Annotated in this window: 52 protein-coding genes (1 of these 52 running past the window's edge); 29 read left to right on the top strand and 23 right to left on the bottom strand. The window is 73.1% G+C overall.

All coding sequences use genetic code 11. The features are described from left to right. Together thiD and ACLBYB_RS13665 are read left to right on the top strand one after the other, a co-directional pair. Positions 1-373, top strand: partial view of a bifunctional hydroxymethylpyrimidine kinase/phosphomethylpyrimidine kinase gene (gene thiD / locus ACLBYB_RS13670; protein ID WP_056532690.1) — the 3' end only. Its footprint begins 443 nt before the window's first position; the window shows 373 of its 816 coding nt (coding positions 444-816); its start codon lies beyond the left edge, outside the window; it ends in the stop codon at positions 371-373. Positions 374-509: 136 nt separating this feature from the next. Then, a complete protein-coding gene (locus ACLBYB_RS13665; protein WP_020092335.1) occupies positions 510-1,136 on the top strand; it encodes a helix-turn-helix domain-containing protein in 627 nt (208 codons plus the stop codon). Here the strand turns inward: ACLBYB_RS13665 and ACLBYB_RS13660 are convergent. The 6 genes from ACLBYB_RS13660 to ACLBYB_RS13635 form a co-directional block, all read right to left on the bottom strand. Beyond that, positions 1,111-2,130 carry a helix-turn-helix domain-containing protein gene (locus ACLBYB_RS13660; protein ID WP_447699086.1) on the bottom strand — a complete coding sequence of 340 codons (1,020 nt, stop codon included), beginning with the start codon at positions 2,128-2,130 and terminating at the stop codon, positions 1,111-1,113. The genes ACLBYB_RS13665 and ACLBYB_RS13660 overlap by 26 nt on opposite strands. Positions 2,131-2,379: 249 nt before the next feature. Further along, positions 2,380-2,958: an ABC-type transport auxiliary lipoprotein family protein gene (locus tag ACLBYB_RS13655; RefSeq protein WP_020092337.1), complete on the bottom strand. Its 579-nt coding sequence runs from the start codon at positions 2,956-2,958 to the stop codon at positions 2,380-2,382. Between the two features lie 121 nt (positions 2,959-3,079). Then, positions 3,080-4,162, bottom strand: coding sequence for an MlaD family protein (locus tag ACLBYB_RS13650; RefSeq protein WP_447699085.1), 1,083 nt, complete (start codon positions 4,160-4,162; stop codon positions 3,080-3,082). 122 nt (positions 4,163-4,284) lie between these two features. Further along, positions 4,285-5,106 (bottom strand): ABC transporter ATP-binding protein, encoded by an 822-nt coding sequence (locus ACLBYB_RS13645; RefSeq protein WP_447699084.1) that lies wholly within the window; start codon positions 5,104-5,106, stop codon positions 4,285-4,287. Between the two features lie 10 nt (positions 5,107-5,116). After that, positions 5,117-6,271, bottom strand: a complete 1,155-nt coding sequence (locus ACLBYB_RS13640) for an ABC transporter permease (RefSeq protein WP_026604795.1) — start codon at positions 6,269-6,271, stop codon at positions 5,117-5,119. Positions 6,272-6,319: 48 nt separating this feature from the next. Then, positions 6,320-7,495 carry an MFS transporter gene (locus ACLBYB_RS13635; protein ID WP_447699083.1) on the bottom strand — a complete coding sequence of 392 codons (1,176 nt, stop codon included), beginning with the start codon at positions 7,493-7,495 and terminating at the stop codon, positions 6,320-6,322. A gap of 145 nt (positions 7,496-7,640) precedes the next feature. On the opposite strand from ACLBYB_RS13635, the gene ACLBYB_RS13630 reads away from it, so the two are divergent. Together ACLBYB_RS13630 and ACLBYB_RS13625 are read left to right on the top strand one after the other, a co-directional pair. Then, the gene (locus ACLBYB_RS13630) at positions 7,641-8,939 is read left to right on the top strand and encodes a hypothetical protein (protein WP_447699082.1); all 1,299 of its coding nucleotides are present in this window, start codon (positions 7,641-7,643) and stop codon (positions 8,937-8,939) included. Positions 8,940-9,042: 103 nt separating this feature from the next. Beyond that, complete coding sequence (locus ACLBYB_RS13625; protein WP_447699081.1) at positions 9,043-9,483, top strand: DUF1489 family protein; 441 nt, start codon at positions 9,043-9,045, stop codon at positions 9,481-9,483. A 71-nt stretch (positions 9,484-9,554) separates the two neighbouring features. Here the strand turns inward: ACLBYB_RS13625 and ACLBYB_RS13620 are convergent, their stop codons facing one another. Continuing rightward, the gene (locus ACLBYB_RS13620; RefSeq protein WP_447699080.1) at positions 9,555-16,958 is read right to left on the bottom strand and encodes an apolipoprotein A-IV repeat region-like domain-containing protein; all 7,404 of its coding nucleotides are present in this window, start codon (positions 16,956-16,958) and stop codon (positions 9,555-9,557) included. A gap of 288 nt (positions 16,959-17,246) precedes the next feature. Between ACLBYB_RS13620 and ACLBYB_RS13615 the strand changes: the two genes are divergently transcribed. After that, positions 17,247-17,567, top strand: coding sequence for an Hpt domain-containing protein (locus ACLBYB_RS13615; protein ID WP_091680223.1), 321 nt, complete (start codon positions 17,247-17,249; stop codon positions 17,565-17,567). A gap of 133 nt (positions 17,568-17,700) precedes the next feature. Beyond that, on the top strand, positions 17,701-18,021 hold the full coding sequence (locus ACLBYB_RS13610) for a 2Fe-2S iron-sulfur cluster-binding protein (RefSeq protein WP_020092346.1): 321 nt from the start codon (positions 17,701-17,703) through the stop codon (positions 18,019-18,021). Between the two features lie 169 nt (positions 18,022-18,190). Here ACLBYB_RS13610 and ACLBYB_RS13605 read toward each other — a convergent pair whose 3' ends face one another. Continuing rightward, on the bottom strand, positions 18,191-19,366 hold the full coding sequence (locus ACLBYB_RS13605) for a vWA domain-containing protein (RefSeq protein WP_447699079.1): 1,176 nt from the start codon (positions 19,364-19,366) through the stop codon (positions 18,191-18,193). Between the two features lie 335 nt (positions 19,367-19,701). Here ACLBYB_RS13605 and ACLBYB_RS13600 point away from each other — a divergent pair, with 335 nt between their 5' ends. After that, on the top strand, positions 19,702-20,109 hold the full coding sequence (locus ACLBYB_RS13600) for a hypothetical protein (protein WP_447699078.1): 408 nt from the start codon (positions 19,702-19,704) through the stop codon (positions 20,107-20,109). A 62-nt stretch (positions 20,110-20,171) separates the two neighbouring features. Here ACLBYB_RS13600 and ACLBYB_RS13595 read toward each other — a convergent pair whose 3' ends face one another. Continuing rightward, a complete protein-coding gene (locus ACLBYB_RS13595; RefSeq protein WP_447699077.1) occupies positions 20,172-22,016 on the bottom strand; it encodes a cation:proton antiporter domain-containing protein in 1,845 nt (614 codons plus the stop codon). 310 nt (positions 22,017-22,326) lie between these two features. Between ACLBYB_RS13595 and ACLBYB_RS13590 the strand changes: the two genes are divergently transcribed. The 7 genes from ACLBYB_RS13590 to ACLBYB_RS13560 all read left to right on the top strand — a co-directional run bounded on the left by ACLBYB_RS13590 (position 22,327) and on the right by ACLBYB_RS13560 (position 29,414). Further along, entirely contained in the window at positions 22,327-23,586 is a 1,260-nt protein-coding gene (locus ACLBYB_RS13590) for a hypothetical protein (RefSeq protein WP_020092350.1), read from the top strand. After that, positions 23,583-24,224, top strand: a complete 642-nt coding sequence (locus ACLBYB_RS13585) for a hypothetical protein (protein ID WP_020092351.1) — start codon at positions 23,583-23,585, stop codon at positions 24,222-24,224. The genes ACLBYB_RS13590 and ACLBYB_RS13585 overlap by 4 nt, the downstream gene beginning before the upstream one ends. Positions 24,225-24,395: 171 nt before the next feature. Beyond that, positions 24,396-25,247, top strand: a complete 852-nt coding sequence (locus ACLBYB_RS13580) for an AAA family ATPase (RefSeq protein WP_091925922.1) — start codon at positions 24,396-24,398, stop codon at positions 25,245-25,247. A 64-nt stretch (positions 25,248-25,311) separates the two neighbouring features. After that, on the top strand, positions 25,312-26,262 hold the full coding sequence (locus ACLBYB_RS13575) for a 3-hydroxyacyl-CoA dehydrogenase family protein (protein WP_447699076.1): 951 nt from the start codon (positions 25,312-25,314) through the stop codon (positions 26,260-26,262). Further along, complete coding sequence (locus ACLBYB_RS13570) at positions 26,259-27,017, top strand: SDR family NAD(P)-dependent oxidoreductase (protein ID WP_100251987.1); 759 nt, start codon at positions 26,259-26,261, stop codon at positions 27,015-27,017. Before ACLBYB_RS13575 ends, ACLBYB_RS13570 begins: the two co-directional genes overlap by 4 nt. 18 nt (positions 27,018-27,035) lie before the next feature. Beyond that, entirely contained in the window at positions 27,036-27,923 is an 888-nt protein-coding gene (locus tag ACLBYB_RS13565; protein ID WP_100251988.1) for a BKACE family enzyme, read from the top strand. Between the two features lie 261 nt (positions 27,924-28,184). Further along, entirely contained in the window at positions 28,185-29,414 is a 1,230-nt protein-coding gene (locus tag ACLBYB_RS13560) for an ABC transporter substrate-binding protein (RefSeq protein WP_447699075.1), read from the top strand. Positions 29,415-29,572: 158 nt separating this feature from the next. Here the strand turns inward: ACLBYB_RS13560 and ACLBYB_RS13555 are convergent, their stop codons facing one another. Next, positions 29,573-30,454: an aldo/keto reductase family oxidoreductase gene (locus tag ACLBYB_RS13555; RefSeq protein ID WP_447699074.1), complete on the bottom strand. Its 882-nt coding sequence runs from the start codon at positions 30,452-30,454 to the stop codon at positions 29,573-29,575. Positions 30,455-30,546: 92 nt separating this feature from the next. Between ACLBYB_RS13555 and ACLBYB_RS13550 the strand changes: the two genes are divergently transcribed. After that, positions 30,547-31,467 (top strand): LysR family transcriptional regulator, encoded by a 921-nt coding sequence (locus ACLBYB_RS13550; protein ID WP_447699073.1) that lies wholly within the window; start codon positions 30,547-30,549, stop codon positions 31,465-31,467. Here the strand turns inward: ACLBYB_RS13550 and ACLBYB_RS13545 are convergent. From ACLBYB_RS13545 to ACLBYB_RS13535, 3 genes are all read right to left on the bottom strand, one after another. Then, entirely contained in the window at positions 31,451-34,612 is a 3,162-nt protein-coding gene (locus ACLBYB_RS13545; protein WP_447699072.1) for an autotransporter domain-containing protein, read from the bottom strand. The two genes, ACLBYB_RS13550 and ACLBYB_RS13545, sit on opposite strands and share 17 nt — an antisense overlap. Before the next feature lie 411 nt (positions 34,613-35,023). After that, entirely contained in the window at positions 35,024-36,802 is a 1,779-nt protein-coding gene (locus ACLBYB_RS13540; protein ID WP_447699071.1) for a methanol/ethanol family PQQ-dependent dehydrogenase, read from the bottom strand. A gap of 34 nt (positions 36,803-36,836) precedes the next feature. Further along, on the bottom strand, positions 36,837-37,433 hold the full coding sequence (locus ACLBYB_RS13535) for an LOG family protein (protein WP_091925932.1): 597 nt from the start codon (positions 37,431-37,433) through the stop codon (positions 36,837-36,839). Between the two features lie 227 nt (positions 37,434-37,660). Between ACLBYB_RS13535 and ACLBYB_RS13530 the strand changes: the two genes are divergently transcribed. Beyond that, positions 37,661-39,157, top strand: a complete 1,497-nt coding sequence (locus ACLBYB_RS13530) for a LysM peptidoglycan-binding domain-containing protein (protein WP_447699205.1) — start codon at positions 37,661-37,663, stop codon at positions 39,155-39,157. Positions 39,158-39,167: 10 nt separating this feature from the next. Here ACLBYB_RS13530 and ACLBYB_RS13525 read toward each other — a convergent pair whose 3' ends face one another. Then, positions 39,168-40,502, bottom strand: coding sequence for an aminotransferase-like domain-containing protein (locus ACLBYB_RS13525; protein ID WP_091680198.1), 1,335 nt, complete (start codon positions 40,500-40,502; stop codon positions 39,168-39,170). Positions 40,503-40,606: 104 nt separating this feature from the next. Between ACLBYB_RS13525 and ACLBYB_RS13520 the strand changes: the two genes are divergently transcribed. The 3 genes from ACLBYB_RS13520 to ACLBYB_RS13510 all read left to right on the top strand — a co-directional run bounded on the left by ACLBYB_RS13520 (position 40,607) and on the right by ACLBYB_RS13510 (position 43,120). Further along, positions 40,607-40,801: a DUF1127 domain-containing protein gene (locus tag ACLBYB_RS13520; protein WP_447699070.1), complete on the top strand. Its 195-nt coding sequence runs from the start codon at positions 40,607-40,609 to the stop codon at positions 40,799-40,801. Positions 40,802-40,888: 87 nt separating this feature from the next. Further along, entirely contained in the window at positions 40,889-42,811 is a 1,923-nt protein-coding gene (locus ACLBYB_RS13515) for an ABCB family ABC transporter ATP-binding protein/permease (protein ID WP_447699069.1), read from the top strand. Positions 42,812-42,883: 72 nt separating this feature from the next. Beyond that, entirely contained in the window at positions 42,884-43,120 is a 237-nt protein-coding gene (locus tag ACLBYB_RS13510; RefSeq protein ID WP_020092366.1) for a DUF6894 family protein, read from the top strand. 60 nt (positions 43,121-43,180) lie between these two features. On the opposite strand, the gene ACLBYB_RS13505 is transcribed toward ACLBYB_RS13510, so the two are convergent. After that, on the bottom strand, positions 43,181-44,086 hold the full coding sequence (locus ACLBYB_RS13505) for an NAD(P)-dependent oxidoreductase (RefSeq protein ID WP_447699068.1): 906 nt from the start codon (positions 44,084-44,086) through the stop codon (positions 43,181-43,183). A 1,012-nt stretch (positions 44,087-45,098) separates the two neighbouring features. On the opposite strand from ACLBYB_RS13505, the gene thrS reads away from it, so the two are divergent. Both thrS and ACLBYB_RS13495 read left to right on the top strand, forming a co-directional pair. Further along, positions 45,099-47,126, top strand: a complete 2,028-nt coding sequence (thrS, locus tag ACLBYB_RS13500) for a threonine--tRNA ligase (protein WP_447699067.1) — start codon at positions 45,099-45,101, stop codon at positions 47,124-47,126. Between the two features lie 276 nt (positions 47,127-47,402). Then, positions 47,403-48,413 (top strand): diguanylate cyclase domain-containing protein, encoded by a 1,011-nt coding sequence (locus ACLBYB_RS13495; RefSeq protein ID WP_447699066.1) that lies wholly within the window; start codon positions 47,403-47,405, stop codon positions 48,411-48,413. A gap of 16 nt (positions 48,414-48,429) precedes the next feature. On the opposite strand, the gene ACLBYB_RS13490 is transcribed toward ACLBYB_RS13495, so the two are convergent. From ACLBYB_RS13490 to ACLBYB_RS13470, 5 genes are all read right to left on the bottom strand, one after another. Next, positions 48,430-48,855 (bottom strand): hypothetical protein, encoded by a 426-nt coding sequence (locus tag ACLBYB_RS13490; protein ID WP_091980288.1) that lies wholly within the window; start codon positions 48,853-48,855, stop codon positions 48,430-48,432. 39 nt (positions 48,856-48,894) lie between these two features. Continuing rightward, positions 48,895-49,128 (bottom strand): DUF6894 family protein, encoded by a 234-nt coding sequence (locus tag ACLBYB_RS13485; RefSeq protein ID WP_026605249.1) that lies wholly within the window; start codon positions 49,126-49,128, stop codon positions 48,895-48,897. 141 nt (positions 49,129-49,269) lie between these two features. After that, positions 49,270-49,524, bottom strand: coding sequence for a hypothetical protein (locus tag ACLBYB_RS13480; protein WP_020095183.1), 255 nt, complete (start codon positions 49,522-49,524; stop codon positions 49,270-49,272). Positions 49,525-49,576: 52 nt separating this feature from the next. Then, positions 49,577-49,762, bottom strand: a complete 186-nt coding sequence (locus ACLBYB_RS13475; protein ID WP_012318898.1) for a hypothetical protein — start codon at positions 49,760-49,762, stop codon at positions 49,577-49,579. Between the two features lie 33 nt (positions 49,763-49,795). After that, a complete protein-coding gene (locus ACLBYB_RS13470; RefSeq protein WP_026605250.1) occupies positions 49,796-50,002 on the bottom strand; it encodes a hypothetical protein in 207 nt (68 codons plus the stop codon). 318 nt (positions 50,003-50,320) lie between these two features. On the opposite strand from ACLBYB_RS13470, the gene ACLBYB_RS13465 reads away from it, so the two are divergent. From ACLBYB_RS13465 to ACLBYB_RS13445, 5 genes are all read left to right on the top strand, one after another. Continuing rightward, positions 50,321-50,788, top strand: coding sequence for a MucR family transcriptional regulator (locus ACLBYB_RS13465; protein WP_020095185.1), 468 nt, complete (start codon positions 50,321-50,323; stop codon positions 50,786-50,788). Between the two features lie 223 nt (positions 50,789-51,011). Next, a complete protein-coding gene (locus tag ACLBYB_RS13460; RefSeq protein WP_026605251.1) occupies positions 51,012-51,287 on the top strand; it encodes a hypothetical protein in 276 nt (91 codons plus the stop codon). 86 nt (positions 51,288-51,373) lie between these two features. Further along, positions 51,374-51,748: a hypothetical protein gene (locus ACLBYB_RS13455; protein ID WP_132367544.1), complete on the top strand. Its 375-nt coding sequence runs from the start codon at positions 51,374-51,376 to the stop codon at positions 51,746-51,748. Positions 51,749-52,029: 281 nt separating this feature from the next. Further along, a complete protein-coding gene (locus tag ACLBYB_RS13450; RefSeq protein ID WP_020095188.1) occupies positions 52,030-52,212 on the top strand; it encodes a hypothetical protein in 183 nt (60 codons plus the stop codon). 242 nt (positions 52,213-52,454) lie between these two features. Beyond that, the gene (locus ACLBYB_RS13445; protein WP_020095189.1) at positions 52,455-52,754 is read left to right on the top strand and encodes a PilZ domain-containing protein; all 300 of its coding nucleotides are present in this window, start codon (positions 52,455-52,457) and stop codon (positions 52,752-52,754) included. Between the two features lie 95 nt (positions 52,755-52,849). Here the strand turns inward: ACLBYB_RS13445 and ACLBYB_RS13440 are convergent, their stop codons facing one another. Beyond that, positions 52,850-53,068: a hypothetical protein gene (locus tag ACLBYB_RS13440; RefSeq protein ID WP_210383195.1), complete on the bottom strand. Its 219-nt coding sequence runs from the start codon at positions 53,066-53,068 to the stop codon at positions 52,850-52,852. A 97-nt stretch (positions 53,069-53,165) separates the two neighbouring features. Between ACLBYB_RS13440 and ACLBYB_RS13435 the strand changes: the two genes are divergently transcribed. The 3 genes from ACLBYB_RS13435 to ACLBYB_RS13425 all read left to right on the top strand — a co-directional run bounded on the left by ACLBYB_RS13435 (position 53,166) and on the right by ACLBYB_RS13425 (position 53,991). Next, a complete protein-coding gene (locus ACLBYB_RS13435; RefSeq protein ID WP_020095191.1) occupies positions 53,166-53,345 on the top strand; it encodes a hypothetical protein in 180 nt (59 codons plus the stop codon). Positions 53,346-53,444: 99 nt separating this feature from the next. Continuing rightward, a complete protein-coding gene (locus ACLBYB_RS13430; RefSeq protein ID WP_447699065.1) occupies positions 53,445-53,666 on the top strand; it encodes a hypothetical protein in 222 nt (73 codons plus the stop codon). 82 nt (positions 53,667-53,748) lie between these two features. Next, complete coding sequence (locus tag ACLBYB_RS13425; RefSeq protein WP_447683216.1) at positions 53,749-53,991, top strand: hypothetical protein; 243 nt, start codon at positions 53,749-53,751, stop codon at positions 53,989-53,991. A gap of 215 nt (positions 53,992-54,206) precedes the next feature. Here the strand turns inward: ACLBYB_RS13425 and istB are convergent, their stop codons facing one another. Together istB and ACLBYB_RS13415 are read right to left on the bottom strand one after the other, a co-directional pair. Further along, positions 54,207-54,989, bottom strand: coding sequence for an IS21-like element helper ATPase IstB (gene istB, locus ACLBYB_RS13420; protein ID WP_170861908.1), 783 nt, complete (start codon positions 54,987-54,989; stop codon positions 54,207-54,209). Beyond that, positions 54,989-55,310, bottom strand: a 322-nt coding sequence (locus tag ACLBYB_RS13415; RefSeq protein ID WP_447699064.1) for a Mu transposase domain-containing protein, incomplete at its 5' end; no start/stop codon positions are given. The genes istB and ACLBYB_RS13415, both read right to left, overlap by 1 nt.

Below are 55,310 nucleotides of genomic sequence, written 5' to 3'. Positions count from 1 at the left end.
GCTCCTCGGCGAGCCCGTCGCCGCGGACGCGGCAGCGATCGTGGCCCAGGCGCGGCGGCTGGTCGCCCTCGGCGCCCGGGCGGTGCTGATCAAGGGCGGCCACGGCGCGGGGCGCGAGAGCATCGACCACCTCGTCACGGCGGACGGCACCCTGCGGACCCTGTCGGCGCCGCGGATCGCGACGCGCAACACCCACGGCACCGGCTGCACCCTCTCGGCGGCGGTGGCGGCGGGCCTCGCCCAGGGCCTGGCCCTGCCGGAGGCGGTGGCGGAGGCCAAGGCCTACCTCACGGCCGCCCTCGCGGCGGCGGACAGCCTCGCGGTCGGGACGGGGCACGGGCCGGTCCACCACTTCCACGCCGTCTGGACTTAGAGGCCGATCCGGCCGCCGCTTTCCGGTGCGCACGCCGCCGCGCACGCCGCCCGCCGCCTTGCAACCGGGCGTCGATTGCGTTTGAAGAAGCGCACGATCGTTCGGATAACGGAACGGTGCAGGCGGATCGGGGACGATGCAGGATCAGGCGGAACGGCCCGACCGGGCGCGCGGGCGCGACCTGCTGACCGGCGCGCAGGTGCTCTCCGGCCAGCTCGGCAAGACCATCCAGCGGCTGCGCAAGGCCTACAACCTGTCGCTCTCGGAACTCGCCGAGCAGTCCGGCGTGGCCAAGTCGATCATCAGCCAGATCGAGCGCAACGAGACCAACCCGACGCTGGCGACGATCTGGCGCCTGTCCCAGGCCCTCGACGTGTCGATCGAGCGGGTGCTGGCGGCCGGCGACGAGGAACCGTTCATCGAGAAGACCTCCCGGGCCGACACGCCGATCCTCGTCTCCGAGGACGGGAAGGTGCGGCTGGCGATCATCGGCTGGCTCAAGACGATCGAGTGGCTGCAATGGTACGAGGTCACGGCCGACCCGGGCGGCGTCCTCGACTCGGACCCGCACCAGCGCGGCTCGGTGGAGTCGCTCTCGGTCACCGAGGGGGCGTTCGAGGTCGAGATCGGCGGCGTCGTGCAGCGGGCGCGGGCCGGCGAGACCCTGCGCTACCGCTGCGACCGGCCCCACCTCGTGCGCTGCACGGACGGCCCGGCCCGGGCCACCATGGTGGTGATCATGAAGGCCGCCGTGATGGAGTGAGGCGGCCCGGTCGGCCCTCCGGCCCACCCTCGGCGCCCCGCGCGAGGGCGCGCACGCGGTAGTCGCGGGGGCTCAGGCCGTAGCGCTCCTTGAAGCGGCGGGAGAAGTGGGACTGGCTGAGGAAGCCGCAGCCATACGCCAAGGTCCCCAGCGGCATGTGGAGGCAGCCCGGATCGGCCAAGCGCTTGGCGGCTGCCTCGAGCCTGCGGTGCCAGATCCAGTCGGAGACGTGCCGGTCCTGCGCGCGGAACAAGGCCTGCAGCCGGCGCAGGGACACGCCGGCCGCGGCCGCGAGCCGGGGCGGGTCCAGGGTCGGATCGTGGAGATGGGCCTCGAGATAGGCCCGGGCGCGCTGCACCACGACGCTGTCCTGGACGGGCCGCTGCGCCTCCCGCGCGAGCCGCTCCGCGAGGCTGGCGACGATGAGGTCGAGCCCCGTGGAGACCATGCTCTCGGCCACCTGGGGCGTCAGCCGGTCGCCCAGGCTGAGCAGGTTGCCCAGGAACGACCGGGTCAGGGTCGCGGTCGGCAGATCGCCGCCGACAGTCACGCCGGCGAACAGGCGTGCGGAGCCCAGAGCCCCCTCCAGCCGCTCCCGCGGGATCCCGATGGCCAGCACCTCGCTGTAGCCGCTGTGCTCGATCGTCCAGGGTGTATTCGTATCCCGGATCGAGAAGTCGCCGACCCGATCCGTGCTCGACCGATCGTACTGATTCGCGCGGACCTGTCCCGAGAGCACGATGCTCATGAACAGGTGGTCGGTCTTGTGGTTTTCATGGCGAAGCGTGCGCGGCGTCGTGGCCGCCCGCAGGTTGCGCAGCGCGAATTTCGTGAAGACCAGGCCGCCGATACTGGCCCCCTCGATCGTCGCGTGAAAGGGCTCGTCGTTGAGACAAGTCTGCGCCATCGGAACCAGGCGATCTTCGCAGACATCTCGCCAAAGGCGAAAATTGTCCTTCTCCAATACACCTTCAGTTGAGAACAGAGTCTGCATCGCGGCAGCCGTATGACCGCGATTGCTGCGAACCGCAACCGCGCCCCGTCCACGCACGCCGCGGCGCCGCGGGACACGGATTGATCGGCAGGAAATCCCGCGCGCCCACGATGGACCGTCGGGCCCGTCCCATCACCCGTGGCGCCTGTCGGGCCGTGGAGCGGATCCGCACGGCTGGCATTCGGAGGACGTTCCGTCGCGAGCGCCCCGCCCCGGCGGGGGCGTCGGCGCGGCCCGGCCGCGGGGCCGTCAGCGCCCGCTGTTCACCCAGCGCACCACGTCGGCCAGCACGATGCTCAGCGCCTGATCGAGGGCGCGGGCGCCGCTGCCGGCATCGATCTTGGACACCGGCACGCGGGCCGTGAAGATCCGCGCCGCCGCCACCCTGCCGGTGCCGTCGGCCACGAGCTTCAGCGACAGGTCGACCACCGCCTCGCCGGTCCCGGACTGCACGTCGAAGGCGCGGATCTCGCTGATCAGCTGGTAGTCGGCCACGACCTTGTCGCCGGGCCGGCTCACCGAGCGGAGCCGCCCGGAATTCTCCAGGCTCTGGATGAGCCGCGTCTGGATCAGGCGCGGCAGCCGGTCGGCCCACTGGCCGCCGCCCAGGAACGACAGGGCGCCGCCGTTCTCGCGGACGATGATCCGGTCGGCCTCGAAGGGCTGGATGCTCACCGGCTCCGAGACCGCGATCGAGCGGCCGGCCGCGATCGGCCGCCCCGCGGCCGGCAGCGCCGCGAGGTCGAAGGTGAGGGGCGCCGCGCCGCCGCAGCCGCCCAGGAGGGCGGCGAGCAGCGCGGCGGCGGCGATGTGGGACGAGCGGACCATACGCATGACCTGAAGGACCCCGCCGGCGAACGGCGGAGCTGTATAAGCTATGCGGTTAAAACTAATCCGCTGCGGCATCCGTGCCGTGCGCCGGGACACATCCGCCCGGCGACGCGGCATTTCACCGGCCACCGTTGTATTCAGGCAACGAAGGCTTGCCGCCGAAGATCACCTGGCTCGGGTCGCGCTCCAGGCTGCGCACCGTGCGGTTGAGGGTGCTCAGCGTCCGCTGCCCGTCGCCCGACAGGGCCTCGACCTCCCGGCGGCCGGTGCCGCTCAGCCGGCCGAAATTGGCCGAGATGCTGGCGGTGCGCTTGTCGAGGTTCTCCGACATGGTCCGGAACGCCTTGCCGGCGTCGCGCACCGAGATCGCCGCGGCGCGGATCTCCGTGAAGGTGCTGGAGCCCTCCTGGCCGGAGGCCGAGCCCAGGAAGCTCTGGGCGCCGTTCAGCACCGCGTCGATCTTGTCGGCCGAGGCGCTGAGCTTGCCGGCGAGCAGCCGGGCGTCGTGCAGGCCGGCCTCGATGTCGGGGCTGGCCTTGGACAGGGCGGCCGAGAAGCGGTCGGCGTTGTCGATCACCCGGCCGAGCTTGGCCCCGTCCACGGCCTTGACCAGCGCCGAGATGTTCGGACCGGCATCGGCCAGCGTCTTCGAGAAGGTCTCGACGTTGGTCAGCGACCGGTTGATCGCCCCCTCGTTGGCGGAGACCAGCCGGTCGAGGCGGACCAGCATGTCGTCGGCCCGCTGCGCCACCTGGCGCGCCAGCGCCATCATGTCCTGCATGTCGGAGGAATCGGCGAAGATCGTCGGCGGCTCGCCGTTGGCCATCGGGGTCAGCACCGGTGCGTCGGCGTTGCCGCCCGACAGGGAGATCACCGAGACGCCGGTGAGCATCGCCGAGTCGAGGCGGGCGCGGGTGTCGGCCCGGAGCGGGGTCGCGGGATCGACCTTGATCGTGGCGAGCACCCGGCGGGGATCCTGCGGGGCGAGGCGGATGTCGGTGACCTCGCCGACCTTGATGCCGTTGAAGTTCACGCTCGAGCCGCGCGACAAGCCCCCGACCGAGCCGGAGAAGACGATGCGGACGAGCTGGCTGACCTGCCGCGAGGAGCCGCCGGAGAGCCACAGCACGGTGCCGAAGCCCGCCAGGATGACGGCGATCGTGAAGGCCCCGATCAGGGCGTAGTTCGCGCGGGTTTCCATGCGCTCAACCTGCGGTTCTGGCCGGCGGAGATCCGGCCGGGCCTGGAGCCCCGGCTCCCGGAGGGGAGCAGGGCGGGATCTGGGTGGGACGGCGGCGATCGGGCATCGGGTCAGGCACGGGATCAGGCATGGGATGAGGCATGGGCCGAGGCGCCCCCCGTCGCGATGGTCCGGGCGCGCTTGCCGTGGAAGTACGAGCGCAGCCAGGGATGGTCGCTCGCCAGCATCTCGTCGATCGTGCCGGCCGCGATGATCTGGCCGTCGCCGAGCGCCGCGATGCGGTCGCAGGCGGTGTAGAGGCTGTCGAGGTCGTGGGTGACCATGAAGACGGTCAGCCCCAGCGTCTCCTTGAGGGTCGAGACGAGGTCGTCGAACTCGCCCGCGCCGATCGGGTCGAGGCCCGAGGTCGGCTCGTCGAGGAACAGGATCTCGGGATCGAGCGCCAGGGAGCGGGCGAGCGCCGCGCGCTTGATCATGCCGCCCGACAGTTCCGAGGGCAGCTTGTCGGCGGCGTCGGGCTTCAGGCCGACCATCTCGATCTTGAGCCGGGCGAACTCGTCGAGCAGGCGCTCGGACAGGTTCAGGTGCTCGCGCATCGGCACCTGGATGTTCTGCTTGACGGTGAGCGCCGAGAACAGGGCGCCCTGCTGGAACAGCACGCCCCAGCGCTGCTCCATCCGGCGCCTTTCCGCGTAGGTGAGTTCGTCGACGTCGCGGCCGAACACCTCGATGGTCCCGGCCCGCTTCGGGTTGAGGCCGAGGATCGTCCGGGTGAGCACCGACTTGCCCTGGCCCGAGGGCCCGACGAAGCCCAGGATCTCGCCGGCGCGGATGTCGAGGCTCAGGCCCTTCAGGATGTTGCGGTCGCGGAAGCCGACCACGAGGTCGCGCACGCGGATGATCGGGGCGGGGCCATTCGGCGAGGCGGTCATCGGGGCATTCATCGCGGCGGCCTCAGAAATCGATCGCGGCGAAGAACACCGCGAACAGGCCGTCGAGGACGATGACCATGAAGATGGACTTCACCACCGACGCGGTGACGTGACGGCCGAGCGATTCCGCGGAGCCCTCGACCGCGAAGCCCTCGATCGTGGCGATCACCCCGATCGTCAGCGCCATGAACGGCGCCTTGATCAGGCCGACCATGACGTGGTGGACGCCCACCGCCGCCTGGAGCCGGACGAGGAACTGGTCGAGGGTCAGGCCGCCGTAGAGCATCGCGGTGAGGCCGCCGCCCGCGAGCGCCGCGAGGTCGCCGATCAGCGTCAGCATCGGCAGGCCGATCATCAGCGCGAGCACCCGGGGCACGATCAGGATCTCGACGGGGTCGAGGCCCATGACCCGGAGCGCGTCCACCTCCTCGCGCATGCGCATGGAGCCGATCTCGGCGGTGATCGCCGAGCCGGAGCGGCCGGCGACCATGATCGAGGTGAGCAGCACGCCCATCTCGCGCAGGATCAGGAGGCCGATCAGGTTGACCACGAAGGTCTGGGCGCCGAAGCGCTGGAGCTGGAAGATGCCCTGCTGGGCGACGATGCCGCCCACGAGGAACGAGATCAGCACGATGATCGGCGTGCCGTTGAGCGCCACCTGCTGGATCTGGTTGATCAGGGCGTTGCCGCGGAACGTGCCGGGCCGCAGGGCGACGCGCCCGCAGGCGGCGATCAGCTCGCCCAGGAACGCGAGGGCGGTGACGAACTCGCGGCCGCCCTGCACGGTCCGGCGCCCGGTGGAGTCGAGCAGGCCGACGACCGGGCCGTGCCGCCGCGGCGGCGGCGCGTCCGGCTCGCGCAGCCGGACCTCGCCCAGCAGGGTGCGGTGCTCCGGGCGGGCGCCGAGATAGGTGAGGGCGCTGCCCGCCTGCTCGATCTCGGCGCGGGTCCGCTCCAGGACCCAGGCGCCGAGCGTGTCGAGGCGCTCGATCCCCGACAGGTCGACCGCCACCGGCCCGGCGCGGCCGGCCGCCGCGATGCGCGCGGCCGCGGCCTCGACGGTCGGGGCCTGGTCGGCGGTCCAGCGGCCGTCGAGCGCCAGGCGGCCGTCGGCCGACCGGTCCCGCAGCGCGGCGCCGGCCAAGGCGCCGGGAACAGTGCCCTCGCTCAGCAACACCCATACTCCTCGATCGAGGCACCACCCTGCCCGGCGGTTATGACGACATTACGGTTGACGATCCGTCTCCAACCTCACCCCCCGCGCGCGGCGGGACGCCAGGGCGAGGCCCAGGCCGGCGGCGGCGAGCGGCGCCATCAGCAGGAAGGCGAGGGGGCCGCCGGCCCGGTAGGCGACCCCGCTCCCCAGGGTCGCGACCACCGAGATCCCGGCATTGACCGCGCTGAGCGTGCCCTGCGCCCGGCCCCGCGCGCCGTCGGGGGCGTAGGCCGAGACCGCCGCCATGGCGCCGAGCTGGGTCGCCCCGAAGGTCAGGCCGTGGAGGCACTGGAGCGGCACCAGCGCGGCGAGGTGGTCGCCGAGGAGGTACATGCCGATCGCCCGCAGGATCGCCGCGACGGCTCCGGCGCCGAGGAGCCGCACCGGGCCGCGCCAGGCGGCGGGCAGGGCGGGGAGGCCGGCGAACAGGGCGATCTCGGCCAGCACCCCGGTCGCCCAGAGCGCGCCGACCCAGGTCGGCGGGATGCCCTGGCCGGTCCAGTAGATGCTGCCGAACCCGTAGATCGCCCCGTGGCTCGCCTGGATCGCGGCCGCCGCGCCAATGCACAGCCAGAGCCGCCGCGGCAGCCGCGTCCGGCCGTCGCCCGCCGCCGACGGCGGCAGGACCGCCACCGCGCGGCTGCGCCACGCCACCAGACCCGCGCCGAGGGCGAGGCCGGTCAGGAGCAGCGGCACGGCGAGCCGGCCGCCGAGCGCCGTCAGCAGCAGCCCGCCCGCGAGGTTCGCCAGCAGGAACGCGATAGAGCCCGCCATCCGGATCCGCGCGTAGGTCAGGCGGGCGTCTTGGCGCACGGCCGCGAGCGTCAGGTAGTCGATGCAGGGCACGAGCGGCGCGCCGGCGACCGCGTTGAGCACGATCAGCCCGGCCAGCAGCGGCCACCCGATCCCGGCCGCGGCGGGCATCAGCGCGTAGGACAGGCTCAGGGCGAGGCTGCCGAGCAGGATCAGCCGCCGGGGCCCGAGGCCGCGGTCGAGGAGGCTCATCAGAGGCGCCGTGGCGGCGATCCGCGTGGCGATCGGCAGGGCGAGGAGGAGACCGATCACCCGGGCATCGAGCCCCAGGGCGTCGAGCCACAGGGGCATGAACGGCATCGCGATGCCGATCTCGGTGAACACCACGGCGTAGAGCAGCGACAGGCGCGCCGGGCCGGACGGGCGGGGCAAGGCGGGTCTCGACGAGCGGGGTGAGCAGGGAGGTGGGACCGGGAGGGCGTCCGTAAGCGCCCGTTAAAGGCCCTCTGTCAAATTCGCCGCGATTGGCGCGCATCGGGGCCGCCGCCGCGCCCGCATTCAGCGTCCAGAGAGGCCCATGTTCGGTTCCGTCAACCCGAGCGCGCACGCTTCGGCCGAGTACGAGGCGATCGAGGCGACGATCAGCGCCAGCGAGCGCGGCCGCTGGTTCCTCGCCGAGTACGCCCGGCGCAACCGGGGCGCCGAGACCGAGGTCCTGCTCGGGGCGATCGCGCGGCTGGAGCGGAGCGTCACCGCCGACCGCGGGCAGGAGGCCTTCGGGCACCTGCGCGGCAATCTCCTCGACATGGCCGACGCGATCAGCCGGACCAAGGGCGAGATCGCGGCGCTCAACACCCCGAACGGCGACGAGACCCGGCTGACGCAGGCGTCCCTCGCCCTCGACGCCATCGTGCGCGAGACCGAGCAGGCCACCTCCGACATCCTCAGCGCCGCCGAGTCGATCCAGGAGGCGGCCTGGACCCTGCGCGAGCACGGGGCCGACGCGCAGGCCTGCGACGCCCTCGACCGCCACGCGACCGCGATTTACACGGCCTGCTCGTTCCAGGACCTCACCGCGCAGCGCACCGCCCGGATCGTCTACACTCTGCGCTACCTGGAGGACCGGGTCTCCGCGATGATCGCCATCTGGGGCGAGGACGCGGTCCGGGTGCCGCCCCACCGGGGCGCGCGGCCGGCCGGCGAGCCGGCCGATCTGAACCAGAGCGACATCGACCGCTACATCGCCATGGACGTGCCGGCCGTCACGGTGGCGGCCCTCGTGGCCCGCCCCGGCAGCCCGGCGCTGCACGAGGATCTGGTGTTCCTGCCGGTCCAGGCGGAGGCCCGGGCGCCGGAGGCCGAGCCGGAGACAGAGGTCGCGGCCGAAGCGCCGGCCGCGCCGGAGCCGGTGGCGGAGGCCGAGCCGGACGCCGTGTCCGAGCCGACGGGAGTGGCCGCGCTGGCATTCGCCCCGGAGCCGGACCTCGCCGCGCCGGGGGACGGGCCGGAGGCCGCACCCGCGGCCGACTTGGAGGCCGGCTTGGAGGCCGGCTCGAAGGCCGATCTGGAAGCGGACTGGGCGGTCGATCTCGAGGCCGCCCCGGAGCCGGAGCCGGCTCCGGAGGTCGCCTCCCTTCCCGTCTCCGATCCGTCCGCCTCGGACGCGCCGGAGCCCACCACCGCGAGCGAGGAGGCGTTCGAGGCGGACGTCGAGGAGGATGTCGCGCGGGACATCGCGCGGGACGTGGCCGACCTCACCTGGGGCGAGACCGTCGGGGCGGCGCCCGCGCCGGCGATGCCGCCGGAGGAGCCGGCCCTGAGCTTCGCCGAGATCGACGCGCTGACGCCGGAGCAGCGGCTCGCGCTCTTCGCCTGACGGGTCCGGCCCGGCGCCGGCGCTCCGGCGCGGTTCGACAGGCGCGCGCCGGCGCGGACCCTGCTATCAGGGGCGCCCCCGGCACCCCCGAGCACGCGCATCCGTGGCCCTGCACCTGATCAAGCTCTGCGTCGGCCCCGCCACCATCGCCGATCTCGAGGCCCGGCAGGCCCGCTTCCGCGCGGAGGCGCTCCGGGACGGACGGCAAGCGGCGCCGTTCCACATCACCCGCACCCTGCCCAAGCGCCACCGGGAGATCACCGGGCAGGGCTCGATCTACTGGGTGATCCGCGGGACGCTGTCCTGCCGGCAGGCGATCACCGCGATCGAGCCGCTCACCGGGGAGGACGGCATCCCGCGCTGCCGGCTGGTCTTCGATCCCCGGCTCGTCCCGGTGGCGCCCCGGCCCTACCGGCCGTTCCAGGGGTGGCGCTACCTGACGGCGCGCGACGCGCCGGCCGATCTCGGGGCCGAGGCCTCGGGGGACCTCGCCGAGATGCCCGAGGCCCTGCGGCGCGAGCTGGTCGGCCTCGGCCTGCTCTGAGCGCGGGGCGGGTCTCGTCGCCCCCGGTCAGGCCCCCGCCGGCGCCGCGAGCGGCCCCGGCGGGATCGGTCCTACGCCCCGTCGAAGCGCCCGCTGGCATGGGCCAGCATGGTGTAGACCTTGCCGGTCTCCGAGGTCAGGTAGGCGTCGGTGCGCTTGGCGTCGCTGTCGTTCTTGACCACGTCGCCGAGCAGGCGCTCGAACTCGCTGACGTAGCGGTCGACGCTGCGGCGGAACTCCGCGTCGGTCCTGTAGCGGCGCTGGATCTCCGCGAAGGTGGCCCGGCCCTGCGGCGTGTAGATCCGCGGGTCGAACAGGTTCGGCTCGCCCCGGCGGTACCGCTCCCACAGGTCGACCGCGGTCCGGTGCTCGATCATCTTGGCGATGTCGGTCGAGATCGTGTCGAGGGCGATCCGCCCGGTCTCGGCGGCCGCCACCGCGGGGCGGCGGGCCGCCGGCGCGGGCGCCGGGGCGGCGGCCGGCGCGTCGGCCGCCGGCTCCTCGTCGTCGTCCAGCGAGGCGCGGGTCAGCAGGTCGGACAGCCAGCCGCGCTTGTCGCCGGCCTGCGCCGGGCGGGCGGTCGCGGACGGGCGCGGCGCCTCGATCTTGGCCGTGGCGGGCCGCGGCGTCGCCGCGGGCGCCGGCAGGGCCGGAGCCGCGGGGGCCGCCGTCGGCATCGCCGGTGCGACCGGGGCCGCGGCGGGCGCCGCCGCCGCGACGGCGCGGCCGCCGCTCTCCGCGACCCGGCGCTGGGGCTGCGCCTGCGGCTGGGCGACGTCGACCGCGCGGCCGGAGCGGGAGACCAGGGACGACAGCTCGTTGAGGGCCTTGATCTGGTCCGCCACCACCCGGCGCATCTCGCCGGTGGCGTCCTGCGTCTCGCGCGGCAGCTCGAGGACGCCCTTGGCGAGCTCGGCGCGGGTCGCGTCGAGTTCGCCGCGGATCGAGCCCGCCATCTCGCGCAGGGCCGAGAAGGAGTCGCCGAAGCTGGCCTGGGCCTCCTGGAAGCCGCTGCGCATCTCGCGGGCCGCCTCCTCGATGACCTGCCGGACGCCCTGGGCGGCCTTCTCGCCCTCGGCGCTGGCGCTGTCCTTCAGGTCGGCGAAGGCGCTCGTCACCGAGGCCCCGGCGCCCTGGGCCGACTGGGCCAGGGACTCGCCGACGCTGCGGGCACGCTCCTCGGCGGCGCGCAGGGTCTGCTCGATGGTCTGGGCCAGGGCGGTGCCGTTCTGCTCCAGGGCGGCGGCCCGGGCCTCGAACGCGGCCAGCGCCTCGGTCAGCTTGGTCTCGCGGCCCGACAGGGCCGAGTCGAGGCGCTCCTCGATGGCCGCCAGGGAGGCCGCGGCCCGGTCGAGGGCCGCCACGTGCGCGGCGGTCTGCTCGCCGAGGGAGCGGCCGCGGCCGTCGAGGGTCTCGGCGAGGCGCGAGGCCTCGCTGAGCGCCCCGTCGGCGGCGCCGCGCAGGGCCTCGACCTGGGCCGAGACGCCGGCGCTGGCCCGGCCGGTCTCGGCGGCGATGCGCTCCAGCGCCCCCTGGACCTGCTCGATCCGGCCGGCGAGACCCTGCTCGATCGCGCCGAGATTGGTGTCGGCGCCGGCCACGAGGTCGGTCAGCGCCGTGTTGGCGGCCTCGATCCGCTGCAGCAGCGCGCCGAGCTCGCGGCCCATCCGGTCGTTGGTCTCGAACAACTCCGAGAGGGTGCGGCCCGCGCCGTCCTCGACGGCGGCGCGCAGCAGCTCGGCCGAGGCCCGCGACTGCACGGCCAGCTCCTCGGTCCGCTCCCGCAGGCTCTCGGCGAGCGGCATTCCGGTCTCGGCGAGCGTCCGCTCGATCGCCTCGGCCCGGTCCGACAGGGCCCGCGACAGGTCCATCATCGGCCCGTCGATGGCGCCGCGCAGGCGCTCGACATGGCCCTCCAGGCTGTCGCCGACGGCGCGGCCGCTGCCCTCGACGCTGGCGAGCAGCGCGCCGCCGCGCTCCTCGATGGCGCGCACCAGGGTCTCGGCGCTCTCGGCGAGGCGTCGGGACAGGGCCTCGCCGCGGGCGTCGACCAGGGCACCGAGCGCCGTGGCGCGGCGCTCGAACCCGGCCCCGAGGGCCTCGGTGCGGGCGTCGATCAGGCCGGCGAGCGCGGCCTCGCGGCGGCTGAGCGTCTCGGCCAGGGCCGCGTTGTGGGCCTCGACCTGCTCGGCATGGGCGCGGGCCCGCTCGTCGAGGGCGGCGACCAGGGACGCCGTGCGCTCGTCCATGAGGCCCGCGAAGGCCTCGTGGCGGTCGTCGAAGGCGGTGGCCAGGGTGTCGGCGCGCTGCGCCACCAGGGTCGCGAACAGCCGCATGCGGCTGTCGATGCGCTGCGTGAAGGCGTCGGCGCGGGCGTCGACGCCGCGGGCCAGGGCCTCGCTCTGCGCCTCGACGGCCTGCGCCAGGGCCGCGGTGCGGCCCTCGACCACGCCGTCCAGCTCCCGCAGCCGGGCGTCGAAGGTCTCGACCAGGGCGCCGGTGCGGCCCTCGACGGCGCCGTCCAAGGCGCGCAGGCGGGCGTCGAAGGTCTCGACCAGGGCGCCGGTCCGGCCCTCGACGGCACCGTCGAGGGCGCGCAGGCGGGCGTCGAACACCTCCACCAGGGCGCCGGTCCGGCCCTCGGCGGCCGCCACCAGGGCCTGGCCGCGGTCCTCCAGCAGGCCCTCGATCGCGGCGCGCGCCTGCTCGAAGGTCGCCCGCAGGGTCTCGACGCGCGCGTCGACCCGCTCGGACACGTCGCGGCCGGTGCCCTCGACCAGGGCGCCGAGGCGGTTCTGCACCCGGTCGAACAGGGTCTGCAGCTCGCCCGTCCGCTCCTTGAGGGTCTCGGCGAGGCGGTTCTCGCGCTCCTCGAGCAGGCCGGCGATCGCCGGGTTCACGCCCTCGATCGTGGTCTGGAGCGCCTGGGTGCGGTGCTCGATGGTGCCGGCGATCTGGCGGCCGCGGGTGTCCACGAGGCGGTCGATCTCGCCCTGCGCCCGCTCGAACAGGCCCTGGAGGTCGGACAGGCGGGTGTCCAGCAGGTCCGCCATCTGGGCGGGCGCCGCGTCGAGGGTCGTGCGCAGGCCCTCGGTCCGGGCCGCGATGGCGTCGGCGACCTCCTGGCCGCGCCCGTCCACGAGGTCGCGCAGGCCGGCCTGGGCCTCCTCGAACAGGGTGTGGAGGCGCTGCGTGCGGGCGTCGAGGGTGGCGGCGAGCTGGCGCTCGCGGGTCTCCACCAGCGCCGAGACGGCGGCGGGCGCCTCCTCCAGCACCGCGCGGAGGGACTGGATGCGGGCGTCGACCGCGGCGGCGAAGCGGCCGCCGCCGCCCTCGACCACGCCGTCGAGGGCCGACTGGGCCTCCTCGAACAGGGTGCGCAGGGCCTGGGCCCGGGCGGTGAGGGTGTCGGCAAGGCGGGTGCCGCGGCCGTCGACCAGGCTCTCGAGGTGGCCCAGCCGCTCGTCGAACAGGCTGCCGAGCTGGCGGGTGCGGTCGTCCAGGGCGCCGGTGGCGGAGCCGAACGCGCCCTCCAGGGCGGCGACCATCGCCTGCCCGCGGCCGTCCAGCGCCTCGTGGATCGGGCCCATCCGGCCGTCCAGAGTGGCGGCCAGGGTGCCGGCATGGTCGTCCAGCAGGACGCGGATCTGGTTGGTGCGGTCGTCCAGCAGGGTGTGGACCGAGCGGACGCCCTCGTCGAGGAGGCCGCTGATGTCGGCCGTGCGGCTCGACAGGGTGTGGCCCAGGCGGCCCTCGCCGGCATCGAGCATCCGCTCGGCGTCCGCGATGGTCTGCTGGAGCTTGGCGAGCACGCTCTCGCCGCGCTGGTCGATGAGCTCGGCCAGCGAGGTGCCGCCGCGGTCGAGCAGGCGGGCGAGCTCGGTGATCCGGCCGCCGATCGCCCCGAACACGGCGCGGCCCTTCTCGTCGAGCTCGCCCGACATGGCGGCGATGCGCTCGTCGATCAGGCGGCCGATGAGGTCGGCGCGCTCCGCGAAGGCCGCGTGCACGGCCTCGGTGCGGGCCGCCAGCGCCGCGTCGGCGTTCTCGGTGCGCTCGTCCACCAGGCGGATCATCGAATCCGCGCGGTTCGCCAGCGCGGCCTCGAGGCCGCGGGTGGCCTCCTCGATGGTGCCGGTGAGGGCGCGGACGCGCTCGGCCATGGCGCCGTCGAGGCCGCCGGTCCGGTCGGCGATCATCGCCACGAGGTCGCGGGTCCGGCCGGCCAGCTCCTCGTCCACCGCGCGGGTGCGCGCCTCGATCAGGCGGATCGCCTCGAAGGCCTGCACGCCGAAGCTCTCGTCCACGAGGCGGGCGCGCTGGTCCAGGGTCTCGGCGATCGCCTGCAGGCGGCCGATGACGCCGGTGTCGAAATGGCCGGCGCTCTCCTCGATCCGCCGGGCGATCTCGCCCGTGTGGCGGGCGATGTCCTGGCCGAGCCCGGAGGTGCGGCCCTCCAGCATCTCCATCAGGCCGCGATGGCCCTCGGCCATGACGCGGGCCATCTCGTCGGTCCGGGCGCGCAGCGCGTCGTCCACGGCGTTCGCGCGGCTGCCGAGATGGTCGTCGATCTGGCCGACCAGCGCCGCCACGGCGGCCGCGATGGCGGCGGCCCGCTCGGCCGAGCGCGTCTCCAGGCCGCCGAGATGGGTCTCGATCAGGCTGCCGGCCTCGCGGGCCCGGGTGGCGATCGTCTCGGCGACGGCCTCGCCCTTGCCGGTGAGGAGGCGGTCCATCTCCTCCAGCCGGGCGCCGACGGTCTCGCCCAGCGCGGCGGTGTCGCGGTTGATCCGGTCGGCCAGGATGTCGCCGCGGGCGATGGTCTCCTGCAGGGCGGCGAGGCGGTTGCCGAGCGTCTCGTCGATCGCCCGGACCCGGCCGTCGGCGGTCTCGGCGAAGCTCGCGCCGGTCTGGCTGAGGGTGTCGGCGATGCGGGCGCCCTGGCTCGCCACGGCGAGCACGATGTCGCGGCCGGTGCCGCTGATCCGGGCCTGGGTCTCGTCGGCGTGGCCGGCGAGCAGCTCGGCGACGCTCCGGCCGTGCTCGCCGAAGGCCGCCTCCATCTCGCCGATCCGGGCGGCGAGGTCGGCCGAGATCGCGCGGGCGGCCTCGGCGAGGCTGCCGGTGGCGTCGCCGGTCCGGGCGGCGAGCTCGCGGTTGAGATCGTCCAGGGCGGCGCGGACCGCCGCGACGGCGTCCGTGCCGCGGGCGCCGAGCTCGGTGCCGGCCCGGTCGGCGGCGTCGCGGAACCGGGCGGTGAGGATCGCGGTCTCGGCCTCGACCGCGCCGGTGACCTCGCCGGAGGCGTTGCGCAGGGTGTCCAGCGCCGCGGCGAGCCGGGCGGCGGCGTCCCGCGTCTGCGTCTCGGCGGCCTGGCTCGCCTGATCGGCGGCGGCCCGCAGCGCGGCGGCCGCCTCCTCGGTCCGCGCCGACAGGGCGGCGGCGGAATCCGCGACCCGGCGCTCGAACACCCGCACGGCCTCGAGGGTCCGGGCCTCGACCGCGCCGGTGGCGTCCTCGGCCGTGCCGCGCAGGGCATCGGTGGCCGCCTCGGCCCCGCGCCGGAGCGCCGCGACCGCCTCGGCCGTGCGGCCGTCGATCTCGCCCGACAGGCCCTCGACGGTACCCCGCAGCGACTGGACCGCGGAGGAGGCCCCCGTCTCGAAGCCCCGGCCCAGGGCCGCGAAGGCGGCCTCGAGGTTGGCCGCGACCGTCTCGGTCCGGTGCGCGATGCTGCCGCCGGCCTGCTCGGCCGCCGCCGCGACCCGGTGCTCCAGGTCCGCGGCCCGGACCGTCACGGTCTCGTCGAGGCGCGCCGCGATGCCGTCCATCCGCTCGGCGAGGGCGCCGCCGCGCTCCGACAGGGCCTCGGCGATCCGCTCGGCGGTGCCGACGAGGTCGTCGCGCACGGCGCCCGCGCGAGCCGCCAGGGTCTCGCCGGCGCCGCTGGCGGCGAGCGCCAGGGCGGCCTGGGCGTCGCGCCCGCGGCCCTCGATCGTCTCGGCGACCGACAGGCCGGCGCTCTCGATCTCGGCGCGCAGCGCGAGGCCGCGGCCGGCGATGTCCTGGGTCAGGGCCGAGCCGGTCTCGGCGAAGCGGGCGGTGATCTCGGCGCCCATGGCGCCGAAGCGCTCGGTCAGCTCCGAGCCGCGCGACAGGAAGGCGGATTCGAGCCCCGTCACGGAGCGCTCGAAGGTCTCGCGCACCGTGCCGGCCTGGCGCTCCAGCGCGTCGCTCACGCGGCTGCCGGTCTCCTCCAGGGTCCGGGTGAGGGCGCCGGCATTCTCCGACAGGCGCTCGGCCAGGGCGGTGCCGGCGGCCTGGAAGGCGCCGGTCGCCGTGCCGGCGCGGTCCTCGAAGCTGCGGGTCAGGGTCTCGCCGACCTCCTGGAAGCTGCCGCGCACCTCCTGGCTGGTGGCCGCCAGCGTGTCGATCAGGTCGCTGCCGCGGGCGGTCATCAGGTTGACCACCCGGTCGCCGGCCTCGCCCAGCGAGGCCGTGATCGCGGCGCCGCGGGTCTCCAGCGCGCCGGTCACGCGCTCGCCCGCGCCGGTCACCGCGGAGACGATCCGGTCGGAGGCGCCCTCCAGGTCCTGGCTCAGGCTCTGGTGCGACCCGGTGATGGCGCTGCGCACCCGCTCGGCGTTGGTGACGATCGCCTCGCGCTGGGCGACCAGCTCGTCCACGAGGGAGCGGATCCGGATCTCGTTGTCGGAATAGGCCCGCTCCAGGGTGGCGATCTCGCCGCGCACCAGGGTCTCCAGCTCGCCGGCCCGGGCGAGCGCCCGCTCGACGCCGTCGCCCACCGCCGCCACCTCGCGGCGCACGGTCTGCGACATGGTCAGGACCGCGTCGGTGGAGAAGCTCTCGGGCTCGGCCAGGCGCACCGCGACCTCGCCGACCGCGCGGGCGACGAGGCGCATCTCCTGGGCGCGCACCGCCAGCATGGCGGCGATCACGAACAGCACCACAGGGCCGAACAGGGCCGCGGCGCCGACGCTCGCCTGGAGGGCCGAGAGGCCCGACAGGACGGCGCGCAGGTCGCCGTCGGACTTCGACCACGCGATCAGCACCAGGGCGCCGATCCAGACGGCGCCGGCCGCGAGGGCGAGCAGGTAGGGCTTGGGCGAGGAGCGCACCCGCAGGGTCTGCTGCAGGATGCCGATGTTGCGCCGGTCGTCGTTGGCCACGAGCGAGCGGTCGGGGGGCAGGAGGCCGCCTTCGCGGCGGGGGCGGTCCAGGCCCGGCGGCGGCAGGTCGGAGGCGAGCGGCGGGTCGAGGTCGAGGCGCGGCGGCATGGTCCGGCCGGCGTCGAGACCGCCGTCGCGCAGCGGGTCGGCGTCACCGACATCGGGCAGGCGCGGCTCGGCGCGACCGTCGGTGCCGTTCGGCGTCAGGGCGTCGAGGTTCAGCGCCTGCTCGATCGCAGAGAGCGCGGCCTCGGCCGGGTCCTTCAGCTTCTTCTCGGTCGCCATACAACGCCTCGTTACACGGGTTCACCGGCGCCTGAAGAGGCTTGAGCCGGAGACGCAACGCCCCGTTTACCATTACAAGACTAAACTCGGGCAGCGACTGCCGATACCCGAGCCCTCGACCGGCCCCAGAAAAGGTTAACCGAATGGTTACCGGGCCCGTCGCTCGCCGCCGCCACCATCCTGCCGCAGGGGAGGGGTCGGGCGCGATCCCCACCCGGCGAATCAGGGGGTGAATTGTGTGGATCAGATCCGCAATCCCCGACGAATCCGGATGCCGGGAGCCCGAACATGCAGGCCATCGACCCCGCGGAACTCGAGGCCCAGACCGGCGGCGACGCCGACCTCGCCCGTGAGGTCCTGGAGCTGTTCGCCGGCCAGTGCCGGTCGATCCTGCCGCGCCTCGCCGACCCGGCCCTGCCGCGGGCGCAGCGCGCCGACCTCGCCCACACCCTGAAGGGCTCGGCCGCGGGCGTCGGGGCGATCCACGTGCGGGCGCTCGCGGACGCCGCGGAGACGCGCCTGCGCGCCGGCGCCGGGGCGGTGCCGGTCGACGACCTCGCGGCCGCGGTCGCGCGGGCGCTGGCGGAGATCGCGGAGGCGCGCGCCTGACGGTGTCGCCCAATGCGGCGATCGATCCGGGACCGGTGTCTAATGCCGCGCTTGCATTCCGCGTTTCCAGCCGCCAAGCAGGCACGCCGCCCGTCGGACAGATTGCGCTCGACGCGAGCCCGGAGCCCCCAGCATGCCCAAGATCACCTACGTCGACCACGCCGGGACGGAGCGGACCGTCGAAGGCAGCGTCGGCGCGACCGTGATGGAGACGGCTATGCGCAACAACGTCCCGGGCATCGACGCGGAGTGCGGGGGCGCCTGCGCCTGCGCCACCTGCCACGTCTACGTGGCCGACGCCTGGATCGACACGGTCGGCAAGGCGCAGGACATGGAGCAGGACATGCTGGATTTCGCCAGCGACGTCCGCGAGAATTCCCGCCTCTCCTGCCAGATCAAGATCACGCCGGCGATGGACGGCCTCGTGGTGACGACGCCGTCCCAGCAGGGCTGAGACGGAAGCCGTCTCGGTCGCGCGATCCCCGCCCGTCCTCGCGAGCGCAGCGAAGCGACCCAGGGTGGCGCGACGTCCGCGTATGCGGCGCTGCCGGATCGCTTCGCTGCGCTCGCGAGGACGGCATCGCCTCCGGTCGCGTCGCGCTGTGAGGCCGTAAACGCACCTGTCATCGCACCAGCGCCCGCGCCGCCGCGTCGAGCCCGTCCAGGGTGAGGGGGAACATCCGGCCGGCGACCAGCCGCTGCATCATGCCGATCGACTGCGTGTAACCCCAGTGCGTCTCGGGCACCGGGTTCAGCCACGCCGCCTTCGGGAAATGGTCGAGGAGCCGCTGCATCCAGGTGGCACCCGCCTCCTCGTTCCAGTGCTCCACGGAGCCGCCGGGCGTCGCGATCTCGTAGGGGCTCATCGAGGCGTCGCCCACGAAGACGAGCCGGTAGTCGCTGCCGTAGGTGCGGATCACGTCGAGGAGCGGCGTCTTCGCCTCGTGGCGCCGTCGGTTCTCGGTCCAGACCGCCTCGTAGGGGCAGTTGTGGAAGTAGTAGTGCGCGAGGTGCTTGAACTCCGAGCGCGCCGCCGAGAACAGCGCCTCCGCCTGCTCGATGTGCCAGTCCATCGAGCCGCCGACGTCCAGGAACAGCAGCACCTTCACGGCGTTGCGCCGCTCCGGCCGCAGCTTCACGTCGATGTAGCCCTGGCGCGCGCTCGCGCGGATCGTGCCGTCGAGGTCGAGCTCCTCCGCCGCGCCGGTCCGGGCGAAGCGGCGCAGGCGCCGCAGCGCCAGGCGCATGTTGCGCGCGCCGATCTCCCGGTCGTCGTCGAGGTCCTTGAACTCGCGCTTGTCCCAGACCTTCACCGCCCGGAAGTTGCGGTTGCCGTCCTGGCCGATGCGGATGCCCTCGGGATTGTAGCCGTAGGCGCCGAAGGGCGAGGTGCCGCCGGTCCCGATCCATTTCGAGCCGCCCTGGTGGCGCCCCTTCTGCTCGGCGAGGCGCTGCTTCAGGGTCTCGAACAGCTTGTCCCAGCCGAGCGCCTTCAGCTCCGCCTTCTCGGCCTCGGTCAGGTACTTCTCGGCGAGCTTCCGGAGCCATTCCTCCGGGATCGCGGCGGGCTCGACCGCCTCGCCCAGGGTCTCCAGCCCCTTGAACACCGTGCCGAACACCCGGTCGAACCGGTCGAGATGCGCCTCGTCCTTCACCAGCGCGGTGCGCGACAGGAAGTAGAACGCCTCGACGTCGTGCTCCGCGAGGCCCCGGTCCAGGGCGCCGATCAGGGTCAGGTACTCCTTCAGGGAGACGGGGACCTTGGCGTCCCGGAGGGCCGTGAAGAACTGCAGCAGCATGCCGGGAGAACGCGCCAGCCGGGCGTCCGGGTCAAGCCCGCGCGAATCGGTCGGCGCGCCGCCGAGCGTGGCAGGACTTTTCCGAAGGACTTCCGAGTCTTCGCCGATGGTCGACAAGATTCAGCCCCGTCGGCAGCGCCGATTCCGGCGCCCAAACGAGTCTCTCCGACCCGATGGGACTCATAACCTGGGCATAAGTCGTCGAATCTGTTGATATGTGACCGGACAAGCCTCGCCCAGTCACTCAATCGGTCATGGGAATCGCTCAACTCGGGACATCGAGTGTGTGCGGACGCGGCAGCGCGGCCGACACGGAGCTAGCGAGGAGACCTGCGATGGCGGTCATCCTGCGGAATCTGACGGAATTCAAGCGGTTTCTCGGGAAGCCGGGGGCGACGATTCAGCTGGTGCGCAACACCTTCATGGACCGCCAGCCGGAGGCGACACGAGACGCCTACCGCGACAAGGGCATGTACGCCCCGCGGGCGGTGCAGGCCCTGTCGCGCAAGGCCGCGGTCTTCACCCTGCGGGGCTATCCCGGGACGGTCTGGCTCTACTGGGACAAGGGCGCCCGCGGCTGGCGCTTCTCCGGCGACACCGTGACGGTGCCCCTGGTCACCGGCCTCGGGCCGGCGGACGAGCTGGTCTACCAGTGCAGCTTCGCCGACGGGTTCGAGCCGGCGCCGCGCAGCCGCGCGGCGCGGCGGGCCAAGCACGAGGACGCGCACCCGGTCCTGATCTGAGCGGGGCCCCCGGGACCTCCGCTCGGATCTCCCGCCTCAGGCCGTCCCCTCAGGCCGCCCCCTCAGGCCTCCTGGCCGGCCGCCTCCTGGCGCTCGGGCTCCCGCTTGACCGGGACCTTGCCGAGTGCCTTCCCGACGGTCCGGCGGGCCCGGAAGATCGGCTTCGACTCGCCCTCGCGCTTCTTCAGCAGGGCGCGGTACTCGTCCCGCCGCTCGTGGATCGACGCGATCACCAGCCCCATCGGCACGCCGACATCGACCAGAACGGCCTCCGACAGCTGCAGCGAGGCCTCGATCGTCTCCGGCACCGCGTCGTCGACGCCGAGCTCGTAGAGCGAGGAGGCGTGGCGGGCGTCGCGGGCCCGGGCCACGATGGTCAGGTCCGGCCGCTCGGCGCGGGCCGCCGCCACCGCCGCCTCGACGGCGCGGGGATTGTCGAGGGTGACGACCAGCGCCCGGGCCGTGGCGATGTCGCAGCGGCGCAGCATCTCGGTGTTGCCGCTGTCGCCGAAATAGACCGGCGCCCCGGCGCGGCGCTGCTCGGCCACCCGCGCGGCGTCGGAATCGAGGGCGATGTACGGGATCTTGTGCCGCTCCAGCATCTCGCCGACCTGCCGGCCGACGCGGCCGAACCCCGCGACGATCACCCGGTTCCCCACGCGCTCCGGCACCGGCTCCGCCTTGGCGGTGGCCTGGGCGCTGGCGGTCGCCCGCAGCTTGAGCCGGCGGCCGACGGCGGCGAGCGCCGGGATCATGATCATCGTGACCGTGGTCACCACGAGGGCCGCCGCGCCGACCTCTTCCGGCACCAGGCCGGTGGCCATGGCACCGCCGATCAGCACGTAAGCGAACTCGCCGCCCGGGCCGAGGAGGAGCGCCGTCTCCAGCGCCACCGGCCGGGGGATCTTCAGCACGGGGGCCGCCATCATCACCACGGCGGCCTTGATCAGGACGAGCGCCAGCGACAGGCCGATGATCGCCCCCGGCGTCGCCATCAGCTGCGCCGGGTCGAGGTTCATGCCCACCGAGACGAAGAACACGCCGAGCAGCAGGCCCTTGAACGGGTCGATCGTCGCCTCGATGGCCCGGCGGTACTCGGTCTCGGCGAGCAGCAGGCCGGCCACGAAGGCGCCGAGCGTCATCGACAGGCCGCTCGCCGCCGCGGTCAGCGCCGTGCCGACGATGACCAGCAGGCAGGCGGCCATGAACAGCTCGGTGGAACGCGTGCGCGCCACGAGCTGGAACAGCGGGCGCAGGGCGAGGCGGCCCGCCACCACGATCAGGGCCAGTGCGATCGCCGCCTGGCCCAGCGCCAGGGCGAGGGCCCAGCCCTTGTCGCCGCCGTCGTCGCGGCCGAGCACCGCGATCGCGAACAGGGCCGGGGCCACCGCCAGGTCCTGGAACAGCAGCACCGCGAAGCTCGTGCGCCCGGTCGGCGCGTTCAGCCGCTTCTGCTCGGCGAGGACCGGCAGGACCACCGCGGTCGACGACAGCGCGAGGCCGATGCCGACGATCACCGCGCCGGTGATCGGCACGTTGAGCCCGTAGAGGATCGCCCCGAGGATCAGCGCGGAGCAGCCCACCTGCAGGGAGCCGAGGCCGAAGACCAGCCGACGCAGCACCCGCAGGCGCTCCCACGACAGCTCGATCCCGATCATGAACATCAGGAAGATCACGCCGAACTCGGCGAGGTGCGAGATCTCGGCCCGGTTGCCGATGGTGAAGAGGTGAACGGAGGGATAGGTGTCGGCCAGCCGGCCGAGTCCGAAGGGCCCCAGCAGGGCCCCGGCGCCGATGAAGCCGAGCACCGGCGAGATCCGCAGGCGGTGGAACAGCGGCACCACGATGCCCGCTGTGACGAGAAACAGGATCGCTTCCTTGTAGGAGCCGGCGTGGACCTCTGGCATCGGCGGCGGATCGAACCTCGTCTCTCGGGGGTGGGGAGCGCCGCTCACGGCCGCGCGATCATGGGTCGGCGGCGCCCCCGGGGCAACCGGGTTCCGGCCGCGATCGACCCCGCGGATGTGCGTTCCGACACAAGCCGGATACAGGCGCGGGTGAGACATTTCGGTCACCGGCACGCGGGATGCGGACGGCATCCAAAGGAGGCATGCGGTGAAGGCGTGCAACGCGGCCCAAAATCGGCACAATGCGCGCATACACGCCTGAGTTAACCGGGGGTTAAGCTCGGCCGGGCTCGGCCCGGAACTGGACCGGATGGATGCGACGAGGCCGATGATCTCCATCAAATCGATATTTGCCGGTCCGGCAGCGCCCCCCAGCCGCGACCTCGAGCGCGAGAAGCGCGAGTGGAAGCTCGAGTCGGACCGCTGGCGGCACCAGCGCCACGTCGAGAAGGGCTACCGCATCAAGTGGGGCTACGTGGCGATCGCGTACCTCGTCGAGTTCATGGTGATCGGCGCCTCGCTCTGGGGCGCGTGGCTGTTCGCGGGCGTCTACAGCGACGGCGACTGGCACGCCTTCTACTTCATGCTGCTGGCGCCGCTGGTCTACGCCGCGGTCGAGCTGTGCCGCGTGCCGCTCGGCATCCTGGCCCGGACCCAGCGCTCCTACTTCGTGCGCGGCCTCGCCGTGCTGGGCATCATCTTCGCGGCGGGCGTGACCACCAAGTCGGTGTCGCAGCTCGGCGAGATGATGTTCCATCCCCGCCTGATGGAGGCGGCCCGGACCAAGACCGCCCTGAAGGACGCCCAGGCCGACCGCGCCACGATCGGCGACCGGATCAAGGCGGCCGACGAGCGCGTGGCGCAGTACACGGCCGAGCTCGACCAGATCGAGAAGCGCTCCGCCGACAACGCCCAGCAACTCGCCGGCCTCCCGGCCCAGCGCTGCGAGCGGGTCTTCGGCACCAACAGCAAGGGCCGGAAGTACCAGAACCTGAAATGCGTGGCCGATCCCCGCGTCGCCGCCCTGTCGCAGGGCGTCGCCAAGGCGTCCGCCGACCGCGCCGGGATGATCAAGGACCTGGAGGAGGCCCGCAAGGCGCGCGCCGCCCTCGATCCGGGCGCCGCCGACCGGCGCGTGGCCGACGCCGAGCAGGGCTACCGGAACGCGGTCAACCGCTCGCAGCTCCACTCCTTCACCGCCATGGTCTACGGCGTCGACCCGATCGACGTGACCGAGAGCCAGGTCCACGCCTTCCTGCGGATCTTCGTGTTCCTGCCCGCGGTCTGCGCCGCCTTCGCGTCGACGATCCTGGCGCTCTGCGCGGTCTCGACCCGCCGGACCTTCATGGACGAGGACGATCTCGGCGCCGCCGTGAACCCGGAGGCGGCCCCCTACATGCTCGACGCGATCGCCGACGCCCTGCGCTCGCACCCCGAGCCGATCCTGCCGCGCGCCGCCAACGCGTCGGGCGCGGTGATCCCGATGAACCGGCCGGCCCAGGGCCAGCAGGCGCTGCCGAACCAGACCCATCCGGGCCCGACCCTCCCTGCCGCTGGAGCCGGCGCATGAACTACGTCGCGAGCGGGACCCCCGAGAACATCGCCCTCGCCCAGCAGGTGAATTCCCGCCTGCGGGCGGATTCGAGCTACGTCGCGGCCCGGGCCTTCCTGTTCCGGGCGCTGGGCTTCGGCGCCTTCGCGTGCCTCGCGGGCATCGGCGTCGGCGCGGCGGCCTACGGCTGGGCGACCCTGAACCAGTTCGACACCGCCGCCGAGAAGATCGCCGCCGCCATGCAGGCGGCGCTCTCGGACGTGACCCTGAAGACCAAGGGCGAGGTCACGCTCACCGACAACACCCTGAAGCTCGAGGGCCTGCCCAAGGCGCCGGCGACGCCGACGCCCACCAAGGCGCAGCTCGGCAACGACGCCGCCCCGGCCTCCAAGGCCGCGGTGAACACGACCTTCACGGTGTTCAAGCAGGTGCCCTACCTCGACGGGCAGATCGTGACCGGCTGGAACTTCAAGGACAGCGCCGAGCAGCCCTACCAGCAGTACTGCTACTTCTCCCGCCGCTCCAACGAGGCGAAGGGCCAGGTCGAGATCAAGATCGACCTCGCCATGGACGGCAAGACCCTGCCGCAGCCGCAGAAGTCGGACGTCAACCTCGAGATCCTCGCCCGGAACTGCGTCTGGCACGAGAAGGGTTGAGATCGCTCGCGGCGCCACCGTCCTTGCGAGCGAAGCGAAGTGATGACGGCGTGGACCGTTCGGCGGGCGCATCGGCCGGCACCGACTGGGACGGCCGGGAGGGCTCGGCGCTTGCGGCCCGGCGGCGCGGCGCGCTACCCCTTGGCCCGAGCCCCTCTCTCCGAGACCGCGATGCGCTTTTCCGGAACCGAGACCTACGTCGCGACCCCCGACCTCACCGCGGCGGTCAACGCCGCCGTGGTCCTGGAGCGGCCGCTCCTCGTGAAGGGCGAGCCCGGGACCGGCAAGACCGTGCTGGCCGAGGAGATCGCCAAGGGCTTGGGCGCGCCGCTGATCGTCTGGAACATCAAGTCGACCACCAAGGCGCAGCAGGGGCTCTACGAGTACGACGCGGTCTCGCGCCTGCGCGACTCCCAGCTCGGCGACCCTCGGGTCTCGGACATCTCCAACTACATCCGGCGCGGCAAGCTCTGGGAGGCGTTCACCGCGCCCGAGCGCCCGGTCCTGCTCATCGACGAGATCGACAAGGCCGATATCGAGTTCCCCAACGACCTGCTGACCGAACTCGACCGGATGGAGTTCCACGTCTACGAGACCGGCGAGACCGTGAAGGCCGTGCGCCGGCCGATCGTGATCATCACGTCGAACAACGAGAAGGAGCTGCCGGACGCGTTCCTGCGCCGCTGCTTCTTCCACTACATCAAGTTCCCCGACGCCGAGACGCTGCAGCGCATCGTCGACGTCCACTATCCGGGCATCAAGCACCGCCTCGTCGAGGAGGCCCTGCGGACCTTCCTGGCGATGCGCGAGGTCCCGGGCCTCAAGAAGAAGCCCTCGACCTCGGAGCTGCTCGACTGGCTGAAGCTCCTCGTCTCCGAGGACATCGCCCCCGAGACCCTGCGCGAGCAGGACGGCCGCAAGCTGATCCCGCCGCTGCACGGGGCGCTGCTGAAGAACGAGCAGGATGTCAGCCTGTTCGAGAAGCTGGCCTTCATGATGCGCCGGGACCAGCGCGGCGGCTGAGGCCGGACGGACGACCCGAGGATTCCCGCGAGAGGAGCCCGGGGCAGGGACAGGAGCGTGCGGCATGGGCGAGATCGCGATCGTCGGCGGCGGCGTGATGGGGCACGGCATCGCCCTGGTGCTGGCGCTCGCCGGCCACGGCGTGCGGATCACCGACACGCGGCCCGAGACCCGGGCGCGGATCCCCGGCCTGATGGAATCCGCCCTCGCGACCCTGCGGGAGGCCGGCGCCGCCCTGGAGGGCTGGGATGCCGCGCGGCTGGCCCGGGCCGTCCGGGTCGAGGCGGCGCTCGACGCGGCGATCTCGGGCGCCGGCCTCGTGATCGAGGCGATCACCGAGAACCCGGAGGCCAAGCGCGCGCTCTTCTCCGAGCTGGACCGGCTCTGCCCGGCCGACGCGATCCTCGCCAGCAACACCAGCTACCTCGACGTCTTCCCGCTGATCCCGGAAGCCCGGCAGGCGCGGGCGCTGATCCTGCACTGGTACACGCCGCCCTACATCGTCGACCTCGTCGACGTGGTGCCGGGGCCCGGCACGGACCCGGCGGTCGTCGCCGCCATGGCCGACCTCGTGCGCGGCCTGGGCCAGGTCCCGATCGTGCTGAAGCGGTTCATCCCCGGCTACATTGCCAACCGCATCCAGCAGGCGATCAGCGCCGAGGTGTTCCGGCTCCTCGACGAGGACGTCGCCGCGCCGCGGGACATCGACGACGCGATCGTCCACGGGCTCGCCCTGCGCATCCCGATCCTCGGCCACCTCGCCAAGGCGGACTTCACCGGCCTGGAGCTGACGCAGCGGGCGCTCGCCAACGGCAGCTACGCGCCGCCGCCGCCCCGCACCCGCTCCGAGACCCTCGACGCCCTCTGCGCCGCCGGCCGGACCGGGGTGATGGCCGGCAAGGGCTATTTCGACTGGGGCGGGCGGCCGCCGGAAGAGCTGTTCCGCGAGCGCGACCGCAAGCTCCTGGCGCTCAAGGCGGCGATGGCCGGGATCGGCCGGATGGAGGGATCATGATCGGAGCGGACCTGTCCGGACGGCGCGTCCTCGTCACCGGAGCCTCGTCGGGGATCGGGCTCGCGACCGTCGCGATCTTCGCCCGCAACGGCGCCACCGTGGCGCTGAACCACCTGCCGGACGATCCCCGCGGCCCCGAAGAGGCCGCCCGGCTCGCCGGAGCCGGATTCTCGGTGATCGCGCTGCCCGGCGACGTGTCGCGGGCGGGCGAGGCCGAGGCGATGGTTTCGGCCGGTATCGACCGGCTCGGTGGCCTCGACGTGCTCGTCAACAATGCCGGCACGTCGGGCACGACCACGCCCATCGCCTTCGAGGACCTCGACGCGATGACCGAGGATTTCTGGGCCACGATCCTGGCGACCAACCTGCTCGGGCCGTTCCGCTGCGCGAAGGCCGCGGCCGCGACCCTCAAGGCGAGCCGCGGCGCCATCGTCAACACCGCGTCGGTGGCCGGCCTCGGGCGGCGCGGCTCGTCGGTCGCCTACTCGGCGAGCAAGGCCGGACTGATCAACCTGACCCGGAGCCTCGCCCGGGCGCTGGCGCCGGACGTGCGCGTCAACGCGGTGGCGCCCGGCCTCGTCGCCACGCCCTGGACCGAGCCCTGGTCGGAGGAGCGCAAGGCCTCGACCGTGGGGCGCACGATGCTCGGCCGCATGGCCCGCCCGGAGGACATCGCCGAGACGATCTTCTTCCTGGGCGCGGGCGCGGCCTACATCACGGGCGAGACCATCACGGTCGACGGCGGAGCGATCTGACGCTCGGGGAGCACACACATGGCGAGCACGACCGTCATCACCTGCGCCCTCACGGGCTCCTTCGACACGCCGCGGAAGAACCCGGCCGTGCCGGTGAGCCCGGAGGCCATCGCGCAGTCAGCCCTCGAGGCCGCCGCCGCCGGGGCGGCCGTGGTCCACATCCACGTCCGCGACCCCGAGACGGCCGCGCCGAGCATGGAGCTCGCCCATTACCGCGAGGTGGTAGAGCGGATCCGCGAGAAGAACGACGCCGTGATCCTCAACCTGACCACGGGGGCGGGAGGCCGGTTCGTGCCGGGCGACCCCGACCCGTCGGTCGCCGGCCCGGGCACGACCTTCGTGGGACCGGAGGCCCGCACCCGGCATGTCGGGGCGCTGCGGCCGGAGATCTGCACCCTCGACATCGCCACGATGAATTTCGGCGAGCACCTGTTCCTCAACACCCCCGGCCACCTGCGGGCGATGGCGGGCCACATCCGCGACGCGGGCGTGAAGCCCGAGATCGAGGTGTTCGATCTCGGCCAGATCGAGCTGGCCCGGCACCTGATCGCCGAGGGGCATCTGGCGCGCCCGCCGCTGTTCCAGATCTGCCTCGGCATCCCCTGGGGGGCGCCCGCGACGCCGGAGGCCCTCGTGGCGATGCGCGCCCGACTGCCGGAGGACGCGGTCTGGTCGGCCTTCGGCATCGGCCGGGAGGAGTTCCCGATCCTCGCGGTCGCCGCCGGCATGGGCGGCAACGTCCGCGTCGGGCTGGAGGACAACCTGTACCTGTCCCGGGGCACGCTCGCGCCGAGCAACGCCGCCCTGGTGGAGAAGGCGGTGAGCCTGCTGGCCCACATCGACCGCGAGCCGGCCACGCCCGATCAGGCGCGGGCGATTTTTGGACTGACGCCGCGGGGCGGTTGAGAGGCCGATCGCCGCCGCTCACCCGTCATCGCGCGCGCAGCGAAGCGACCCAGGGCAGCGCGACCTCGGCGAGCGTGGTGCTGCTGGATTGCTTCGCTCCGCTCGCAAAGACGGGGGCAGCACCTCGAAGGCTGCCCCTGACGGATCGCCGGCATCCTCACGCGCACCCGTTCCAGCCGCGGACCGCCACGGATACTCTGCCTTCGGAAACATTCCGAGCGGCGATCAACGCCGCCGGGTGGACACGACAGGGAGAGAGACATGACGCTCCGCCACCGCGCCGCGGCGCTGCTCGGGAGCTTGTGCGCGTTCGGCGCCGGCGCGGCGCTCGCGGCCGACCTCGTGCCGGTGAAGATCGGCGTGCTGAACGACCGCTCCGGCGTCTACTTCGACTCCACCGGCGAGGGCTCGGTGGTCGCCGCCCGCATGGCGGTCGAGGATTTCAAGCCGGAGGCGCACGGCCTGAAGGTCGAGGTCGTCGCCGCCGACCACCAGAACAAGCCCGATGTCGGCGCCTCCATCACCCGGCAATGGTACGACCGCGACGGCGTCGACGCGGTGTTCGACGTGCCGACCTCCTCGGTGGCGCTCGCCATCGCGCAGATCACCAAGGAGAAGAACAAGGCCTTCATCAACTCGGGCGGCGGCACCGCCGACCTCACCGGCCCGGCCTGCACGCCCAACACCGTGCACTGGACCTACGACACCGCGGCGCTGGCCAACGGCACCGGCAAGGCCATCCTCAAGCGCGGCGGCAAGTCCTGGTACTTCATCACCGCCGACTACGCCTTCGGCCTCGCCCTGGAGCGCGACACCAAGGCGGTGGTGGAGAAGAACGGCGGCACCGTCGTCGGCGGCGTGCGCACGCCGTTCCCGAACCCGGACTTCTCCTCGTTCCTGCTCCAGGCCCAGGCCTCGGGCGCGCAGGTGATCGGGCTCGCCGATGCCGGGCTCGACGCCGCCAACGCCATCAAGCAGGCGCACGAGTTCGGCATCCGCCAGGGCGGCCAGACGCTCGCCGCCCTGCTGATCGCCATCACCGACATCCACTCGCTGGGCCTGGACGTGGCGCAGGGCCTCGCCTTCACCGCCTCGTTCTACTGGGACCTCAACGACGGCACCCGGGCCTTCGCGGAGCGGTTCGAGAAGCGCATGCCCGGCAAGAAGCCGACCTCTTACCAGGCGGGCGTCTACGCCAGCACGCTGCACTACCTGAAGGCGGTGGCGGCCCTGCGCTCGGCCAAGGACGGCGCCGCCGTGGTCGCCAAGATGAAGGAGATGCCGACCGACGACCCGCTGTTCGGCAAGGGCACGATCCGGCCGGACGGGCGCAAGATCCACCCGATGTACCTGTTCGAGGCCAAGGCGCCCTCCGAGTCGAAGGGCGAATGGGATCTCTACAAGGTGCTGGAGACGATCCCGGCCGAGCAGGCCTTCCGCCCGATGAGCGAGGGCGGCTGCCCGATGGTGGCCGGCATGACGGCGAAGTAGGCCTCGGGTCGCTCCTTTCCGCACCGCCGTCCTTGCGAGCGGAGCGAAGCGAACCAGACGGCGCGACGCCGACCGTCGTCGCGCTGCCCTGGGTCACGTCGCTGCGCTCGTGGTGACGGTGAGGGAGCCCCCAACCGAAGCGTCCGAACGATAACCGTTCACGCCGCCCCGATCCGATCCAGCGCCGCCACGGCGTCGTCCGGGAGCGCGAGTTCGGCCGCCGCGAGGTTCTCGCGCAGGTGGCCGAGGGACGACGTCCCCGGGATCAGCAGGATGTTGGGCGACCGGCGCAGCAGCCACGCCAGCGCCACCTGCATGGGCGTCGCGCCCAGCCCGGCCGCCACCGCCGACAGGGTGTCCGACTGCAGCGGGCTGAACCCGCCCAGGGGGAAGAACGGCACGTAGGCGATCCCGGCCGCCGCCAGATCGTCGACGAAGGCGTCGTCGCCCCGATGGGCGAGATTGTACTGGTTCTGCACGCAGACGATGTCGGTGATCCGCCGCCCGTCCGCGACCTGCCGGGGCGTCGCGTTGCTCAGGCCGATCCGGCGGATCAGCCCCTGGCGCTGGAGATCCGCCAGCACCGTCAGCGGCGCCTCGATCGAGCCCTCCGCGGGGCCGTGGACGTCGAACATCAGGCGCAGGTTGACCACGTCGAGGGCGTCGACGCCGAGGTTGCGCAGGTTGTCGTGGACCGCCCGGGTGAGGTCCGCGGCCGAGAAGGCCGGGTCCCACGAGGCGTCGGCCCCGCGCGTGGCGCCGACCTTGGTGACGATCACGAGGTCGTCCGGATAGGGGTGCAGCGCCTCGCGGATGATCTGGTTGGTGACGTGCGGCCCGTAGAAGTCGCTCGTGTCGATGTGGTCGACCCCCGCCGCCACGGCCGCGCGCAGCACCGCGACCGCCGCCGCGCGGTCCTTCGGCGGTCCGAACACGCCGGGCCCGGCGAGCTGCATGGCCCCGTAGCCGAGCCGCTTCACTTTCCGGCCGCCGAGGGGGAAGGTCCCGGCCTGCGCGATGTCGGCGGTGATGGCGGTCATGACGGATCTCCTGTTGGCGCTCCGGATGTAGACGCCACGCTTTGCGCCGATAAGCCGTGACAATCGGCACGGGCCGTGCGGATTCTCGAACGATGACCCAGGATCTCACGGACCTCGCCGCCTTCGTGACCGTGGCGCGGGCCGGCGGTTTCCGCGAAGGCGCCCGCGCCGGCGGCGGCAGCGCGTCGAGCCTCAGCGAGGCGGTGCGCCGGCTGGAGGCGGGCCTGGGGGTGCGCCTCCTGAACCGCACCACCCGCAGCGTCGCGCCGACCGAGGCGGGGGCCCGCCTGCTGGAGCGGCTCGGGCCGGCGCTCGCCGAGGTGGAATCCGCCCTCGACGTGGTGAACGGGTTCCGCGACCGTCCCGCGGGCACGCTCCGGCTCAACGTGCCGCTGAGCGCCGCCCGGCTGGTGCTGCCGGCGCTCGTGCCGCCCTTCCTGGCGGCCTACCCGGAGATCCGCCTGGAGGTGGTGGTCGAGGACGGGTTCGTGGACGTGCTGGCGGCGGGCTGCGATGCCGGCATCCGCTACGACGAGCGGCTGGAGCAGGACATGATCGCCGTGCCGATCGGCCCGCGGCGGCAGCGCTTCGCCACCGCGGCGGCGCCGGCCTATCTCGAGAAGCGCGGCCGGCCGGAGCACCCGCGGGATCTCCTGGGTCACGCCTGCCTGCTCGGCCGCTTCCCCAGCGGCGCGCTGACGGCGCCGTGGGAGTTCGAGCGCGACGGCACCATCGTCCGGGTGGACCCGTCCGGCCCGCTGATCGTGCGGGTCGCCGCCAGCGACCTCGCGGTCGAGGCCGCGATCGCCGGCACCGGGATCGTCCACCTGTTCGAGGACTGGCTGCGGCCGCAGCTCGCGAGCGGGGCCCTGGTCCCGGTGCTGGAGCCCTGGTGGCAGGTCTTCTCCGGCCCGTTCCTCTACTATCCCGGCCGGCGGCACCTGCCGGCGCCGCTGCGCGCCTTCGTGGACTTCGTCGGCGCGCAGGCGTCGCGCGCTAGAACCGCAGGGTGAAGCGGCCCGTCACGGCCTGGTCCTGGGCGCGGGCTCCGGTCTGGCCCGTGTAGGCCACGCCCAGGCTCGCGTCCGGCGCCACCGCCAGGTCCAGGCCCACCTGCGCCACCAGCGCGTCCCGGGCGATCGGCACGCCCGCGCTCAGGAAGGCCGGGCCGCCCGCTCCGAAGGCCAGCAGAGCCGTCGGCACGACGTCGCCGAACGCGCGCCGGTAGCCGACGAGACCCCGCAGCGTCACCGGCAGGCCGAGACCCAGGTCCAGGCGCGCCTGCGCCCGCACGCCCACCGTCGCCGCGCCGAGGTCGTAGTCGCGCGCGAAGCTCGCCAGCGCCGCCGCGCCCCCGGCCTCCGCGAAGGCGCCGCGCCGGATGCCGACATAGGCCCCGCCCGCGAACGGCTCGACGAAGCGCGCCGCCGCTTCACCCAGCGCGATCCTCCAGCCGATCTCGCCGAAGCTCTGCACCGTGGAGCCGCCGCCGTGGCCGCTCAGCGTGTCGGACAGGCCGTACAGCACCGCCCGGCGGGTGCGCGCGTCCGTGTCGGCGTAGAGCGCGCCGAGCCGCAGCGACAGCGGGCCGAGCTCGTAGCCGCCGTACAGGCCGCCGAACCCGCTCCTGAGCGTCGCGCTCTCCGCCCGGCTCGCGCCGCCCGCCCGGCCGGCGCTGTCGAGGAAGGCCTCCGTGTAGCCCCCGACCGCGCCGAAGCGCAGCCCGCCGGGGAGCCGCACGTCCGCGCCGGCCGCGAAGCCGGCGATCTGCCGGTCGAGGCCGAACGCGTTGCCGCCGCCATCGGCCGTGCCGAAGGCGCCGAAGCCCTGGCCCCAGAGCCCGAACACCTGCGGGTCGAGGGTGCGCACCGGCACGGTCGCCACCACCGCAGCCCGGCCGGGCAGGTCGGCCGCGTCGGCGGCCGGCAGGGCGCCGGCGTCGAGCCCGGCACCGGGATCGCCCCAGCGCAGGCGGTCGAGCACCGCCTCGCGCACGAAGAAGGCGGTCTCGTAGGCGGTGGACACGGTGCCGGCGTGGATGTCGCCGGCCAGCGCCCGGAAGCCGCTGCCGGCCTCGTTGGCCGTGAAGGCGACCGCCGCGTCGTAGAGCCGGCCGGCGCCGATCGCCTGGATCGCGTTGGCGGCGGCCGCGCCGTTGCGCGAGGTAGCGCTGGCGGCGAAGGGCACGTCGTTGCGGGTGAGCGTCAGGTCGACCGCGTCGGTCCGGTAGCGCAGGCCCGGGGTGAGGAAGGCGAGGTTCGCGGTCACGCCGGCGAACCGGCCGGAGACGCCGCCGGCGGCGGAGAGGATCGTGTAGGTGGTGCGCGGGTTGTAGGCGCCGGAGGCGGCGCGCACCTGGACGGTGCCGCCCGACAGGGTGGCGGTGCCGGTGGCGGCGATCCGGTCGGCCCGGCCGGCGGCGTCGGCCTCGACCCGGTAGGTCGACCCCGGCGCCAAGCCGACGTTGCCGGCGACCGTGAGCGTGCCGATGGAATTGCCCGGCGCCACCGTGGCGCCCGCGAGCGCGACGATCCCGCCCAGCGTGCCCGAGCCGCCGAGCTCGGCCCCCGGCAGCACCGACACGACCGAGTGGGCGAGGCCGCCGTTCACGACGAGCCGACCGGCCTGCACCGCGGTGGCGCCCGTCAGCGTGCTGAGCCCGGTGAGCGTGAGGGTGCCCGCCCCGGTCTTGGTGAGGGTCCCGGAGCCCGAGACGGCGTTGGCCAGCGTCCCGTCGGTCGATTGATCCACGACGAGCGCCGCGTCGTCGACGATGGCGCCCGTGCCGAAGGCGCCGGCATGGCCGACGAGCGTCCCGCCGCCGATCGTCGTGCCGCCCGCGTAGGTGTTGGCGCCGGTCAGGACCAGCGTCCCGCTGCCGAGCTTCGCGAGGCCGCCCGCGCCGCCGATGTCGTTGCGCCAGACGTCGTAGGCCGAGAACCCGCCCCGGGCCGCGTCCATCGTGACGGTGACCGTGCCGTTGAAGGCGCCGTAGCCGTCGGCGGCGGCGAACAGGTTGATGCGGTCGTAGCCCAGCCCGTTGTCGAGGAAGCCGCCGGAGGGCAGCTCCGTGGTCGCGATCACGTCGCGGCGCTGCGCCGCCGTGAGGTAGGGAAAGCGGGTCGCGAGCAGCGCCTCGGCACCCGCCGGGACCACCGGCGGACGGTCCGTGGGCCCGACCGGTGGCAGGCCGTAGGTCAGGCGCGCCGTGTAGGCGGCCTTGTTGCGCGCGTAATCGGAGAACCGGTCGGTGGCCGGATCCACGGGCGCGTGGGCGCACCGCTCCAGCGGGCCGCCGCAGGCCTGGCTCAGGTAGCTCTGCGCCTGCGCGAAGGCCTCGCCCAGCAGGGCCGCATTCGCCGGGTCGTTGAGCGCCCGGATGGCGAAGTAGGTCGCCAGCACGCGGCCGCCGATCACGTCGGTGGGCGAGTGCATGCCCGCCTCGATCCGGTTGTCGCCGAGCTCGCTCGCGCGGGTGAGCAGTTCCTGGAACCGCTGCGGGACCGCGTAGGCCAGGGCCAGGGCCGACAGGTAGGCGGCGTTGGTGTGGCCGCTCGGGAAGCCGCCGTCCGTCGCGGGGGTCGGGCTCTTCTCCGGTCCAAGGGAGGGCGGCACGACGAGGCCGAGGCCCTGGCCGTCCAGGCTCTGCCGCCAGGGGCGCGGATAGCTGTAGGCGTCCTTGGCCGGGCCGGTGGAGGCGTTGGTCCGGAACACGTTGACCAGCTGCACGACCTTCCCGAGGGGCGACGTCGTCACGCCGGCACCGGTCCCCTGGTCGACGTACTGCACGCGCGACGTGGTCGCGTCGAAGGCCGGGATCGTGGTGGTCGCCCCCGATCCCGCCAGATAGGCCCGCGTCAGCGGCCCGAGGCCGTCGATGACGCTGTAGCTCTGGTTGCGGCGGTCGTCGTAATAGGCGGCGATCTCCTGCGCGCCGGTCCGCTCCCGCGCCCGCTCGGCGACGATCTGGATGTTGCGCAGCAGGAGGGGCGCCCCGAGCGCCGTGGGCGATCCGGTGTCGTATGTCCGTCCGGGGATCCAGATCCGCCGGAAACCCGACAGGATGTCGACGCCGTTGCCGGCTGTCTGCGCCTGGGCGCCCGGACCGAGCAGCACGACCGCCAGCGCGGCGAGTGAGACCCCATATCCTCGTGTCATGACGCGCTCCCCGACACCGCCCCGTCCGGCCGGTCGCGCGCCCCATATCCAAGATCATCGAGGTCAGATCGTCATAGTTCGTTCAAAATCGGACGCATTTTCGATTCGTATCCTCTGAGCAACACTCTGTGAGGCGGCTTATTTCTTATAGCTATATTTGAGAAATTGGAATTTTTACTTCTGAATTTGCCCGGCCATCACTTCTGACCGGTCATCGATCGCCGTGAGCGGCGCGGCCGCGTCTGGATAGGCCCGCCCGAGACCGGCCACCGGCGCCGGTGGCGGGGTCATGCGGGACAGGAGAGGCGGCCCGGGATGCGTCCAGCCAGACCCGGCGCGGGAGCGCCTCGGAAGGTCAGGGAGATGCCGTGCGAATCGCCCGGCGGCGCGTGCGGACGCCGCCGGGGCGGCTCACTGCGGCAGTTCGAACACCGTGAGCTGCCCGCCCGGCGCCGTGTACTGCGACAGGGCCGCGTAGCCCCCCACCGCCCCCGAACCGTCCGCGGGGTCGGTCAGCCCGGCCGCTAGGCCGATCCCGGCCCAGCCGCCGACCCCGGACAGCACCGCGACGTACTGCTTGCCGCCGTGCAGGTAGGTGGTGACGTTGCCGACGATCCCGGACGGGGTCTTGAACCGGTACAGCTCGTGCCCGTCCCGGGCGTCGACCGCCTTCAGGTAGCCCTCCAGCGTGCCGTAGAAGACCACGTTGCCCGCCGTGGCGAGCGCCCCCGACCAGACCGAGAACGGCTCCGGGATCGTCCAGGCGATCCGGCCCTTCGCGCCGTCCCAGGCGATGAACGCCCCGGTCCGGTCCGAGCCCTCGGGCGGGTGCAGGGTGAGCGTCGCGCCGACATAGGGCTGGCCGGGCGTGTAGGTGACCCGGAACGCCTCGTAATCCATGCACATGTGGTTGGTCGGCACGTAGAACAGCCGCGTCTTGGCCGAGTAGGCGGCCGGCTGCTGGTTCTTGGCTCCGAGCGCCCCGGGACAGATATTTTTGGTTGCTTCGTCCTCGTCGGCCTCGCCGGGAGCGTAGCGCTTGTCGACCACCGGCTTTCCGTAATCGGGCGCGGCGGGATCCACGCTGATCCGGCTGGCCCAGTTCACCGTGGGGTCGAACTTCTCCGCCACCAGCAGCGCGCCGGTGGCCCGGTCCAGCGTGTAGCCGAAGCCGTTGCGGTCGAAATGGGTCAGCACCTTCCGGGCGCGACCGTCGATCACCTGCTCGGTGAGGATCATCTCGTTGACGCCGTCGTAGTCCCACTGGTCGTGGGGGGTCATCTGGTAGACCCAGCGGGCGATGCCCGTATCGGCGTCGCGGGCGATGATCGCCTGCGCCCATCGGTTGTCGCCCGGGCGCTGGTTCGGGTTCCAGGTCGAGGGATTGCCGGTGCCGTAATAGACGAGGTTCAGGTCCGGATCGTAGGAGAACCAGCCCCAGCTGCAGGCGCCGCCGGTCCGCCACTGGTCGCCCTCCCAGCTCTTGAGCGAGGAATCGCGGCCGACCGGGCGCCCGAGCTCGGTCGTCGTCTCCGGATCGACCAGCATGTCGGCGTCCGGCCCGGTGGCGTAGGCGCGCCAGAGCCGCCGGCCCGTCGCTTGATCGTAGGCCGTGACGTGGCAGCGCGCCCCGTACTCGCCGCCCGCGAGCCCGACGATGAGCTTGCCGCGCACCGGCAGGACCGTGGCGGTGTTGGTCTCGCCCCGGCCCGGGTCGCCGTTCCTCACCGACCACAGCACCCGGCCGGTCCCGGGGTCGAGCGCCACCACGGTGGTGTCGGCCTGCTGGAGGAACAACCGCCCGTCCGCGTAGGCGAGCCCCCGGGAGACCGTGTCGCAGCACATCACGGCGATGACGCTCGCGTCCTGCCGCGGTGCGTAGCGCCACAGGATCTTCCCGCCCTGGTCGAGGTCGAGGGCGTAGACCACGTTGGGGAACGGCGTGTGCACGAACATCAGGTGTCCGACCACGATCGGCGCGCCCTCGTGGCCGCGCAGGACGCCGGTGGAGAAGGTCCAGGCGACCTTCAGGCGCCCGACATTGCCGGCGTCGATCTGGTCGAGGGCCGAGTAGCGGGTGTTGGCGTAGTCCAGGGTCTGCAGGACCGGCGACGGGCCGGCCGCCGCCGCGGAGGCGAGGCCGGCGAGCGGCAGGGCCGCGAGCAGTGAAGCACGCATCGACGCACGCATCCTCGTGATCCTCATCGCCGCGCGGCGCGCGCACCTACATGCGCTGCTGGACGATGCTCTCGGCCTGGGGGTCCGGCTCGTGGCCGGCCGCGCGGAGCATCGGCACCACCTCGGCCGCCTCGCGCGCGACGAGGTAGCTCAGGTCGAGGCCCTCGCGGATGAAGCCGTGGCCGCGCATGTGCTCGAACAGGGCCAGCAGCGGCGCCCAGAACTCCGCCACCGAGACCAGCACCACCGGCTTCCGGTGGCGCCCGAGCTGCGCCCAGGTCAGCTGCTCGACCAGCTCCTCCAGGGTGCCGATGCCGCCCGGCAGGGTCACGAACGCGTCCGAGCGCTCGAACATCAGGCGCTTGCGGGTGTGCATGTCGGAGACCACCACGGTCTCCTGGATGTCCGCCAGCATGTGCTCGCGCGCCTGGAGGAAATCCGGGATGATGCCGGTGACGTGGCCGCCGGCGGCGAGCGCCGCCCGCGCCACCGTGCCCATCAGCCCGACGTCGCCGCCGCCGTAGACGAGGCCCATCCCGGCCTGCGCGACCGCGGTCCCGAGGGTCTCGGCGGCCTCGCGGAAGGCCGGGTCGCGGCCGAAGCCGGAGCCGCAATAGACACAGACTGTCCTCACCGGAGCCATCCGGCGTCCTCCTCGCGCGTCCGTTGCGAGCCGTCCAGATCGCGCCCCGCGCCCAGCACTCCACGTGCCAAACTGCTGAATTCGCGTGGGATTCACCCGCCTGGGCGGCAGGACGGCTTGGTGTGGGGACCATGTACGGTATTATGGGCGGCGCCGTCGACGGCTTTTCGCGCGGGCGGACGGCCGCCCGCCGGGCGGCGGCAGGATAAGGGGAGGCCTTCGTGGCGATGTCGAGACAGGTGCGGCGCAGTCTCGCCCTGGCGCTGGCCGGCCTTCTCGGCGGACTGGGACTCGTGCTGGCGCTGTTCGGCGGCGACTCCCTGCGGCGGCTCACCGGCCGCGGCGGTCCCGAGCCGTCCGCGTCGTCGGCGCCGAGCGGCAGCCTGCGCAGCCTCGCCGATCCGGGCGCCCTGGCCGGCCGCACCGACCCGACGATCGACTTCCGCGACGACAAGCCGGGCCGGGCGAGCCCGGCGCCGGGGGAGGGCCCCGTGGCGGCGCTCCCGCAGCCCCCCCGCGCCGGCACCCCCGGGGCGCCGCAGGCCGGCACAGCCGGGTCGCAGCAGGCCGGTCCGGGCCAGGACGCGCGCCTGCCGGATGCGGCCGAGGCGCCGCGCTTCGACATCGTCCGCGTCGAGCCGAACGGCGACGCCGTGGTGGCCGGCCGCGGCGCGCCGGACGCCGCGATCGAGATGCTGGTCGACGGCAAGCCCGTGGCCCGGGCGAAGGCCGATTCCAACGGTCAGTTCGCGATCGTGCCGCCGGCCCTGCCGACGGGCGCCAGCACGCTCCGCCTGCGCATGACCGGCGCGGACGGGCGCGCGACCGAGTCGCAGCAGAGCGTCGCGGTGGACGTGGCCCCCGGCCGGGACCGCCAGCCCCTCGTGGCCCTGACCGCCCCGGACGCCGCGACCGTCGTGCTGTCGCAGCCCGGCGCGCCGGGCGCGACGGCCGACGCGAAGGGCGGCGCCAGATCCTCCGGTCCGGCTTCCGAGCCGGGTACCCGGGACGCCGACGCGGCGCGGGCCGGCCGTCCGGCCGGGAGCGGGGAGACCCGCGAGGCCGCGGCGTCCGGGCCGGGACCGACCCGGATCGCCAGCGTGGACGTGCAGGGGAACGGCCGCCTGTTCGTGACGGCCACCGGCACGCCGGGGGCGCGGATCCAGCTCTACCTCAACGACACGATGATCGCCCCGGGCAGCATCGGGCCGGACGGCCGGGCGACCTTCACGATCGGGCGCGGGATCAAGCCCGGGCAGTACCAGGTGCGGATCGACCAGGTCGATCCGGCCACCGGCAAGGTCGCCAGCCGCGCCGCGGTCCCCCTGTCGGTGCCGGAGCCGACGCAGGTCGCCGCCCGGGAGACCGCCGAGTCCGGACCGTCGCCCGCCCAGAGCGGCGCGCGGGATCGTGCCGGCCCCGATCAGGCCGCGCGCGACGGTGCCGACCGGGACCGGCCGGCCGCGGCCTCGCCGCCGGCCGCCGTCTCGAACCCCCAGGTGGCCGACATGGCGGAGCCGGACCGGGTCGGCGCGGTGTTCGTGCCGGAGATCAGCACCGCCCGGATCACCCGCGGCGACAACCTCTGGCGGATCAGCCAGCGCACCTACGGCCGGGGCGAGCGCTACACGGTGATCTACGACGCCAACCAGAACCAGATCCGCGATCCGGACCTGATCTACCCGGGCCAGATCTTCGTGCTCCCCACCGACAAGCGCGGCTGAGCGGCGGCGCCTACTCCACCACCTGGTCGTCGCCCGCGAAGGCCAGCCGGCGCAGGCCGCGCAGCGCCCGGTCGAGCTCCTCCCGCGACGGCGAGGCCAGGGCGAGGCGCACCGCGTTCGGCGCGTGGCCGGGATGGACCGCGAAGGATGAGGCCGGCAGGAGGGCGATGCCCTGGCGCAGGGCCGCGGCCGCGTAGGCCTCGGCCCGCCACGTCTCGGGCAGTTCCAGCCAGAGGTGGTAGGCCTGCGGATCGCCCACGACCCGCAGGTCGGCGAGCGCGGCCCGGGCGAGGGCTTGCCGGGCCGCGGCGTCCCGGCGCTTGGCCTCGGCCAGCGCCGCGGCCGAGCCCCCCGCCATCCAGTGCATGCCGGCCGCGAGCGACAGGCCGAGCACCGTCCAGGCGCCCTGGCGGACGGAGGCGGCGAGCCGGTCGGTGAGGGCAGGCGGCGCGGCGATCAGGCCGACGGTCAGCGCCGGCATCACCCGCTTCGACAGGCTGTCCACGAAGATCACCCGGTCCGGCGCGAGGCCGGCGAGCGGCGGCGCCTCGGCCAGGAAGCTGTAGACCGCGTCCTCGACGGCGGTGAGCCCGGTCCGCTCCAGCACCTCTGCCAGGGCGGCCCGGCGCGCCGGCCCCATCGTGGCGCCGAGGGGGTTGTGCAGGGTCGGCTGGAGATAGACGCCGCTCAGCGGGGTCGCGCGGTGGGCCTGGAGGAGCGCCTCGGGGCAGACGCCCTCCGCGTCCATGGCGAGCGGGATCAGCGTGATCCCGAGCCGCGCCGCGATGCCCTTCACCCCGGGATAGGTCAGGGGCTCGCAGCCGATCCGCTCGCCGGGCGCCGCCAGGGCCGCCAGGGCGGCGGCCAGCGCCTGCCGGCCGTTGCCGGTGAACAGGATGTCGGCGGGATCGGGAGCGTAGCCCGCCCGCGCCAGGAACCCGGCGGCGATCGCCTGCGCCGAGGGCGTGCCCGCGGGCCCGTACTGGGTGAAGCCGATCTGGCCGTCGTCGCGGGCGAGCGCCGCCAGGGTCTCGGCCAGGACCACCTCCTGCTCGGGCAGGCGCGAGTGGGTCCGCTGCAGGTCGAGGGCGGCCGGGGGCGGCTCCGGGCGGAGCAACCCGGCGCGCCCCGGCTCGCTGCGGACGTAGGTCCCGCGCCCGACCTCGCCGGTCACCAGCCCCCGGCGGGCCAGCTCGGCGTAGACGCGGCTCGCCGTCGAGACCGCGATGCCCCGCGCGTAGGCGAAGTCGCGCTGCGGCGGCAGCCGCGCGCCGGGGCGCAGCCGGCCCGCCGCGATGTCGGCCGCGATCGCGTCGGCGACGGTGCGGTAATCCGCGGGGCGCATAATTGCTCCGAGGTCAATGTTTCGATTGATCCGAGCTTTGTATCGGATCAATGCTCCGCCAGCAATCCCGGCCGGACTGCCTTCCCGCCACCGGATCGTCTGCGATGCAAGCCGTCACCCTGTCCTCCTCGCCCGCCGTCACCCATCCGGCCGCGCGCCCGTCCCTGCTCCGCACGTGGCTGCAGCGGATCCGCACCCGCCGCGCCCTGGCGGCGCTCCACCCCGACCAGGCCCGGGATGCCGGCCTCGAGCCCTGGGACCTGCGCGCCGAGGTCGCGAAGCCGTTCTGGCGAGCGTGAGGCGGGGGCCTGCACGCAGCGCGGGTGCTCCGGCGCGGCAGCGGGCCTATATGCGGGGCCAGGACATCCCGCCCCGCAGAACCCTTCATGACCGACAACACCGCGCCCGCGGCCGGGACGCCGATCCCGGCCGAGCGCCCCGGCCTGATCGCCACCTACCGGCGGCTCTGGCCGCATCTCTGGCCCCACGGCCGGCCCGACCTGCAGCGCCGGGTCTTCCTGGCCTTCGGCCTGCTGCTCGCCGCCAAGCTGGTGACCATGGTGACGCCGTTCACCTTCAAGTGGATCACCGACGCGCTGGTCGCGGCGGTCGGCGGCAAGGACGAGGCCGTGCCCACCGGCCTCCTCGCCGCGCCGATGCTGCTGATCGCCCTCTACGGCCTCTCGCGGATCGCCATGTCGGCGCTGACGCAGGTGCGCGACGGGCTGTTCGCCAAGGTGGCGATGCACGCGGTGCGGCGGCTGGCGCTCCAGACCTTCGAGCACATGCACCGCCTGTCCCTGCGCTTCCACCTGGAGCGCAAGACCGGCGGCCTGACCCGGGTGCTGGAGCGCGGCCGCGCCGGCATCGAGGAGCTGTCGCGCCTGATGGTGCTGACCCTGGTGCCGACCATCGTCGAGTTCGTGCTGGTGCTCGGCGTGCTGGCCTACGAGTTCAACTGGACCTACGCGCTGATTGCGTTCCTGACGGTCGCGGCCTACCTGGCCTTCACCTACAAGGCGACCGAGTGGCGGATCGCGATCCGCCGCCGGATGAACGCCTCCGACACCGACGCCAACACCAAGGCGGTCGACTCGCTGCTCAACTACGAGACGGTGAAGTATTTCGGCGCGGAAGCCCGGGAGGCCGGCCGCTACGACGAGTCGATGGCCAAGTACGAGAAGGCCTCGACGCAGACCTACGTGTCGCTGGCGGTGCTCAATGCAGGGCAGGCGGTGATCTTCACGCTCGGCATGACCGTGGTGATGTGGCTCGCGGCGCGCGACATCCTGGCCGGGCGCACCACGATCGGCGGCTTCGTGCTCGCCAACACCATGCTGGTGCAGCTCGCGATGCCGCTCAACTTCATGGGCATGATCTACCGCGAGATCAAACAGGCGCTGATCGACATCGACGACATGTTCCGCATCCTCGGGCAGAACCCCGAGATCGCCGACCGGCCGGGCGCCGCCCCGCTGGCCGTGGCGGGCGGCACGGTGCGGTTCGAGGACGTGCGCTTCGCCTACAATCCCGAGCGGCCGATCCTGCGCGGCGTCACCTTCGAGATCCCGGCGGGCCAGACCGTGGCGGTGGTCGGGCCCTCGGGCGCCGGCAAGTCGACGCTCTCGCGCCTGCTGTTCCGGTTCTACGAGCCCCAAGGGGGCCGGATCAGCGTCGACGGGCAGGACATCGCCGCGGTGACGCAGGCCTCGCTCCGGGCGGCGATCGGCATGGTCCCGCAGGACACGGTGCTGTTCAACGACACGATCGGCTACAACATCCGCTACGGCCGGGCCGACGCCACCGACGCGGAGCTGCGGGAGGCGGCCCGCCTCGCCCAGATCGACCGCTTCGTCTCGGGGCTGCCGGAGGGCTACGACACCCCGGTGGGCGAGCGCGGCCTGAAGCTCTCAGGCGGCGAGAAGCAGCGGGTCGCCATCGCCCGCACGATCCTCAAGGCGCCGCCGATCCTGGTCCTCGACGAGGCGACCTCGGCGCTCGACTCCTTCACGGAGGCCGAGATCCAGGCGGCGCTCGACCGGGTCAGCCGCGGCCGGACCACCCTGGTGATCGCCCACCGGCTGTCGACGGTGGTCAACGCCGACGCGATCCTGGTCCTCGACCACGGCCGCATCGTCGAGCGCGGCACCCACGCCGCGTTGCTGGAGGCCGGGGGCGTCTACGCGGCGCTCTGGGACCGCCAGCGGGAGGCCGACGCCGCCCTGGAGGTGCTCCAGCGCGCCGACGCGCCGGTGCTCCCGCCCCGGACGGGCCACGCCGCCGTGCCGGAGACCGAGGCCGCGGAGTGACCGAAAGGCCACACGCGGTCCGCGCAACGCGGCCGGGACGCAACCGGAGGCGGTAAGCGCGGTTCTGCGGTTATGCCGCACTTCTACCTGCACATCCGGGACGGTCAGTGGCTGGTCGAGGATCTCGACGGCGCCGACCTGCCCGACCTCGACGCCGCCCGCACCGAGGCCGAGCGCTCCGCCCGGGCGCTCTTGGAGATCCAGCGGGTCGACGGCGCGGTGCTGGCCGGGCAGGTCTTCGAGATCGCCGACGCGTCGGGGCAGGTCCTGGCGGTCGTGCCGCTGAGGGACGTGCTCGAGCTGCCGTAAGATCCAGGGCGCGGGCGGGTCGGTCGGGATCGACCGCCCGATGGCCGCTACGGCCGGCCCCTACGGCCGCGACCGCACACGGACCCCGAGCAGGTCCTCGAACGGCAGCACCATGGCGCCCTTGTCCCGGTCGCCGTGGCCCTGGCGCAGGGCGGTCTGGTAGGTGGCGGTGGCGGCCGCCGTGACCGGCATCGGGAAGCCGTTCTCCGCCGCGACCGCCGCGGCGGCGACGAGGTCCTTGTAGGCCGCCCCCATCGGGTAGCCCTCGTCGAACTGGCCCCGGAGGATCCGCGGCACGAAGTACTGCGCCGCGTAGCTCCGGCTCGTGCCCGTCGTGACCACCTGGGCGACCTGATCCGGGTCGAGCCCCATGGCGACGGCCATCGGCAGCACCTCGGCCAGCGCCGCGATGTTGATGTCGTAAAGCACGTTGTTGATCGTCTTGGTGAGCTGGCCGGATCCGGCCGGGCCCATGTGCAGGATTGTCGTGCCGATCCGCTCCAGGAGCGGGCGCACCCGCGCGACCGCCCCGGCCGCGCCGCCGCACATCACGGTGAGCGTCCCGGCCTCGGCGCCGGCCGGCGCGCCGGAGACGGGCGCGTCGACGAAGGCGCGCCCGGTCGCCGCCACGGCGCGGCCGACCGTGAGGGCCTTGGCGTGCGCGATGGTGCTGAGGTCGACCACGACCGCCCCCGGGGCGAGGCGCTCCGCCAGGGCGCCGTCCCCGAGGAGCGCCGCCTCGACGGCGTCGCCGTTCGGCAGGCACAGGAACAGCACGTCGGCGCCGGCGGCCTGCCCGGGATCGGTGGTGGCGACGAGGCCCGGCGCGGCGAGGCCGGCGAGGCGCGCCTGGTCGGTGTCGATCGCGACGAGCGTCTCGGCGTCGGAGCCCCGCTTGGCCGCGAGGTTGCGGGCGATGGGGTGCCCCATCGCGCCGAGGCCGAGGAGGGCGAGGCGCGCGGCCATGCGGGTGTCCCTGTTCCGAGTGTCCGGGCGCCCCCTGTCCGTGCGGGGGAGGCGCCGCGCCAGCATGTCGCCGGACGGGGCCGTCTTCCAGCCCCGCCCCTGGAATTGCGGCCGATGGCTTCTCGGCACCGACGTCCTTGCGAGCGGAGCGGAGCGAGCCAGCAGCGCGACCTTGCCGATGGTGCGCCACCCTGGGTCGCTTCGCTGCGCTCGCGATGACGAGAGGCGCGTCGACAGCGGGGCGTGGCTCGAATTGCCTTGACAATGTTCCTATTTTGTGCTTCCTGACCGCACCTGTCCGCGGCGTCCCGGGAGCGATCCCGGGCCGTCCTTCGGGGGCCCGCCCGGTGGCTGACCGTGCGGGTCCGGGGACGGGGCGGCGCCCGCGTCGGTGGCTCTCAGCCGCCATCGCCCCGGGCGGCGGACCGGTGCGGGGCGTGCCTCGGACGCGGGCGTGAGACCGGGCGGCACTGTGCCCGGCGGGGTGAGGAAATGCCCCCGCGCCGACCCGCCTCTGGGCCGACCCTGAGCGACCTGCGGACCCGCCCACTACGAGGCGGGGGACGGCTGGAAGGCCACGGCGCCGATGCGGGTTCCGGAGGTGCGGGCACGGCGTGCGAGTACGGCGTGCCTGCACCTCGCCCGAGACCGCTAACGGGGAGTCGCAGGACCGGGACGTCGGAGACGCCGCGACGAGAAAGACGGCACCGGCCGGGGACCATGCCCGGTCGATGCCGCGGGGCGCCGCGGGGATCGGATCCCACGCGTACTTGGCCGACACCTGGGTTCCCGCGGCGTCCCGCGTCCCTCGTGCTCGCCTCCCGGGCCATGCCCCCGGCGCCACACGCGCGCGGGGACGATCACGCGCACCCGAACGGCGGACGAAGGGCAGGGATGCGTGAAGTTGCGCCGCACCGTTGTTCCCTCGCCCGAGAAATCGGTCTACACGGCCGCTCCCTCGAAACCGCTTACCTGCCCCGTATGCAGGACTGAGCCCGGAGACGCTCGTACCATGCCGATTCTCACCTTCCCTGACGGCAACACGCGGGAGATCGCCGCCGGCACGACCGGCCGGGCCGTGGTCGAGGGCATCGCCAAGTCGCTGGCCAAGCGCACCGTCGCCATGGCGCTCGACGGCACGGTCGCCGACCTCGACGACCCGATCGACCGCGATGCCCGCATCGAGTTCCTGGACCGCACCGACCCGCGCAGCCTGGAGCTGATCCGGCACGACTGCGCGCACGTGCTCGCCGAGGCCGTGCAGGCGCTCTGGCCGGAGACGCAGGTCACGATCGGCCCGGTGATCGAGAACGGCTTCTACTACGACTTCCATCGCGAGACCCCGTTCACGCCCGAGGACTTCCCGAAGATCGAGGCGAAGATGCGCGAGATCATCGCGCGCGACGCGCCCTTCACGAAGGAAGTCTGGACGCGCGAGGACGTGCGGGCGCTGTTCGCCGGCAAGGGCGAGGGCTTCAAGGTCGAGCTGGTCGACGCGATCCCGCCGGGCGAGGACCTGAAGATCTACCGCCAGGGCGACTGGTTCGACCTCTGCCGCGGCCCGCACATGACCTCGACGGCCAAGGTCGGCACCGCCTTCAAGCTGATGAAGGTCGCGGGGGCCTACTGGCGCGGCGACTCGAACAACCCGATGCTGACCCGCATCTACGGAACGGCCTGGGCGAACCAGGCCGATCTCGACGATTACCTGCACCGGCTGGAGGAGGCCGAGCGCCGCGACCACCGACGGCTCGGCCGCGAGATGGACCTGTTCCACTTCCAGGAGGAGGGGCCGGGCGTCGTCTTCTGGCACGCCAAGGGCTGGACGATCTTCCAGGAGCTGATCGCCTACATGCGCCGGCGCCTGCGCGGCGACTACGCCGAGGTGAACGCCCCGCAGATCCTCGACAAGGCCCTGTGGGAGACCTCCGGCCACTGGGGCTGGTACCGGGAGAACATGTTCGCCGCGCAGTCCGCGGGCGAGGAGGCCGAGGACAAGCGCTGGTTCGCCCTCAAGCCGATGAACTGCCCGGGCCACGTGCAGATCTTCAAGCACGGCTTGAAATCCTACCGCGACCTGCCCCTGCGCATGGCCGAGTTCGGGATCGTCCACCGCTACGAGCCGTCCGGCGCCATGCACGGGCTGATGCGCGTGCGCGGCTTCACGCAGGACGACGCCCACGTCTTCTGCACCGAGGACCAGCTCGCCGACGAGTGCCTGAAGATCAACGACCTGATCCTCTCGACCTACGCGGATTTCGGCTTCGACCAGATCGTCGTGAAGCTCTCGACCCGGCCCGAGAAGCGCGTCGGCTCCGACGCCCTCTGGGACCACGCCGAGGACGTGATGACCCGCGTGCTGGCGCAGATCGAGGAGCAGTCGGCCGGCCGGATCAAGACGGCGGTCAACCCGGGGGAGGGCGCGTTCTACGGGCCCAAATTCGAGTACGTGCTCCGCGACGCCATCGGCCGCGACTGGCAGTGCGGGACCACGCAGGTGGACTTCAACCTGCCCGAGCGGTTCGGCGCCTTCTACATCGACGCCGACGGCGCCCGGAAGCCGCCCGTGATGGTCCACCGGGCGATCTGCGGCTCGATGGAGCGCTTCACCGGCATCCTGATCGAGCACTTCGCCGGGCACTTCCCGCTGTGGCTGGCGCCGGTCCAGGTGGTGGTGGCGACGATCACCGGCGAGGCCGATCCCTACGCCCGCGACGTCATCCGCACCCTGGAGCGCGCGGGCCTGCGGGTCGAGGCGGATCTGCGCAACGAGAAGATCAACTACAAGGTCCGCGAGCACTCGCTCGCCAAGGTGCCGGTGCTGCTGGCGCTCGGCCGCCGCGAGGCGGAGGAGCGCACGGTCTCGATCCGGCGGCTCGGCAGCCAGCAGACCCGCACGCTGCCGCTGAGCGAGGCCGTGGCGGCCTTCGTGGAGGAGGCGACCGCGCCCGACATCCGCCGCGCCGAGGCCGTCGCCGCGACGGTCCCGACCAGCGACACGGTGCTCGACGGCCATCACGGCCCGCTCGACGCGCCCTGACGCGCCGCCGATAGACGTCGTCCCGGGACCGTGCGGCGGCACCCGGGACGGCGGCGCGGCCCGACCGCGCAGACCCGTCGACCGACAGAGTTCGCGCGCCGCGATCACCACCTCAACTTGCGGATGGTCAATCTCCGCGAAGATCGCTCAACGCGCACGACTTTCGTCAAGGTTGGCGAAAGGAATCCCATTCTATGAAGACCGGAGACTAATTTCCGAGCCGGCACGTTCCGGCGATCGCCCGACGACGCTGTCGGGCGTTTCGGGGGACCGGCCATGGCGGCGGAGGCGGGCAGGGCGGCGACGAGGCTGGCGCGGCGCCACCGGCAGGCGGCCTGCGCCCGGCGCCAGGACGGGCTCGGCCGCGGGCGCAAGCTCGGACCCGGCATCGTCCAGGCGCTGGACTCGCTGCCGCACGGCCTGTGCCTGTTCGATTCCGCCGACCGGCTGCTGTTCGTGAGCGACGGGTTCCGGCGCCTGTTCGGCCCGCCCGCGAACCGGATCCGGCCCGGCATGCATGCCCGGGCGGTGGGCGCGGCGAGCGCCGCGGGGGCGGTCCCGGCCGACCGGGATCCCTGCGGCCTCTGGGCGGCGCGGCGGCGGCTCCTCGCCCGGGGCGCGACCGACGCCGTGGTCCAGACGCTCGCGGACGGGCGCCAGGTCGCGATCACGCTGCACCCGCAGGCCGGCGGCGGCTGGACCGCCCTGTGGGAGGACGTGACCGAGCGCCGCCGGGCGGAATCGCTCCTGCGCTACATGGCCCACCACGACCCGCTGACCGGCCTGCCGAACCGCCACCTGTTCGCGGCCCGGCTCGACCGGACCCTGGCCGACCGCGACGGCGCGCCCTGCGCGCTGCTGTGCCTCGACCTCGACGGCTTCAAGCCGGTGAACGACCGCCACGGGCACGCGGTGGGCGACGCGCTCCTGCGACACCTGGCCGAGCGCCTGCGGGCGGCGCTCGGCGCGGGGGATTGCGCCGCGCGGCTCGGGGGCGACGAGTTCACCATCCTGCTCGGCGACGCGGCGCCGGCGCCGGCCCTCGGCTTCGCCCTGCGCCTCCAGGCGCGCCTCGCCGAGCCGTACGATCTCGGGACCGGATCGCCGATCCGCATCGGCGCGGCGATCGGCGTGGCCTGCGCGCCCCTGCACGCCACCCGGGCTGAGGCCCTGGTGGAGCGGGCGGACGCGGCGATGTACGCGGCCAAGCGCCTCGGCCACCCCTACCTGTGGGACGACGCGCTGGATCTCGGGCCGGTCGGTCCGGGCGGCGCGGTTCCGGCCTGAGGCGGCCGGGACGGTCTCAGCGCGCCTTCTCGTGCTCCGCGAGGCCCACGGCCCTGTAATCGTAGGTCGGGAAGAACTCGGTCCGGTACGCGCCCCAGGCGGTATCCTCCAGGACGCGGTTGACCTCGCGCAGGCGGGAGGCCGGCAGCCGCAGGACGATGATCTGCCCGATCCCCATGACGACGTTCCACGAGACGACCTCGATGCCCGGCGGCGGGAAGGCCTTGTAGAAGCCCTGCTTGGCGAGCTGCGCGTTCAGCTCCGCCAGCGGTCGGGACTGGTCGTGGCGCAGGAAGACCGTCAGCAGCACGGCGTTGTCGGCCGTCGCCGCGGCGGATCCCGTGGGCGGGGGCGGCGCGGTCTGCGCCCCTGCCGGTCCGGCGGCGACGAGCAGCACGAGCGCCGCCGCGAGCGGGCCGGTCAGACCTGTTGAGCGTCGCATGCGATCTCCCGCTTTCCCGACCCGCGCGCGGCCGGGCCGTCAGCCGCCCTCGACATCGTAGGAGAGCCGCAGGCGCAGGCGGACCGCGCCCTGCTCGTCGCGCACGGCGAGCACGTAATCCTGCCGCTCCATCGGATCGGTCAAGCCCTGCGCGAGCCGCGTCAGGATGCGCACCGCCTGCGCCCGCGCCGCGGCGAGATCCGGAAGATCGAAGCCGTCGCGGTCGCGAACCAAGTTGGCGCCGTCGTGGAGGTCGATGAAATAGCGGGGCACGGATGCGAGCTCGGCGAGCGCCGGAGCTCGCAAGGATCAGTCTCCGCTGTTTCTACGTAGTTTCCGGAGGGCCGCAATCGGAGGTCGCCCGTGTCGCACCCCCAGACGCGGCCGGATGTAAGTCGGCGTCCGCGGACGGCATCAGCCCCCCAGCAGGCTCTCGGCGAAATCGTCCGGAACGGTCCCGAACTGGCCGAGGATCGTGACGCCCTCGAGTTCCCCGGTCTCGTCGTCGGCCACGACCCTGAGGGCCGCCGCGCCGGGCATGCGGGCGGCCAGCGCCTCTGCCTTCTTGAGGGCGCCGAACTCGCTCTGCGCGGGCTCCTGGCGGGCCGGCCGCAGGCGGTTCCGGTGCAGCTCGAACGGCTGCACGAGGTAGGTGGTCTTCAGGGCCATTCCGGCCTCCGCGGCGCGGCGCGCGGTGGCGAACGGACCGCGGCGCGGTCCACTACAGGCTGCGGGTGGTCACCCCGAGGGCGAGGAGGGCGTAGGCGCCGATGAAGAACCATTGCCGGTGCGCCACGACGGTTTTTCCGACCATCGGGATGCGCGTGTAGAGGCTGGCGACGGCGAGGCCGATCAGCACGGCCGACACCAGGAACGTGAGCAGGCGCGGGGCGGAGAGCGTGGGCATACCCCATGCTCCGCCGGTACGCTTACCGAACCGTTACCGGTCGAGCCCGGGCACGAGGGGGCGGTACGCCGTCAACGGGCCCTGCGTTCCGGGAAGCAGTCCGACCTCGGCGAGCCACAGGACCATGATCGCTCCGGCCAGGAGCGTCGCGAGCGAGGCCAGCCGCCCGGTCCACCGCCGCAGCACGAACATGGCGACCACGACGGCCAGCAGGGCGATGAGGAGGGCGAGCATCAGCATGGCCGCGCCATGCCACGACCGGGGCGCCGCGTCACCGCGGATGACGGCGGAACGTCCCACGGGCCGGCCCGGGCCGACTTCAAGTCCGCCAGATGCACGTTCTGGTCGTTCTGCAGAGCGGAAACTCTACCGCAGTCGATAGGCCGACTCGGACGGCGCCCTGAAATACTCCGCCGGAAATCGCCAGAAATGGTCGGCCGATCTCCGCGGCGGGCACCCCGATCATGCACCGGAAGCGGCCCGCCAACGGTTTTGTAACTTGCATTCAGTGCTCAAAAGTAGCAGATCCCGGGCGAGGGGCACACCAGGAATCTTACAGTGTCAGAAGAAACCACAGGGCCCAACTCCAACTTCATCGAGCTGGCGGGCGATATCGTCGCCGCCTACGTGTCGAACAATCCGGTGCCGGCCGCGGAGCTGCCGGCCCTGATCGCGCGCGTGCACGGCGCGATCAGCGGGCTCGTCACCGGGACTCTGACGGCGGAGATCGGGGCGGTCCCGCAGGCCGAGGTCGAGAAGCCGAGCGCGGCCCAGATCCGCAAGTCGGTCCGGCACGACGGGATCGTCAGCTTCATCGACGGCAAGACATACAAGACGCTGAAGCGCCACCTGACCAGCCACGGCCTGGATCCGCGCAGCTACCGCGACCGCTACGGCCTGCCGGCGGACTATCCGATGGTCGCGCCGAGCTACGCCGAGCAGCGCTCCGCCCTCGCCAAGGCGATCGGCCTGGGCCAGCCCGGCGCCATGGCCGAGCGCGAGCGCAAGGGCCGCAAGGCCGCCTGAGGATGACGGCCTCCGGGGGCGCCCCGCTCGGCGGGGCCCCCTCGTAACGAAGCGCCGCGGAGCCCGGCGCCTCGTTCCGCCGCGCGGCCCGGAGCCGCGCCGAGACCGTTGCATCGTCGCCACACACGTCCAGGACATCGCGGGACACGGACAAGCTGCCACACTCTGCACAAAGCTGATGCGCACGCCGGGGCCCGAGGATGCTACCGAAGGGGTCGGCGAGATGAAGCGAGAGCAGACGATGACGAGTTCGGTCGTGCCGTTCCCGGCGCATATCGCGCCCGCGGTCGTGGACGAGGACACCGCGTCGATCATCGCCGTGCTGCAGGATCAGCTGGCCCTGGCCCGCGAGGGTCGCCTGCGCTCGGTGGCGGTCGTCTCCGTCTCGGCCGATGGCGAGGCGGTCGGCACGCAATGGTCGTGCAAGGGCTCCGATATCAGCAACCTGATCGGCAAGCTGACCGTCCTGACCCACGACCTGATGGCCGCCCGGAAGTGACCGGCCGAATCTGACGGGGCGGGCGCGGCCCGCCCGGTGCGGCGTTCCGGAGACGGCTCCGGCATCGGCCAGAAGGAATGCCCCGGATGACTCGCGCCCTGCTGTTCGCCGCCCTCCTGGGAACGGCGGTCGTGCCGGGCACCGCCCGGGCTGCCGAGGAGGCAGACGACACCAAGCGCGCGGAGACGATCCGGGGTCTCGTGCGGATCGTCGGCGCGCAGGCCGGCATCGTCCTGCACTGCCGCAAGCTCTACTCCATCGACGACACGGTGTCCGAGGGCCTGTCCCGCACGGTCCGCCGAGCCCTCGACGCCGGCCTCGGCCACCAGCGTGCCCGGAACGCCATCGCCGAGGAGGGCCGGCGGGTCGCGGACGAGATCGCCGCGGTCGGACCGGAGCAATGGTGCGCCGACCAGCGCGACCTGCTCAACACGGACGGCGTCCGCGTCTTCATCGACTGACCGCGCCGGATCCCGTCCCGGCGGGGCACTCCCCGCGGCCGGCCGGTCGATGCCCCTCGTGAAGGGCAGCCCTGGCCGCGCGCGACTTCAGTCCTGTGCGGATCAGATGAGAGCGTCATTCCGGCCGCTGTTCCGCAGTGCAGAACAGATGAACACCTTGTTCACCGCGCTCTCGTCTGTCATGTTTCGACGACGGACGAGACTGAACAGATCAAGCCGGTCGCACTCGTCCGTTTACAAGAGCCCTCAAGGGCCGCGAGACCGGCGCATAGGGAAACGCCATGTCTCGATCAATCCTGCTGGCCCTCGCTCTCGTCGTCTGCGGGGCCGCCGTGACGCTGTTCGCCTTCCTGCGCGCGCCCCAGTCGAGGGAGTTCGCCGGGTGGGATGCGGCCTTCATGGGCGGCATCGGGGCCGTCGCGCTGGGCTTTCTCACCACCCTCGTCGAGGTCGTGACCGAGTAGGTCGATCCTGAGGCCCGTCACACGCGCCGAGCGGTCCGACCGAGGCCGTCTCCGTCCCTGCGGCTCCGTCGCCCCGGTCGCTCGGCGGGCGGCGGTGCTCCGCGCATCCGGCCTCCGGCCGAGCGCGCATGAAGAGCGCAGAATTCACAGGGACGGCAGCTTCCCGACAATTCGAGGCATTTCGCAAACCGCCCTTGAACCCGGGTGACCGATCCTGTCGGGCAGAGGTTCTCGAGGCGGTGATGTTCGAACGACGCAGCGCTCCACGCACGCTTCTCAACGAGACCGGCAGCATCTCGGTCGACGAGCATCGAAGCTTGCCGTGCATCGTCTACGACCGGTCGGCCGGCGGCGTGCGGGTCGCGCTCCCGGATGCCGAGATCGTTCCGGACAGCTTCATCCTCAGCATCGATGCGAGCAGCGAGATCCTCGTCTGCCGCGCCATCTGGCGCAAGGCGGAGGAGATCGGCGCCACGACCGACATCCCCGAGACGGCGCGGTCGGGCCGCGCGAACCTCTGGCGCGAACTCGAGGCGACCTGACAGGCGCCTGCCTCGGGTCGACCGGCGCTCGGCGCGGCCAGAGTGTCGTCGGCAGGGTCGGGGGCGGCGGGGCTCCCGGCGCGCGCCGACGCGTGTCACTCCCAGTCGATGTTGAGCGAGCGCTCGAAGGCGGCCGCGGAGAGTTCCTTGCCCTTCGGATCGGCGACCGTGATCTCGCGGAAGCCGCGCCGGGCCAGCTCCCAGGTCTTCTCCATCGCCTGCTCGTCCGTCCCGCAGGCGAACGTCATGACGCGCCCGGACGGATCAATCCCCTTGACGGTGAACACACCACTCTCCCTGCTCGCACCTCCCATATAGAGGCGCGATCCGCGTCGCGCCTCCCGCCATCGTGACGGAGCCCCGGGACCCGCACACGCCCCGTCGCGTTGGCTGCAGGCAGGGAGAGACCGCATGACGCGCGAGACCGCAGACCCGACGAGCCGCGGACCGGACGCGCGCGAGGCGGACGAGCCTCCGGCGGAGCGCGTCAAGGCGGCGCCGGCCACGATCCCGACCGAGGATCCCGAGGTCGGCCTCGCACAGAAGGGCAGCGGGGAAGAGGCAATCGTCCGGCGCGAGACGGAGATCTGACCGGTCGCGCCGACGCGCGGGCGATCCCTGGACGCCGGTCCATGTGCGATGCACAAACGGGCCGGCCGCACCCGGATGGCGGCCGACAGGAGACCGCGCATGGCGCAGTGCATAGCACAGTCGTCGGGCCACGAGGTCCCGACCCAGATCCGCGACGTCGCCGGGACCGGTCTCGCGCAGGCCCGGACGGCCTTTGGAAGCGTCGTCGGAGCGGCGCGCCGCGCCTCCGACACGGTCCGCACGAAAGTGGTGCGAGGGCAGGTTGCGGCCCGGGAAGCGGCGGCCGCGGCTCGCGACGCTGCCGGGGCGGCGTCGCACTGAGCGGGAGAGCCGAGCGGCCTCTGGGCGGGTGGCCGGCGGCCCTTCGCGGCGCTGCCGGCCGTGTTCGGACGCGGAGTTGGAGATGATGTACGGGGAGGTTGGCCGCCTGGTGGATGAGAGCCTGCGGCTGGGCCTGAGACAGGCCGAGAACGCCGTCCTGCTCGCGATGGCGGCGCAGTATGCGTGGGCGGATCTGTGGTTCGAGGGGTACCGCGCGGCGGGGACTGCCCTCAGTACCGCGCGCGATCAGCGGGCGCGGACGCGGCGCCTGATCCGTCGCGGCGTGGAACCGTCGGTGGCCGCGCAGGAATTGCACATCGTCTGAGCGTCGGCCGGAGACGGAGCCGCCCGGGGCGCTCCGTCTCCGGCAGCCGGCTCAGCGGCTCGCCTCGACGGCGGCCTGGACGATCGGCCGGCCGAGGGACGAGACCGTCCGATTGACGGTCGCCGGCGCGGCGACGGGCTGGGGCGTATCAAGCGACATCCGGAACTGACCTCTTCGCGTCATGAGGATCTGACCCCCATGCTAATTTCCCACGCCTAGACGGGTGTGGGTTGGGGGACCGCAGCCGCCTTTTGCAGGAGGCCGCTGCGACGCTTCTCACGAAGCCGGTAGCTGTCGCCGCGGATGGTGACGACGTGGCTGTGGTGCAGCAGCCGATCGAGGATCGCGGTGGCCACCACCGCATCGCCGAACACGCTTCCCCACTCGCCCACGGCCCGGTTCGAGGTCACCAGCATCGCGCCCCGCTCGTAGCGGCGGCTGACGAGCTGGAAGAACAGATGCGCGGCATCCGGCTCGAACGGCAGATAGCCGAGCTCGTCGATGATCAGCAGTTTCGGCTTGGCGTAGTGCGTCAGCCGCTCCTCCAACCGGCCCTCAGCATGCGCCTTGGCCAGCTGCGCCACGAGCGTCGTGGCCGGGGTGAACAGCACGCCATAGCCGGCCACGATCGCCGCGCGCCCGATCGCCACCGCCAAGTGCGTCTTGCCCACGCCGGGCGGCCCGAGGAACAGCACCGCCTCGCCATTGGCGATGAAGCGGCCGGTGGCAAGTTCACGGATCTGCGCCTTGTCCAGCGAGGGTTGGGCGCCGAAGTCGAAGCCGGTCAGGTCCCGCACGAAGGGGAAGCGAGCCAGACCGAAGGCCATGTCGATGCGGCGCTGGTCACGCCGAGCGACCTCGCGCTCGCAGAACAGGGTCAGCGCCTCACGGATCGTCAGCTCGCCCCGGCCAGCCTCGTCGATCAGGCTATCGAGCTGATCGCGCATGGCCGTCAGCTTCAGGCGGTCGAGCAGCAGGGTGAGGTGGTCATGGTCCATCAGAAGCCTCCCCCGGCGACCGCCTCGTACTCGGCCAGCGGCCGCAACAGGGCCGGCGGCATGATGGGCGACGGGTCGAGCCGGTGAGCCGGTCGCTCTCGGCTACCCACAAGCCCGGCCAGATGGGCATCGTCGACGACACGGCCGTGGCGCCCCTTCAACGCGGCGTGCACGGCGACCTCGCGTCCGCCGTGGTGGACGCGCACCACCGCTCCGCTCACGGTGACGCGAACCCGCTCGCCGATCAGCCGCCACGGCACCGAATAGGCGTTGCCGTCGACGCTGACCGCGCAGTCTGCCCCGACCCGGCGCACGAGATCG

This window comes from Methylobacterium sp. D54C, from assembly GCF_053345595.1.
This window is presented reverse-complemented; position numbering and strand designations above follow the sequence as displayed.

Excerpts from the sequence above, each read along its gene's own strand:
- istB (WP_170861908.1), bottom strand. The coding sequence starts at position 54,989 with ATGGACCATGACCACCTCACCCTGCTGCTCGACCGCCTGAAGCTGACG.
- ACLBYB_RS13620 (WP_447699080.1), bottom strand. The coding sequence starts at position 16,958 with ATGGCGACCGAGAAGAAGCTGAAGGACCCGGCCGAGGCCGCGCTCTCT.
- ACLBYB_RS13590 (WP_020092350.1), top strand. The coding sequence starts at position 22,327 with ATGGATGCGACGAGGCCGATGATCTCCATCAAATCGATATTTGCCGGT.
- thrS (WP_447699067.1), top strand. The coding sequence starts at position 45,099 with ATGCCGATTCTCACCTTCCCTGACGGCAACACGCGGGAGATCGCCGCC.
- ACLBYB_RS13480 (WP_020095183.1), bottom strand. The coding sequence starts at position 49,524 with ATGGCCCTGAAGACCACCTACCTCGTGCAGCCGTTCGAGCTGCACCGG.
- ACLBYB_RS13430 (WP_447699065.1), top strand. The coding sequence starts at position 53,445 with ATGGCGCAGTGCATAGCACAGTCGTCGGGCCACGAGGTCCCGACCCAG.
- ACLBYB_RS13540 (WP_447699071.1), bottom strand. The coding sequence starts at position 36,802 with ATGCGTGCGTCGATGCGTGCTTCACTGCTCGCGGCCCTGCCGCTCGCC.
- ACLBYB_RS13515 (WP_447699069.1), top strand. The coding sequence starts at position 40,889 with ATGACCGACAACACCGCGCCCGCGGCCGGGACGCCGATCCCGGCCGAG.
- ACLBYB_RS13650 (WP_447699085.1), bottom strand. The coding sequence starts at position 4,162 with ATGGAAACCCGCGCGAACTACGCCCTGATCGGGGCCTTCACGATCGCC.
- ACLBYB_RS13580 (WP_091925922.1), top strand. The coding sequence starts at position 24,396 with ATGCGCTTTTCCGGAACCGAGACCTACGTCGCGACCCCCGACCTCACC.
- ACLBYB_RS13645 (WP_447699084.1), bottom strand. The coding sequence starts at position 5,106 with ATGAATGCCCCGATGACCGCCTCGCCGAATGGCCCCGCCCCGATCATC.
- ACLBYB_RS13610 (WP_020092346.1), top strand. The coding sequence starts at position 17,701 with ATGCCCAAGATCACCTACGTCGACCACGCCGGGACGGAGCGGACCGTC.
- ACLBYB_RS13560 (WP_447699075.1), top strand. The coding sequence starts at position 28,185 with ATGACGCTCCGCCACCGCGCCGCGGCGCTGCTCGGGAGCTTGTGCGCG.
- ACLBYB_RS13475 (WP_012318898.1), bottom strand. The coding sequence starts at position 49,762 with ATGCCCACGCTCTCCGCCCCGCGCCTGCTCACGTTCCTGGTGTCGGCC.
- ACLBYB_RS13535 (WP_091925932.1), bottom strand. The coding sequence starts at position 37,433 with ATGGCTCCGGTGAGGACAGTCTGTGTCTATTGCGGCTCCGGCTTCGGC.
- ACLBYB_RS13510 (WP_020092366.1), top strand. The coding sequence starts at position 42,884 with ATGCCGCACTTCTACCTGCACATCCGGGACGGTCAGTGGCTGGTCGAG.
- ACLBYB_RS13450 (WP_020095188.1), top strand. The coding sequence starts at position 52,030 with ATGTCTCGATCAATCCTGCTGGCCCTCGCTCTCGTCGTCTGCGGGGCC.
- ACLBYB_RS13455 (WP_132367544.1), top strand. The coding sequence starts at position 51,374 with ATGACTCGCGCCCTGCTGTTCGCCGCCCTCCTGGGAACGGCGGTCGTG.
- ACLBYB_RS13605 (WP_447699079.1), bottom strand. The coding sequence starts at position 19,366 with ATGCTGCTGCAGTTCTTCACGGCCCTCCGGGACGCCAAGGTCCCCGTC.
- ACLBYB_RS13615 (WP_091680223.1), top strand. The coding sequence starts at position 17,247 with ATGCAGGCCATCGACCCCGCGGAACTCGAGGCCCAGACCGGCGGCGAC.
- ACLBYB_RS13565 (WP_100251988.1), top strand. The coding sequence starts at position 27,036 with ATGGCGAGCACGACCGTCATCACCTGCGCCCTCACGGGCTCCTTCGAC.
- ACLBYB_RS13665 (WP_020092335.1), top strand. The coding sequence starts at position 510 with ATGCAGGATCAGGCGGAACGGCCCGACCGGGCGCGCGGGCGCGACCTG.
- ACLBYB_RS13440 (WP_210383195.1), bottom strand. The coding sequence starts at position 53,068 with ATGGGAGGTGCGAGCAGGGAGAGTGGTGTGTTCACCGTCAAGGGGATT.
- ACLBYB_RS13595 (WP_447699077.1), bottom strand. The coding sequence starts at position 22,016 with ATGCCAGAGGTCCACGCCGGCTCCTACAAGGAAGCGATCCTGTTTCTC.
- ACLBYB_RS13460 (WP_026605251.1), top strand. The coding sequence starts at position 51,012 with ATGAAGCGAGAGCAGACGATGACGAGTTCGGTCGTGCCGTTCCCGGCG.
- ACLBYB_RS13545 (WP_447699072.1), bottom strand. The coding sequence starts at position 34,612 with ATGACACGAGGATATGGGGTCTCACTCGCCGCGCTGGCGGTCGTGCTG.
- ACLBYB_RS13630 (WP_447699082.1), top strand. The coding sequence starts at position 7,641 with ATGTTCGGTTCCGTCAACCCGAGCGCGCACGCTTCGGCCGAGTACGAG.
- ACLBYB_RS13570 (WP_100251987.1), top strand. The coding sequence starts at position 26,259 with ATGATCGGAGCGGACCTGTCCGGACGGCGCGTCCTCGTCACCGGAGCC.
- ACLBYB_RS13425 (WP_447683216.1), top strand. The coding sequence starts at position 53,749 with ATGATGTACGGGGAGGTTGGCCGCCTGGTGGATGAGAGCCTGCGGCTG.
- ACLBYB_RS13490 (WP_091980288.1), bottom strand. The coding sequence starts at position 48,855 with ATGCGACGCTCAACAGGTCTGACCGGCCCGCTCGCGGCGGCGCTCGTG.
- ACLBYB_RS13550 (WP_447699073.1), top strand. The coding sequence starts at position 30,547 with ATGACCCAGGATCTCACGGACCTCGCCGCCTTCGTGACCGTGGCGCGG.
- ACLBYB_RS13505 (WP_447699068.1), bottom strand. The coding sequence starts at position 44,086 with ATGGCCGCGCGCCTCGCCCTCCTCGGCCTCGGCGCGATGGGGCACCCC.
- ACLBYB_RS13585 (WP_020092351.1), top strand. The coding sequence starts at position 23,583 with ATGAACTACGTCGCGAGCGGGACCCCCGAGAACATCGCCCTCGCCCAG.
- ACLBYB_RS13555 (WP_447699074.1), bottom strand. The coding sequence starts at position 30,454 with ATGACCGCCATCACCGCCGACATCGCGCAGGCCGGGACCTTCCCCCTC.
- ACLBYB_RS13575 (WP_447699076.1), top strand. The coding sequence starts at position 25,312 with ATGGGCGAGATCGCGATCGTCGGCGGCGGCGTGATGGGGCACGGCATC.
- ACLBYB_RS13495 (WP_447699066.1), top strand. The coding sequence starts at position 47,403 with ATGGCGGCGGAGGCGGGCAGGGCGGCGACGAGGCTGGCGCGGCGCCAC.
- ACLBYB_RS13525 (WP_091680198.1), bottom strand. The coding sequence starts at position 40,502 with ATGCGCCCCGCGGATTACCGCACCGTCGCCGACGCGATCGCGGCCGAC.
- ACLBYB_RS13660 (WP_447699086.1), bottom strand. The coding sequence starts at position 2,130 with ATGCAGACTCTGTTCTCAACTGAAGGTGTATTGGAGAAGGACAATTTT.
- ACLBYB_RS13655 (WP_020092337.1), bottom strand. The coding sequence starts at position 2,958 with ATGGTCCGCTCGTCCCACATCGCCGCCGCCGCGCTGCTCGCCGCCCTC.
- ACLBYB_RS13435 (WP_020095191.1), top strand. The coding sequence starts at position 53,166 with ATGACGCGCGAGACCGCAGACCCGACGAGCCGCGGACCGGACGCGCGC.
- ACLBYB_RS13445 (WP_020095189.1), top strand. The coding sequence starts at position 52,455 with ATGTTCGAACGACGCAGCGCTCCACGCACGCTTCTCAACGAGACCGGC.
- ACLBYB_RS13470 (WP_026605250.1), bottom strand. The coding sequence starts at position 50,002 with ATGCTGATGCTCGCCCTCCTCATCGCCCTGCTGGCCGTCGTGGTCGCC.
- ACLBYB_RS13520 (WP_447699070.1), top strand. The coding sequence starts at position 40,607 with ATGCAAGCCGTCACCCTGTCCTCCTCGCCCGCCGTCACCCATCCGGCC.
- ACLBYB_RS13530 (WP_447699205.1), top strand. The coding sequence starts at position 37,661 with ATGTCGAGACAGGTGCGGCGCAGTCTCGCCCTGGCGCTGGCCGGCCTT.
- ACLBYB_RS13600 (WP_447699078.1), top strand. The coding sequence starts at position 19,702 with ATGGCGGTCATCCTGCGGAATCTGACGGAATTCAAGCGGTTTCTCGGG.